The organism is Cupriavidus sp. 05T42, from assembly GCF_056396345.1.
The window spans coordinates 57,312-110,173 of sequence record NZ_JBFTLH010000018.1 but is presented as its reverse complement, the minus strand read 5'-3'; the positions used below and the strand labels follow the sequence as shown (position 1 = coordinate 110,173).

At 64.7% G+C, this 52,862-nt stretch carries 43 protein-coding genes and 1 pseudogene (1 of these 44 only partly in view); 23 read left to right on the top strand and 21 right to left on the bottom strand.

The annotated features are described in order from the left end of the window. Positions 1–247: 247 nt before the first annotated feature. A pseudogene (locus AC1EJR_RS21680) lies at positions 248–808 on the top strand (helix-turn-helix domain-containing protein); the annotation flags it as partial. A 623-nt stretch (positions 809–1,431) separates the two neighbouring features. On the opposite strand, the gene AC1EJR_RS21675 reads toward AC1EJR_RS21680, so the two are convergent. From AC1EJR_RS21675 to AC1EJR_RS21665, 3 genes are all read right to left on the bottom strand, one after another. Then, complete coding sequence (locus AC1EJR_RS21675; RefSeq protein ID WP_477147546.1) at positions 1,432–2,505, bottom strand: LacI family DNA-binding transcriptional regulator; 1,074 nt, start codon at positions 2,503–2,505, stop codon at positions 1,432–1,434. A gap of 90 nt (positions 2,506–2,595) precedes the next feature. Next, positions 2,596–3,372, bottom strand: coding sequence for an SDR family NAD(P)-dependent oxidoreductase (locus tag AC1EJR_RS21670; protein WP_441590921.1), 777 nt, complete (start codon positions 3,370–3,372; stop codon positions 2,596–2,598). Further along, positions 3,369–3,908: a VOC family protein gene (locus AC1EJR_RS21665; protein WP_477113690.1), complete on the bottom strand. Its 540-nt coding sequence runs from the start codon at positions 3,906–3,908 to the stop codon at positions 3,369–3,371. The genes AC1EJR_RS21670 and AC1EJR_RS21665 overlap by 4 nt, the downstream gene beginning before the upstream one ends. A 195-nt stretch (positions 3,909–4,103) precedes the next feature. On the opposite strand from AC1EJR_RS21665, the gene AC1EJR_RS21660 reads away from it, so the two are divergent. From AC1EJR_RS21660 to AC1EJR_RS21645, 4 genes are all read left to right on the top strand, one after another. Continuing rightward, positions 4,104–5,066, top strand: a complete 963-nt coding sequence (locus AC1EJR_RS21660; RefSeq protein WP_477147545.1) for a Bug family tripartite tricarboxylate transporter substrate binding protein — start codon at positions 4,104–4,106, stop codon at positions 5,064–5,066. A 68-nt stretch (positions 5,067–5,134) separates the two neighbouring features. After that, a complete protein-coding gene (locus AC1EJR_RS21655; RefSeq protein WP_092301295.1) occupies positions 5,135–5,569 on the top strand; it encodes an ester cyclase in 435 nt (144 codons plus the stop codon). 11 nt (positions 5,570–5,580) lie between these two features. Beyond that, positions 5,581–6,396 carry an SDR family NAD(P)-dependent oxidoreductase gene (locus AC1EJR_RS21650; RefSeq protein ID WP_477113688.1) on the top strand — a complete coding sequence of 272 codons (816 nt, stop codon included), beginning with the start codon at positions 5,581–5,583 and terminating at the stop codon, positions 6,394–6,396. A 92-nt stretch (positions 6,397–6,488) separates the two neighbouring features. Then, positions 6,489–6,995 carry a 2,4'-dihydroxyacetophenone dioxygenase family protein gene (locus tag AC1EJR_RS21645; RefSeq protein ID WP_092301290.1) on the top strand — a complete coding sequence of 169 codons (507 nt, stop codon included), beginning with the start codon at positions 6,489–6,491 and terminating at the stop codon, positions 6,993–6,995. Between the two features lie 239 nt (positions 6,996–7,234). Here the strand turns inward: AC1EJR_RS21645 and AC1EJR_RS21640 are convergent, their stop codons facing one another. The 3 genes from AC1EJR_RS21640 to AC1EJR_RS21630 all read right to left on the bottom strand — a co-directional run bounded on the left by AC1EJR_RS21640 (position 7,235) and on the right by AC1EJR_RS21630 (position 12,914). Continuing rightward, complete coding sequence (locus AC1EJR_RS21640) at positions 7,235–8,890, bottom strand: hypothetical protein (protein ID WP_092301287.1); 1,656 nt, start codon at positions 8,888–8,890, stop codon at positions 7,235–7,237. After that, positions 8,887–11,526, bottom strand: coding sequence for a hypothetical protein (locus tag AC1EJR_RS21635; RefSeq protein WP_477147544.1), 2,640 nt, complete (start codon positions 11,524–11,526; stop codon positions 8,887–8,889). Before AC1EJR_RS21635 ends, AC1EJR_RS21640 begins: the two co-directional genes overlap by 4 nt. A 587-nt stretch (positions 11,527–12,113) precedes the next feature. Further along, a complete protein-coding gene (locus AC1EJR_RS21630; RefSeq protein ID WP_477113685.1) occupies positions 12,114–12,914 on the bottom strand; it encodes an SDR family NAD(P)-dependent oxidoreductase in 801 nt (266 codons plus the stop codon). 44 nt (positions 12,915–12,958) lie between these two features. On the opposite strand from AC1EJR_RS21630, the gene AC1EJR_RS21625 reads away from it, so the two are divergent. Then, complete coding sequence (locus tag AC1EJR_RS21625; protein ID WP_255370984.1) at positions 12,959–13,582, top strand: MarR family winged helix-turn-helix transcriptional regulator; 624 nt, start codon at positions 12,959–12,961, stop codon at positions 13,580–13,582. 40 nt (positions 13,583–13,622) lie between these two features. Here AC1EJR_RS21625 and AC1EJR_RS21620 read toward each other — a convergent pair whose 3' ends face one another. Beyond that, a complete protein-coding gene (locus AC1EJR_RS21620) occupies positions 13,623–14,015 on the bottom strand; it encodes a carboxymuconolactone decarboxylase family protein (protein WP_477113684.1) in 393 nt (130 codons plus the stop codon). Between the two features lie 150 nt (positions 14,016–14,165). Here AC1EJR_RS21620 and AC1EJR_RS21615 point away from each other — a divergent pair, with 150 nt between their 5' ends. Both AC1EJR_RS21615 and AC1EJR_RS21610 read left to right on the top strand, forming a co-directional pair. Beyond that, positions 14,166–15,056 (top strand): LysR family transcriptional regulator, encoded by an 891-nt coding sequence (locus AC1EJR_RS21615; protein WP_477106090.1) that lies wholly within the window; start codon positions 14,166–14,168, stop codon positions 15,054–15,056. Between the two features lie 16 nt (positions 15,057–15,072). Continuing rightward, positions 15,073–15,414: a DHCW motif cupin fold protein gene (locus tag AC1EJR_RS21610; protein ID WP_441590937.1), complete on the top strand. Its 342-nt coding sequence runs from the start codon at positions 15,073–15,075 to the stop codon at positions 15,412–15,414. 68 nt (positions 15,415–15,482) lie between these two features. Here AC1EJR_RS21610 and AC1EJR_RS21605 read toward each other — a convergent pair whose 3' ends face one another. The 4 genes from AC1EJR_RS21605 to AC1EJR_RS21590 form a co-directional block, all read right to left on the bottom strand. Further along, a complete protein-coding gene (locus AC1EJR_RS21605; RefSeq protein ID WP_477113683.1) occupies positions 15,483–16,886 on the bottom strand; it encodes an amidase family protein in 1,404 nt (467 codons plus the stop codon). 12 nt (positions 16,887–16,898) lie between these two features. Beyond that, on the bottom strand, positions 16,899–17,762 hold the full coding sequence (locus AC1EJR_RS21600; RefSeq protein WP_477147543.1) for an alpha/beta fold hydrolase: 864 nt from the start codon (positions 17,760–17,762) through the stop codon (positions 16,899–16,901). 78 nt (positions 17,763–17,840) lie between these two features. Further along, positions 17,841–23,021, bottom strand: a complete 5,181-nt coding sequence (locus AC1EJR_RS21595) for a trifunctional serine/threonine-protein kinase/ATP-binding protein/sensor histidine kinase (protein WP_477147542.1) — start codon at positions 23,019–23,021, stop codon at positions 17,841–17,843. 127 nt (positions 23,022–23,148) lie between these two features. Beyond that, entirely contained in the window at positions 23,149–24,315 is a 1,167-nt protein-coding gene (locus tag AC1EJR_RS21590) for a mandelate racemase/muconate lactonizing enzyme family protein (RefSeq protein WP_454757072.1), read from the bottom strand. A gap of 111 nt (positions 24,316–24,426) precedes the next feature. Here AC1EJR_RS21590 and AC1EJR_RS21585 point away from each other — a divergent pair, with 111 nt between their 5' ends. Beyond that, positions 24,427–25,320: a LysR family transcriptional regulator gene (locus AC1EJR_RS21585; protein ID WP_477147541.1), complete on the top strand. Its 894-nt coding sequence runs from the start codon at positions 24,427–24,429 to the stop codon at positions 25,318–25,320. Here AC1EJR_RS21585 and AC1EJR_RS21580 read toward each other — a convergent pair. Beyond that, positions 25,286–25,765 (bottom strand): TetR/AcrR family transcriptional regulator, encoded by a 480-nt coding sequence (locus AC1EJR_RS21580; RefSeq protein WP_477113680.1) that lies wholly within the window; start codon positions 25,763–25,765, stop codon positions 25,286–25,288. The two genes, AC1EJR_RS21585 and AC1EJR_RS21580, sit on opposite strands and share 35 nt — an antisense overlap. Before the next feature lie 24 nt (positions 25,766–25,789). Between AC1EJR_RS21580 and AC1EJR_RS21575 the strand changes: the two genes are divergently transcribed. Continuing rightward, a complete protein-coding gene (locus AC1EJR_RS21575; RefSeq protein WP_477113679.1) occupies positions 25,790–26,422 on the top strand; it encodes an SDR family NAD(P)-dependent oxidoreductase in 633 nt (210 codons plus the stop codon). Positions 26,423–26,430: 8 nt separating this feature from the next. Here AC1EJR_RS21575 and AC1EJR_RS21570 read toward each other — a convergent pair whose 3' ends face one another. Continuing rightward, the gene (locus tag AC1EJR_RS21570) at positions 26,431–26,817 is read right to left on the bottom strand and encodes a hypothetical protein (protein WP_092301334.1); all 387 of its coding nucleotides are present in this window, start codon (positions 26,815–26,817) and stop codon (positions 26,431–26,433) included. 117 nt (positions 26,818–26,934) lie between these two features. After that, the gene (locus AC1EJR_RS21565) at positions 26,935–27,936 is read right to left on the bottom strand and encodes a hypothetical protein (RefSeq protein WP_477106590.1); all 1,002 of its coding nucleotides are present in this window, start codon (positions 27,934–27,936) and stop codon (positions 26,935–26,937) included. 469 nt (positions 27,937–28,405) lie between these two features. Here AC1EJR_RS21565 and AC1EJR_RS21560 point away from each other — a divergent pair, with 469 nt between their 5' ends. Continuing rightward, positions 28,406–29,344: a VirK/YbjX family protein gene (locus tag AC1EJR_RS21560; RefSeq protein ID WP_092301331.1), complete on the top strand. Its 939-nt coding sequence runs from the start codon at positions 28,406–28,408 to the stop codon at positions 29,342–29,344. Between the two features lie 40 nt (positions 29,345–29,384). Here the strand turns inward: AC1EJR_RS21560 and katG are convergent, their stop codons facing one another. After that, positions 29,385–31,637, bottom strand: a complete 2,253-nt coding sequence (gene katG, locus AC1EJR_RS21555) for a catalase/peroxidase HPI (protein ID WP_092301241.1) — start codon at positions 31,635–31,637, stop codon at positions 29,385–29,387. 288 nt (positions 31,638–31,925) lie between these two features. On the opposite strand from katG, the gene AC1EJR_RS21550 reads away from it, so the two are divergent. The 5 genes from AC1EJR_RS21550 (at position 31,926) to AC1EJR_RS21530 (ending at position 36,686) form a co-directional block, all read left to right on the top strand. Beyond that, entirely contained in the window at positions 31,926–32,399 is a 474-nt protein-coding gene (locus AC1EJR_RS21550) for an aminoacyl-tRNA deacylase (protein ID WP_092301238.1), read from the top strand. 147 nt (positions 32,400–32,546) lie between these two features. Then, on the top strand, positions 32,547–33,599 hold the full coding sequence (locus tag AC1EJR_RS21545; protein ID WP_477113678.1) for an alpha/beta fold hydrolase: 1,053 nt from the start codon (positions 32,547–32,549) through the stop codon (positions 33,597–33,599). A gap of 261 nt (positions 33,600–33,860) precedes the next feature. Then, positions 33,861–34,568 (top strand): SDR family NAD(P)-dependent oxidoreductase, encoded by a 708-nt coding sequence (locus AC1EJR_RS21540; protein ID WP_477147540.1) that lies wholly within the window; start codon positions 33,861–33,863, stop codon positions 34,566–34,568. Between the two features lie 91 nt (positions 34,569–34,659). Further along, positions 34,660–35,568: a LysR substrate-binding domain-containing protein gene (locus AC1EJR_RS21535; protein ID WP_092301229.1), complete on the top strand. Its 909-nt coding sequence runs from the start codon at positions 34,660–34,662 to the stop codon at positions 35,566–35,568. Positions 35,569–35,582: 14 nt separating this feature from the next. Continuing rightward, positions 35,583–36,686, top strand: a complete 1,104-nt coding sequence (locus AC1EJR_RS21530; protein WP_092301226.1) for an NAD(P)H-dependent flavin oxidoreductase — start codon at positions 35,583–35,585, stop codon at positions 36,684–36,686. Between the two features lie 14 nt (positions 36,687–36,700). Here the strand turns inward: AC1EJR_RS21530 and AC1EJR_RS21525 are convergent, their stop codons facing one another. Beyond that, the gene (locus AC1EJR_RS21525; protein ID WP_144195318.1) at positions 36,701–37,624 is read right to left on the bottom strand and encodes a LysR family transcriptional regulator; all 924 of its coding nucleotides are present in this window, start codon (positions 37,622–37,624) and stop codon (positions 36,701–36,703) included. 116 nt (positions 37,625–37,740) lie between these two features. On the opposite strand from AC1EJR_RS21525, the gene AC1EJR_RS21520 reads away from it, so the two are divergent. The 6 genes from AC1EJR_RS21520 (at position 37,741) to AC1EJR_RS21495 (ending at position 45,441) form a co-directional block, all read left to right on the top strand. Then, a complete protein-coding gene (locus AC1EJR_RS21520; protein WP_092301220.1) occupies positions 37,741–38,829 on the top strand; it encodes a tartrate dehydrogenase in 1,089 nt (362 codons plus the stop codon). A 144-nt stretch (positions 38,830–38,973) separates the two neighbouring features. Further along, a complete protein-coding gene (locus tag AC1EJR_RS21515; RefSeq protein WP_477147539.1) occupies positions 38,974–40,338 on the top strand; it encodes a dicarboxylate/amino acid:cation symporter in 1,365 nt (454 codons plus the stop codon). Between the two features lie 22 nt (positions 40,339–40,360). Continuing rightward, a complete protein-coding gene (locus AC1EJR_RS21510; RefSeq protein WP_477110705.1) occupies positions 40,361–41,635 on the top strand; it encodes a glycerate kinase type-2 family protein in 1,275 nt (424 codons plus the stop codon). Between the two features lie 13 nt (positions 41,636–41,648). Then, entirely contained in the window at positions 41,649–43,067 is a 1,419-nt protein-coding gene (gene pyk / locus AC1EJR_RS21505) for a pyruvate kinase (protein WP_092301214.1), read from the top strand. A gap of 25 nt (positions 43,068–43,092) precedes the next feature. After that, positions 43,093–44,424, top strand: coding sequence for a phosphopyruvate hydratase (gene eno, locus AC1EJR_RS21500; RefSeq protein WP_477147538.1), 1,332 nt, complete (start codon positions 43,093–43,095; stop codon positions 44,422–44,424). Between the two features lie 78 nt (positions 44,425–44,502). Continuing rightward, on the top strand, positions 44,503–45,441 hold the full coding sequence (locus AC1EJR_RS21495) for a tripartite tricarboxylate transporter substrate binding protein (RefSeq protein ID WP_255370985.1): 939 nt from the start codon (positions 44,503–44,505) through the stop codon (positions 45,439–45,441). Positions 45,442–45,462: 21 nt separating this feature from the next. Here AC1EJR_RS21495 and AC1EJR_RS21490 read toward each other — a convergent pair whose 3' ends face one another. Genes AC1EJR_RS21490 through AC1EJR_RS21470 form a run of 5 tightly spaced genes read right to left on the bottom strand, consistent with a single transcriptional unit; the run spans position 45,463 to position 51,804 of the window. Then, on the bottom strand, positions 45,463–45,675 hold the full coding sequence (locus AC1EJR_RS21490) for an acyl-CoA carboxylase biotin carboxyl carrier protein subunit (protein WP_092301205.1): 213 nt from the start codon (positions 45,673–45,675) through the stop codon (positions 45,463–45,465). Next, the gene (locus AC1EJR_RS21485; protein WP_477147537.1) at positions 45,675–47,096 is read right to left on the bottom strand and encodes an acetyl-CoA carboxylase biotin carboxylase subunit; all 1,422 of its coding nucleotides are present in this window, start codon (positions 47,094–47,096) and stop codon (positions 45,675–45,677) included. Before AC1EJR_RS21485 ends, AC1EJR_RS21490 begins: the two co-directional genes overlap by 1 nt. Continuing rightward, positions 47,093–49,210 (bottom strand): acetate--CoA ligase family protein, encoded by a 2,118-nt coding sequence (locus tag AC1EJR_RS21480; protein ID WP_454757062.1) that lies wholly within the window; start codon positions 49,208–49,210, stop codon positions 47,093–47,095. The genes AC1EJR_RS21485 and AC1EJR_RS21480 overlap by 4 nt, the downstream gene beginning before the upstream one ends. A gap of 3 nt (positions 49,211–49,213) precedes the next feature. After that, the gene (locus AC1EJR_RS21475; protein ID WP_092301197.1) at positions 49,214–50,200 is read right to left on the bottom strand and encodes a tripartite tricarboxylate transporter substrate binding protein; all 987 of its coding nucleotides are present in this window, start codon (positions 50,198–50,200) and stop codon (positions 49,214–49,216) included. Positions 50,201–50,256: 56 nt separating this feature from the next. Beyond that, the gene (locus AC1EJR_RS21470; protein WP_477147536.1) at positions 50,257–51,804 is read right to left on the bottom strand and encodes an acyl-CoA carboxylase subunit beta; all 1,548 of its coding nucleotides are present in this window, start codon (positions 51,802–51,804) and stop codon (positions 50,257–50,259) included. A gap of 165 nt (positions 51,805–51,969) precedes the next feature. On the opposite strand from AC1EJR_RS21470, the gene AC1EJR_RS21465 reads away from it, so the two are divergent. After that, positions 51,970–52,862: the 5' portion of a sigma-54 interaction domain-containing protein gene (locus AC1EJR_RS21465; protein ID WP_477147535.1), read on the top strand. 820 nt of this gene lie beyond the right edge of the window; the window shows 893 of its 1,713 coding nt (coding positions 1–893); it begins with the start codon at positions 51,970–51,972; the stop codon falls past the right edge of the window.

The following is a 52,862-nucleotide window of genomic DNA, read 5'->3' as shown; positions in this document are numbered from 1 at the left end:
CTGCTCCCGGCTCAGGCGCCATCGGCCAGCGCCACCGCCTTACGGGCACCCCACAAAAAACATCCCACCCCGCACAAAAAGCACGCCCGGACTGACATTTCTATTTAGCGGAAGACCCGACCTTTCAGAACCGCCTAGACAAGGGATGTCACGGCCAAGTTGTAATGTCGTATCTGGGCCAGATTCAAATGTCGTACCCCCAGGGCGTGTCAAGCTGCCAGCTTTCGTAGGCTGCCGGAGCAACACCATGGGACGACYGGATACGATCACCATGAGCATGCGGGAACTGGATCGCTGCAAAGTCATCAAGGCCGTCGTGCGAGACGGCCTGATGGTCTGGCGCGCCGCTGAGAAGCTTGGCATCAGCCGCCGCCAGGTCGAGCGGCTGGCGCAGCGCTACCGGCAAGACGGCCCGCAGGGCTTGGTGTCCCGCCGCTGGGGACAGTCCGGCCACAACCAACTATCGCCGGGGCTMGAATCCCGGGCCCGCGGCCTGATCCGCGACAGCTACGCCGACTTCGGACCCACGCTAGCTGCCGAGAAGCTGCGGGAGCGCCATGGGATCGACCTGGCCAAGGAGACGGTGCGGCGGATCATGATCGACGCCGGCTTCTGGGTGCCGAGGAAGCTGCGCCCGCCCAAGGTCCACCAGCCGCACAACCGCCGGGCCTGCCTGGGCGAGCTGGTGCAGATCGACGGCAGCGATCACGCGTGGTTCGAGGACCGGGCGCCGGCGTGCACGCTGCTGGTGTTTGTCGACGACGCCACCGTCCGGCTAATGGAGCTGCTGTTCACGACGGCAAGTACACCAACTCGCTCGCCTTCTTCAGCCGCTTGCAGTCCGTCCTCGAAAGCGTAGTGAAGCTGAGATTCGCGCTTGGTTGGCAAGCCGGACTGGCTGACAATCGGCCAGGAAATCACAACAAGTGCTCCGTGCGAGGATCTGTGAACCCAGTCAGGCAGCTCGCTTCTGTAGCGAATAATTCGGCGAACGCCTCCAGCCGAGTCCTTGGTAGCGGTGACCTCCCAAGCCCTGACTCGCGTGTGAAAACGAGGTGACTGCGACCATAGTGGCGAAAAACCATTTTGAGAAGCGCATCTGGATATGTAGGATTGATTTAGAAGGAACTGTTGCGGCGGCAAATCCAAGCGGCCTCCTGCAGGTCTTATTCTTTTTGGAGTGTCGCGGGATGGCTCGATTTGTTCCAGATTCGTTGAGAGGCGTTGTTGCGCGGCCTCAGCCCTGGTGGCGCCCGCTGCAGTCGGCGCGATCCAGCAGCAACCGGCAGCTTTACGCTCAGCCCCTACCTGCTGAGCCTGCCGCTGGTACTGGCGGCGGTCATTCTGGTCGCGTGGTTCCGGCCACGCGATCCGGGCCCGATGGTCGTGGGCTCCGTCGAGGCACGCTGAGTGCCCCCGGCGATAGTGCGCTCAGGCCTTGGCTGCGGGAGGCGGTGCGCAGGACTCGCGCATAACGACTTGCGTGGTCAGCCGTACTTCCTGCCCCCCCTGCTCCTTCGCCTGCGCGCGCTCCGCGGCGCCGCCAATCGCTCGCAGCAGAATTTCAGCGGCGGCCGTGCCCACGGCCTCGAGGTCCCAACTGATCGCGGTGATCGCCGGCGAATACAGTTGGGGCAGATCGCCGTCGCCGACGCAGATCAGGCTGACATCGTGCGGCACCCGATGGCCGGTTTGTCGCGTTGCCTGCAGTACACCCGACAKGATGCGCGTGCCCAGGCAAATGAATGCCGTCGGCCGGGACTTTGCGGAAAGCAGGGCCAGCGCGTCGCTGAACGACAAATCCATGGCCGAGCGGCTGGCTCGGACGAGCGTTTCATCCACCGTCAGGCCACGCTCGGCCATCGCCGCGCGATATCCATCGATACGCTCGCGTCCGGGTCGCAAGGCACCGTCGGAGGTCATCAGCGCGATGCGCGTATGACCCAGGTCAAGCAGATACCGGCAGGCTTCGTATGCGCCGCGGAAGTGGTCGACGTGAACGCCCGAGCCCCGCTCGCCGAAGTCCCGGTCCATGGCAACCACGGCCAGATCACGCGAGATCTGTTCAAGATAGTCGGCACGCTCTACTTCACAGGGCCCGAGAATCAGTCCATCGACGCGTCGTCGGCGGAACAGGTCCACCATCAGCTCTTCCTGCGCCTTGCTATTGTGAGTGTTTCCAACCACCATGGCGTAGCCTTCGCGCTGCAGGCGCATCTCCACCGCGGTAATGATGCGGGCATACAGGGGGTTGGCCAGATCGGAAACCAGCAGTCCCACCACGCCAGAAGTACCTGTGCGCATGCTCTGCGCGATCGGATCTGGTGCATACGCCAGCGCCTTCGCTGCGCGTTCGACGGCCTGGAGAGCCGCTTCGCTTACGGGACCGCTACGATTTAACGCCCGCGAGGCCGTGCCCAGCGACACGCCGGCCGCCCGCGCCACGTCACGAATCGTGACGCGGGCGGGCGTATCGGAACTAGGGGTGCGCGTTCGGCTGCTCATTTTTGATCCCGGGGCTTGCTAGCGGATGGCGGCAGTGCGGCCGGCTTCGCTCGCGATTATCGCCCAAATCCGCCCCGCCCCTTGCCACATCTAGTACATCGCACGGCCGCCACTGATGTCGAAAACCGCCCCGGTGCTGAAGCTGCAACGCGCGGAGCACAGCCAGGCCGCCATCTCGGCGACCTCCTCGACGCGGACGAAGCGTTTCATCGGCACGCGCTCCAGCAGTCGCGCCTGCAGTTGCGCACGCTGGCTATCGTCGTAGACGCCGAAGATATCGGTGTCAGCCGCGCTAGGCGTGATGCAGTTGACCAGCACACCGGTTTCGGCCAATTCCTTGCCCAGGCTTTTGGTCATCGATATCAGCGCTGCCTTCGATGCAGCGTAGGCGCCGGCGAAGGGGTTGCCCTCCTTCCCGGCAATCGACGCCACATTAACCACGCGGCCATAACCGTGACTCACCATGAGGGGAATCACAGCCTGCGCGCACAGCAACCCGCCAAAGACGTTCACGTCGAAGACGCGCTTCCATTCATCGAGAGAGGCCTCGATCGTCGGGCCGCTGCGCCCCAGAATCGCGGCATTGTTGACCAGCACCGTGGGCGCTCCCAGCGCTTCCGTGGACTGTGCCAGCGCGCGGTCGACCTGAGCGCGATCCGTAATGTCAACCGCGACAGACATCGCGTTTGCGCCACTTGCACGCAGCGATTGCACAGCCTCGTTGAGTTGCCCGGCATCGCGATCCCACAATGCTACGGAAAAACCCTCTGCGGCCAGACGGGCACCAATCGCCAATCCAATGCCACGCGCAGCGCCCGTCACCACCCCGACGCGTCGCCCTGCTTCCCTGCTTTCGTTGGCGGTCATTGCGGCGCTCCGATCCGGCGGATGGGATCAGCGCCGTCCCAGCCTTTGGCAGCGGCGGCAATCGACGCGAAATACTCGCCCTTGCCGCCCGCCATTTCCGAAATCTCCACGATGTTGCCCGGCAAGTCCGCGTGGACGTAATAGGCAAATCGGCCGCGCATGCCCATGCGGCCACCGTGCCCCTCTACGTAGCCGCGCCCACGTAAGGCTTCCGCGTACTCGTCGAACCGGTCGTCTGTCCAGTAGGCGATATGCTGCATGCCCTCTCCTGCCCGCTTCAGGGAATCCAGATACAGCGACGGCGCTTCGTTGCGTTGCTGGATCAGCTCGATCTGGACGCCCCCTGAATTGGCAAGGGCGATAGACAGGTCTGGCAGTGCCGATGTCTTGCCGTAGTAACGGAACTGGGTGGTACCAACGGCTTCCTTGTAGAACCAGGGGCCGACGCCCAACACGTCGCTCCAGTGCCGCATGGCCTTCTCAATGTCGCGCACGACATAGCCAATCTGGCAAACGCCACCAAACAGCAAACTCATTGCCTCCCTCCCCAAAATTGGAAACGTTTCCAGTTCCAACTCTAGTCTGCGTTGCGTTCAGATGCGACATAGAGTTTACCATGATTGCCGTGCCCCACATGGTCTACCAAACTTTCATGGAAACGTTTCCACATCGATTGGAACGCACTGAAGACGTCTGCATCGCAGAACGGACGGATACCCACGGAGACAGCCATGAACAGATTTCTCGCCAGCGCCCTGCTCGCCCTTGCCACCACCGCCGCCCAGGCCGGCGATGTCGCCACTTATCCCGATCGCCCTATCCGCATGCTGTTGCCCTTCTCCGCCGGCGGCGGCGGCGACGTTCTCGGCCGCCTGCTCGCCGAACGCTTCGCGGCGCAACTCAAGCAGCCGGTAGTGGTGGAGAACAAGCCGGGTGCGGCTGGCACGATCGGTACCCACGCCGTCGCCACCGCAGCACCGGACGGCTACACGATCATGATCGGCGGCATGTCGACCCACCAGCTTGCGCCGGCCACGTACACGAAGCTGCCCTACGACCCGGTGCGCGACTTCCAGAGTCTGGGGGCGATAGGGAATTCGTCAATCGTGATGATTGCTGCCAATCAGTATCCAGCGAACAACCTCAAGGAACTGATTGCGCTGTCGCGCAAGGACAAGACGCCGATTCAGTATGCAAGCTGGGGGGCGGGATCCACGGGCCACTTCTGTGGCGAGGTCCTGAGCCAGAAGTCCGGCATACCGATGCAGCACGTGCCATACAAGKGCACGTCGCAGATTGTGACCGACATCCTCGGCAACCACATCTCTGTGGGCTTCGTCGATATGGTGACTGCCACCCCTTTCGTCAAGGAAGGCAAGGTCAAGGCGCTCGCTGTATGCACGCGACGTTCGCCTAGCTTGCCAAACGTCGCCAGCTACCAGGAACAGGGGGTGGACTTCGACCGCGAACTGACCTGGGTCATGTACGTGCCAGCAAAGACGCCAAAACCCATCGTGGAGAAATTGTCTCGCGTCCTGGAAACCACGCTCAAGGAGCATGACGTCGTCAACAAGCTGCTCTCGCTGGGTATCACTGCAAAGTATGTGCCCGGACCGGAGCAACAGGCTGTCAATGCCCGCGATATTCCCATGTGGAAGGCAATCGCGACGCAAGCGAACATCAAGCTGGATTGAGCGACCGGCCTCACACACAGCACCCGATCACCATTCGAATTCTCATCATCTACCACAGGAGATTTTTAATGTCAGCTACGCTCGACGCCGCACGCATCAAGACCGTGCGGGACCACATGGCTCTGGAATGTGTCCATGACTGGGATGCCGTCATCGATACGTTTGCCCACCCCCGCTACGAAATGCATGGCAGCGGCGTTGTCTTTGACGGCGAAACCGAGGTGCGCGGCTACTTTGATTCGTCGCGGATTCCCTTCCCCGACCTCAAGAACGAAATTATCGCCATTGCTGCCGTCGACCAAACGGTGCTCGTAGAGTTCTGGTTGCAGGGCACGCATCTCGGTCCGCTCCAGGCCAACGGCAAGACCTTCGCACCGACGGGCCGCACCTTCCGGGTTCGAATGGCCGCCACGTTCGAGTTTGCGCCGGGCTCGGACAAGATCATCTGCGAGCGCCCATACTCGGCGCCCGACGCCAAGCTGCGCGCGCTCGGCCTACGCTAAGGGACGCCGGCATGGGAGATTCAGCACTTGCAATCGCCAGTGGGCATGGCCGGCTGGCCGGTAAGGTCGCCATCGTCGTGGGCGCTGGCTCCAGTGGCGCGGACGTCAGCAATGGCTCTGCCGCGGCCATTGTCTATGCGCGGGAAGGCGCGCGCGTCCTCTGCGTAGACCGCGACACCAAAGCCGCGCAACGCGTTGTTGAGCAAATCCGCGAAGCCGGCGGCGATGCACTGCCGTTCGAGGCMGACGTATGCCGGAAGGCCCAGCTTGCAGCCATGGCCAGCTATTGCGCATCCGAGTTCGGACGCATCGATGTACTACATAACAATGTCGGTATCGAGATCGTGGCGGAGCTCGAGGATATCCGCGAAGAAGATTGGGATCGCGTCTTCGACATCAATCTCAAAGGCGTCATGCTGGCCTGCCAGCAGGTAATCCCTCGCATGGTGAAACAGGGCGGTGGTTCGATCGTAAACATTTCGTCGATCGCCAGCCGAAAATGGAGCCCGATGCCGTTTCTGGCTTACAACACGTCAAAGGCGGCGCTCAACCATATGACGCGTGTGCTCGCGCGCCGCTACGCTTCTGATCGTGTTCGGGCTAACGTCGTGGTCCCCGGATTGATCGACACACCACACGCCGCGCACCTGACCAAGGGTGACGCTGCGGCGGGACAAGCCGCACGCGACGCGCGAAATCTGCGTTGCCCGATGGGCCACCAAGGCACTCCATGGGACATCGCCTATGCGTCGCTGTTCTTGGCAAGCGATGAATCTCGCTACATCACCGGCACCGAGATTGCAGTCGATGGCGGACTTTATCTCTGAGCCACCCGGACTTCCGGACACTTTCAACATACCGGCGACGAGACACAGCTATATCCGCGCGATTCGACTCGTCGCCTCAGGAGATTTGCATCATGGCATTGCCCAAGGTCTTTACCCATCAGGATCGACTGCTGTCCCTCAACATTCACGATGCAGTGGCGTTCCCAGGCTCGGAATCCGGCTCCACCATCGTCCCGCTCTTCCTCGATCGTGAGAGCGGTGTCTGGGTCCTGTACGGAAAATTCGAGCCAGGCACGACACTGCCGCCCCATTTCCACACCGGGACCGTCCACTTCTTCACGACGAAGGGCGAATGGAACTATGTCGAGTACCCAGAGGACCCGCAAACAGCCGGTAGTTACCTGTATGAACCGGGCGGCTCCATTCACACGTTCTCGGTACCGGCCGATGCCAAAGAGCCCGCTGAGGGCTTTATGGTCGTCTATGGCGCCAACGTAATCTTCAAGGACGGCGAATACCAGTCCGTGCGTGACGCCGGTGCGATCGAGGACGGCATTCTCAATGCCGCCAAGGCCATGGGGCTGCCAACCCCACGGTATATCCGGCCAACCGGCGGAGCCACGTTCTCGCGCGACTGAATTTTCACGCCCGTATGCTGTGTAGGAGTGTCTCAAGGGGCACGCCTCAAAAAAACTAACTTGATGGAGACAGAGCCCAGCAGCAATTCTGGTCCGATGCGCATTTCGTGGATGGCGAGAGCGGAAATCGATGCAGCGCAGCATGCGCCGAGCATAGGATGTCTTTCACTTGTTGCCATGCTACTCACGGCTTACCCCGTTCGGAGCACGCACACTCTGCTGCGATCGGCGCCGCCTCTCTACTTCGTCAACGCGTCGCGCCGTTTGCGCCAGTAACGGTCGAACAGGGTCGAGAGGTCCCCTTCCACCGCGCCGATCGAACACGCCTCACCCTGCGGCCGATGTGTGCCGAAGATGTCCCGCCCATTGATCGGAGCCGCCATGCATAGCGCATTGTCGCCACCGTTGCCGGCCGGACTCAGTGGACGCAGCGGTGCATAAAACGGCCCCAGTATCGGGAAAACACTGGGAATCGTGCTGCCGCAGGCATTGCCGGGAAACTGGAGGTTATGGCCAAGGTCGCGGAATGTGCGCTGCGCATCCGCGCCCCCGCAGGCGCCATTCCAGTTACCCAGCACGATGGTGTTGGCGAACTCGATGGCCGATGTATCACCACAAAGCTGGGCGTGCTGTACGGGACGGCTGCCATTACCGGCGATGGTGACGTTCAGGAATCGCACGTTGCCGCCATGGAACGCGCCAGCGCCCTGCTTTGCCGAGTTGTCGACAAGGATCGTGTTCGCAATCTGCCCCATGGCCGGCATGCACAGCGTCTGAATAGCGGCGCCGGTATTGGCGGTGTTCTGGCGAAACAGGCTGCCTCTGCTGTCGAGCCGCGCCTGCCGCGCGTAGATGGCGCCGCCCGCCGTACCGGCCGTGTTACCGACAAAGCCATCGACGCTGATCTCCACCAGCGCAGACTCTCCCGCATAGATTGCGCCGCCGGCACGGGTGGCGACGTTGCGCTCGAATCGGCTGTTTCGCACGCGCAGGCTGCCCTGCCGTTGCAAATCCCAGACGGCCGCGATGGCGCCCCCGCTGCCGGCCGCCTGGTTGGCGCGGAACGTCACCTTGCGCATGACCGCCGTGGCACCGTGTGTCTGGCGGATAGCGCCGCCATCGCCGCCGGCGCGATTGCGCTCGAACTGGCTGTCTTCCACGGTCAGCGCGCAGCGCGACAGGATGGCGCCGCCGTCCTGTGTATCGGCGTTATCGGCAAACCAGGCATTCCGGATGGTGACTTCGCAGTTTCCCGCCGCGCTGCCGCCAAAGCTGGCGTGGCCATTGCGCAGGAATTGGGTATCCGCAATGCGCACCGTGGTGCCCGGCCCCGTGGCCAGCACCTCGCCACCCTTGTTGTCGGTCAGACGACTGTTTTGCGAGATATCGAGTTCTCCTTCGGACACCACCAGCACGGGACCGGTATTCTCGGCAATCCAGGCATCGCGCAAGACGAGATTGCCCGCCAGCAGCCAGATCGGACGATCCGAGTTGCGGATGGTGGTCCCTGCCAGCAACGATACCGCTCCTTCCCCCGAAATCACGCTGCCTGGGTTGCCGCCCGATGTGCCACCCCCACGGATCGTGATACGTGTGAACGAGGCGTGTACACCGGCGCGGATCCCGAACATGCGGTGTCCGTTGCCATCGAGCGTGACCTTGCCCTCGCCGTCGATCACCACGTCCCGGCTGAGCGCATGCGTGGTGGTGAAGGCGATGGTCCCGGCGCAAGCAAACGTGATACGCCCGCCGGCCTGAAGCGCCTCGCTCAGGTCCGTGCGTGCATCACCAGGCCAGACGTCCTGGCCGCAGGCCGTGACGGTGGCATCGGCATGGGCCAGGCCCGCGACGAGCATTGGCACGATACCGTGCAACCACTTCGTAATCAGGTTCATGGCGGACCCAGCAGGATGAACATCGGGTTATCCAGCCGCGTGAAATCGAGCACGATCCTGCGCCGCGTCACCGGACTGGTGATCTCGACGCGGCCGTCGCCGCCCGATGTCATGGGCGCCACGCCCAGCGCGCCCGGGGCGGCGCCCGCGTGAGGCCAGTCATCGCGGTCCGGCTGTGCGGTGCCGTTGACGGACGTCACCTGTACGCAATCGAAACCGATACGCTGGCCGGTCGTGCCTCGCACCGACACGTATTCACCATTGCAGGCGGAGCCCGTGCCCATCAGCGGACCGGGCCCCGGATTCCGTTGCCGCGCGCGCGTGCTGAATGTCTCGAAGTCCATCTCCGCGCCGTCGACGATCTCGATCAGGCCGACGTTATCGAACGGGCCGAAACGCGAGTCGTTCCCTGCGCGCGGCTCGTTGTAGATGGCCATCCAGAACGTGGGACCGGCGTTGTAACCCGGGCACGCGGGATCGTCGGACCGGACCAGGAACCAGTTCGGGCGCTGGTCATCCGGCTTCATGCACGCTCTCAGGTCGTCTGGAATCATGAGATTGACGCCGCAAGCGAAGCCGTCCCAGACGCACAGGTTCTGGTCGTAGCTGGGGGCATGGCCCCCCACCTCCGCCCGCCTGCCATCGAAACGCAGGAAACGCTCCAACGAAGAACGGCGTGTATCCGATTCCCGAACGCGTTCCTTGCGGTCKAACAGCGGTGCGACGTGCGGGGGGCCGGCCAGCATCAGCGTCGTCGGCACCGCCGCGCCCAGGCCGTCTTGCGTGTCCTTGAGGATGGTGCCGTCAAGTCCATCGGTGGTCGTGTTCATCGGCATGCCCGTGGTCACGCCGCCGGCCGTGATCGTGAAACTGGCCCCGCTGGAAACGATCTCCCAGCCATCGTGGTGAATGCGCTGATGCACGAGCGGCGCATGGCCGCGTTCCATCGCCAACGAGAAGATGGCTTCGTCGGGCCGCCAGTATGACGTGGCCGCATAGATCGCCTGCGACGCGTACGCGCTGGTGGCCGCATAGGAATTGCCGCCGCCTGCCGGCAGGTTCAGCGATGGGCCGAAGTACAGCAGTCCCAGGGCGTGCAGGTAGTCGGCGCCCTCGCTGAGGTCGAACAATCCGTTGAACGGCCATTTTTTGGGATCGTGAGGCAGGCCATCGACGTGAAACAGGTACTCGCGCTTGCGGCGATATGGCACGATGCGCCGCCCTTCGTTGCTCGATATCGCATACTTCGCCACCGCATACTCAAGCGCAAGCTGCGCGCCAGTTCTGACATCGGGGTCCTTGGCAAAATCGGCAAGGTTCATGATCGCGGCCAGGCTGTATCGCTGATAGGGCCGGCTGTTGTATTCGAGGAAGTCGGCCTTCACCACGCGTTGGGTATGTTCCAGCAGCCATTCGCGTAGATTCTTCTGGTCGCTCGCATAGCCGGTGCCCCCATTCGACATGATGTACTGGTTGTTGAGGTACTTCGTGGTGTTGATCAGGAAGAGGTGATTCTCGGTTTCCGGAATCGTGAGCACCAGCGCGAGGGCAGCTGCCGTGGCGACCCCCGCGGCCACCACGCTTACCAGCACCAGCAGGAGCACGCCGCCAAGACCGGCAGTGAAGATGGTCACCGCCACCGCCGCAGCGATCAGGAAGATGATCAGCAGAATCCAGGCGAGGTCTTCCAGCGTGTTCGCCAGGTCTTCCATGAACCCGTCGAAGCCGTCGCGGTCGTCCGATCGCTCCTGCGGGCTGCCGACACTGCGCTCCTCGTTGCCGCATTCCCACAGGTGATAGCGCTCCTGCGCGGGGCCGCCATYGATATCGATCAATTGATCGTTGAGCCTGGTCCTCGCTTCCTGTGACAGGATGGGCCGCGCGCGGTCCAGCTCGGCTACGCGGATCAGGTCCTTCAACGTGGCGTCCCAGTCGCCGTGCGTCTTGCCCACGCGGCCCGCGCACAGCATCCCGTCCGTCCCCACCTGCTGGGTGCCCCGCGACATATTGAGCAGCGCCGTGTTGGCCTGCGCAATCAGACAGGCCGTGGCAATGCGGAAGGTCAGGTGTACGCGTCCGAAGTCTGTCGGAATGCTCGGGTCCGGTGGATCCTGCAGGACAGCCGATACGTTGTAGAAACCGGGCGTTGCGCATACGGGCGGCGCGAATCCCACCAGCTTCTGCTGCAGTGGCGCCACATCGGGCAGGCTGCCTTCTGGCGGGCTCACCAGCGCTTTCCAGATGGGATCGTCGAGGAACTTGTCTGCGGCAGCGATGCGGGTCGCTTCGTCAGTGGACCTGCACTCGTCCTCGAACAGCCGGCAGATCACGGTACGGTCGAACGTCACCGTTGCCGTACACCAGCCCGGTTCGAACTCCGCCAATGGCAAACGACGCCTGCCGAGCTGGCTCCACACGACCTTGCCGAGGACTTCGGCGGCCATGTCCTCGCTGCTGTCGTGCGCGCGGAAGCGATTGACGAAGTCGAGTTCCATCCCGCACGCCATCACCGAGATCACCCGGGTGCCGCGCACCGGCAACGTGTCGATGGCCTGCGTGACAAAGACCGGTGCCTCGGCCATCGGCACCTGATACTGCACCGTGTCGGGTGCCGCCTGCGTCAGGCCAGGTGCCACGGCCCACAACAAGCCGAGCGTCAGCCGTACAAGCCTTGAGCATCTTCTTTTTATCATTGGCGCCTCATCGTTCGGCACGCGGGGACGCGCGCGGCAAACGCCTGAGGGCCGCAGGCAATGAGAGCAGCTTAGAAGGTGGCGGCGAAAGCGCAAATTCGCGCGATTTCAGCCTGATCTGCGTGGAATTTTCGTCTAACGTCAGATTCTGATGTCATGCCCCGCGCGTTTCACGGGTCCCGGTTTGCAAGTTTCCCCTCTAGACGGACAAGGCCGATCCACCCCACAAATGACTGCTAAAGGCGAGGCCGATGCCCGCTATGGGTCGATCGCTGCCCGTGACTGCGAGCCTGGCTCCGCCGTGGCACCTCGTCATGCAACTGCCCCGCCCTGCTCCGGCTCAGGCGCCCCTGGCCAGCCCCACCACCCCATCCCCCTCGAAAGATCAACACCCCGCACAAAAAACACGCTCGGACTGCATTGGCCGCTTTTTTTAATGTCGCACCCCTCCCCCACATCCTCCCAAGCTGACGGCCCTGCCGCCAAGCCAGGAGCGAAACTGCCCATGTCCGCGCAGACTGGTCCCCCGGTCAAGTCTTCTGATAGCGCGGGGCAGGCGTGCCAACCTGCGTTGCCGCGAATAACGCGGAACGTGCCGCATCGTACTTCGCCCACAGGCTCTCGTCGGCGACAGAGGGCCAGGTGACGGCTTCCCCGTTATCGAGGCCGACCAGCGCGGCGTCGACCATATCTTCCGCGCTCATCACGCTTTCCGGGCGGAGCGCGGACAGCGGCACGCCGGAGACACCTTCCGTCCAGATTTCGGTCGCGGTCGACGCCGGCAGCACCACTTGCACCTTCACGCCAGTGTTCGCGAGTTCGTCCTGAAGACCGCGAGTGAAAGCCAGCACGTATGCCTTCGTGCCGCTATAGACCGAGCTCACCGGCAGCGAGTGGACCGCCAGCACCGACGCGATATTGATGATGACCCCATCGTTGCGCGACAGAAATCCGGGCAGCGCGGCCTGTGTGAGACGCGTCAGCGACGTGATGTTCAACGCGATCTGCGACGTTGAATCGTTCACCGACGATTGCGCGAGCGGACGCAGTCGAGCGAAGCCGGCATTGTTCACGAGGACGCGCACGCCCGCATCGTTCGCCAGCACCGCCTCGACCTTGACGACGTCGTCCTCGTTCTCGAGGTCGGCAACCAGAACCTGAACATTGACCCCGTGAGTCTCAGACAGCTTCTCCGACAGTGCGGCCAGTCGGTCGGCGCGCCGTGCGACCAGGACGAGGTCGTAGCCGCGAGCGGCCAGTCGATCGGCATAGATGGCACCGATGCCCGATGATGCGCCGGTTACGACGGCAGTTTTTCTGGAAGTGGACATGCATATCTCCGTTGAATTGAATGAGTGCTCAAGTATTTAATTGAGTGCTCAAGCTTATAGCGGCATCGCTGCTACTTGTCAACGGTGCTGTACTCAACCATTCTTACGGGATGGGAAAGAAACGTGATGAAGCCGCTACCGCGATTGCGGACGCAGGCGGTATGCCAGGTGAAGAAAAGAGCATTTTCGAGAAGCTGGTTTGCACCAACACCTCGCTCAGGCGCGCGGCACGCCGTCTGGGCAACCTCTATGACGATGCACTTGCGCCTCTTGGCCTGAAGGCAACGCAGGTGGGGCTATTGGCTGACATCGAGCGGCTGGCCTCCGCAGACGGGGGGCGGTCACCAACCTTGCAGGACCTCGCGGGCAAACTCGCGATTCAGATGTCCGCGGTGACGCATGCGCTCCGGCCTCTGATTCGGGATGGTCTTGTGGAATTGCATACGGACGAGCAAGACAAGCGGTCCAAGCGTGCATCCCTGACAGGCGTGGGTACCGCCCGCTTGCATGAAGCCATCGTCTATTGGGCGAAAGCGAACCAGCGTGTGGAGGAGGTATTGGGTAGTGATTCAGCTGCCACCCTGCGCGCACTCGCCGACCATGTCGCTTCCGATGCTTTCCTCGATGCGTATGTCGATGACCAGAATGCGACCGTCAAGCGTGCCTAGGCACGGTCGGTGTGCGGAACTCCGCGTCGGCGCCGCGACCTCAATCCAGTGGTAGCGGAATCCCAGTCTCCGCGAGGACCTCACGTACGACGGACAAACCGTTCAGTGCCGCCGGAAATCCCGCATATACCGCCATCTGCATCACAACCTCCACCACCTCTCGCGGTTTGCAGCCGACGTGCAATGCAGCCTGTACATGCACGCGAAGCTGCGGTAATGCACTGCCGAGTGCGCAAAGCGCTGCGACAGTTGCCAGTTCCCGCTCGCGCAAGCCGAGGCCGTTTCGGGCGTAGATGTCGCCGAACGGAAACTCAACCACGTAGCGCGCGAAGTCCGGAAACGATTGCGCCAGCGTTTCGACCACGTTCTGACCGGCAACCCCATCCACTGCAGCCAGCATCTGCAAGCCACGCTCGTAACGTTCTGGGTTCATAGGTCACCCCGTTGACAATTGCGCCGGGAAACAGCGGCCAGGGCAGCATGGTGAGTCAGGTTCATTGATCTTCTCCAGAAGAGTTGGTGCGGCAAATGTAGGGCACGCACCCGGGATGCGGAATGACCAAGTTTGTGATACCTTTTTGATATGTCTGATCGCCTCGATTCCCGATCCCTTTTGCTTTTCCTTGCCGTGGCGGACGCACTGAGCTTCCGGCAGGCGGCCGAGACGCTGCATCTTTCCCAGCCGCCACTGAGCCGGGCAATTCGAGAACTCGAAGAACGGTTGGGAACGCGGTTGTTTGACCGCAATACGCGGGGCGTGACGCTTACCGTCGCTGGGGAGAAGCTGCTCCCTTATGCGCGCAGCATTGCCAAATTGCTTCGCGAGGCTGAGGCAGCGCTCACGATTAAGGGTCTGCCGGCCAACCTCCGGCTTGGACTGACTAGCGCCGTGGAACCAGCCTGGTTCCACGGGCTGGCACAACGGGTGCAAGCCCGTCATCCCGGAACCGTTGTCTCGACCTTCTCCGATACATCGCCCCGGCTCGTACGCCAGCTTCGCGCTGGCAAACTGGACGCAGCGTTCATCGCGCTGCCTACGGAAACGCACGAACTGGAGGTCCGGGAACTCGACCAACTTCCGATGGTCGTCGCGATACCGTCACGCCATCTTTTAGCCAAGCGCAGAAGAATTGGTCTCGCGGACCTGGCACGTGAGAAAGTCTTCTGGTTCGAGCGTGCGCGACAGCCCGCGTTCTTCGATCACTGCCAGACAGTTTTCTCCCGCCATGGTTTCGCCCCATCCAAATTGAGGGAGCCATCGGACCATCACGTTCTACTTGCTGATGTGGCGAATGGAAAGGGCATAGCCCTGCTGCCGAAATCTTTCACCGCATTACGACGCGCTGGCGTCGTCTACAGGTCATTGGTCGAGGGCGAGGAACTATCGGTTTGCATCGGCCTCGCTTCGCCCGCTGATCGGCAAGGCGTACGTGAAACTCTGGTAGAGGCGGCAATTGTGAACCGACACTCCTAGTACAAGGAACAACAGCATGAAGATGGATGCATTTGCATTTGGGACGACCAACTGGGCAGAAGTCGAAAAGACAGAGCACCAGGGGGAAACCGGCATGGCCTATTGGCGCACGCGATGCTTCGGTGAAAAGCCGAATCAGATTCGGGTGCGGATGGTGGAATACACCCCTGGCTACCTCGCGGACCATTGGTGCCAAAAGGGGCATGTCCTCTTCTGCATGGAAGGTGAGTTGGAAACAACGCTCGAAGATGGACGGAAATTTGTTTTGACGGCGGGCATGAGCTATCAGGTGGGCGACAACGCGGAGCCACATCAGTCTTATACCAAGACAGGCGCCAAGCTCTTCATTGTGGATTGAGCCACAGCAGGTTGACGGCGTCATTCGCATTTTCCGCGAATGTGGCTACCACGCGGGGCTCTCCTCCATCACTTGGTAAAGGGATCGATCGGCGAAGGCGGCGTGCCGCGCGCCTCGATCGCCTTGCCTGCCAGCAGGCACAGGTCCTCCCGAAAATGGCTGGCCACGATCTGTACGCCGACGGGGACCGAGTCGACCAGATTCGTGGAGACGACGAGCCCTGGCAGCCCCATCGCCGGGAGTGCCCGCATGGTCAGCTGCGCTTCCCAGACGCGCTGAAAGCCCGCCGCGCCCTGCATGTCGAGCCCGTCCGGGAACGGCAACTCTCCCGATACAGGAAGCAGCAGCACCGGGTATTGGGCAAGGAAGGCGCGCCAATGACGCACCAGCGTGGTCCGGCGCACCAGCGAGCTGTTGACGACGTCACCGGGCATCGCACTGACCTTGGCACGCACGCCCTCGACCACGGCCCGCGCCCCGGGATCGCCATCGCGGGTAACAGCGTCGACGAGCGCCGGGAATCCATCGCCGAGCCACAGTCGCTCCTGAACTTCGGCCGCATCACGGATCAGCGGCGTGTCGTCGATCTCTTCGACCGTCCACCCCGCGTCCACCAGCCGCCGCGCCGCATCGCGCAGCGCAGCTTCCACTTCCGGGGCGATCTCCATGCCACCCGGGCGCAAACAGAGCGCCGCCCGCAACGCCGTCTCGGGACCCTGTAGCGGCACGGGCACCCACCACGGATCACGCACATCGGGCGCGGACATGGCCATCAGCGCAACTTCAAGATCCGCCACCGTACGCGCCATGGGCCCCGTCGCGGACATCAATTGGGCGCCGATCGGACGCTCGGGCGACGAGGCGTTGAACGCCGGCACCCTGCCGAACGACGGCCGCAATCCGTGGATGCCGCATGCGTACGCCGGGTAGCGGATAGAGCCKCCGATGTCGGTACCGAGCGCGATACAGCCGATCCCCGCGGTTACCGCCGCCGCCCCTCCCCCGCTCGATCCTCCAGGCGTAAGCGCAGGACTGCGCGGATTGCTTGTATGACCGTGGACCCGATTGTCGGTGAACCAGCGCAGCGCGAACGTGGGCGAGTTGCTGCGGCCAAGCAGGACGGCGCCCGCCCGCGCGAGGTTCTCGACGGCCGGACTGTTGTGCTGCGCAACCAGCCCCTCTTGCAGGCGTGTGCCGTTCGTCGTCGCAAATCCCGCGTGGTCGGTATTGATCTTCGTGGTGACGGGTACACCCGCCAACGGCCCCGGGTCCTCCCCGCGCGCCAACGCCGCGTCAACGGCATCCGCCTGCGCCAGGACCGACTCCGGGCGATGTGCGACCACCGCGTTGATCAACGGATTGACGGCATCCAGGCGTTCGAGCGCGGACGTTGCTGCCTCGCGGGCAGACACCTCACGGTGCCGAATACGCGAGGCCAGTTCAGTTGCCGATAGGCGCCAAAGTTCAGTCATGATCCCTCCGTATTAGCTCGCGAAATAATTCGCCATTGCGTCGATGAACGCCGTCGGTGTCTCGGAAAATGGAAAATGGCCCGCGTCATCGAACTCCACCAGCACCGTGCCTGGAATGCCCCGGGCGAGGGCACGGCTGGCGCGCGGCGGGCACACCCAGTCGAACTTGCCGACCAGTACGAAGGTTCGGGCGGAGATGCTGCCCAGGAGAGGCCGCAAGTCGTAGGACGGCGCAATCACCGTCATGAAATGCCGCATGATGTCGACCGAAGCGATGCTGAGCGCCGTGAGCGCAGGCGGCACGTCCATGTGGGACGGCGCCGCATAATAGGGACCGACCTCGCGGAAGAAGGCCTCGACGCTTTCGGCGGTAATGTCACCGGAAAACACCCGCGCCGCTACCGCCATCGTTTCGGGCCCGGCGCGCGAGGCCAGCGTCGGCGCCGGCTCTCCGTTATCGTCCATAATCGGCTGCACGGTTGGCGAGCTGCTGCACAGCACCAGCCCCCGTACCAGCGCAGGATGGCGCAACGCCAAATGCATGGCGACAAAGCCGCCGGCCGAATGGCCAAACACATGAACCTGCCCCACGCCGAGATACGCGCACAGCGCCGCGACATCATCGGCCATCTGCTCAAGCGTGCAGGTATCCAKCGGTGGGCGTCCCGAGCGCCCCTGCCCTCGCAAGTMGACGTAAAGCAGTTGCACCTGATCGCGCAGCGCGGACAGCCCGGGCTTCAGGTAGCCATGGTCGAATCCAAGTCCCCCGTGGATGACCACCAGCACCGGCTTTTCCACCAGTGTGCCCTGCTCCGGGCGAAATCCTTCGCCATCCACGTCAAAGAAGAGTTCGGTGCCGTTAAGCGTGGCCTGCATGCGTCCTCACAGTCGTTGCTGAATCAACGCACACAGCTTGACGGTTATCGACGCATCACCTTGTCGGGATAGACCGGATTATTTGAAATTGCACCAGATTGGGACGGAGAAGCGGAAGCTGGCGCCTGCTGCGCCGGCACTACAAACTTCAATCTTCCCGTCGTGAGCCTCCACAATCGACTTGCAAATGGAGAGGCCCATGCCCATCCCATATCCTTTTGTGGTGGCCAGAGAGTCGAAGATGTGCGCTGCGATCTCATCCGAGATGCCCCGGCCGGTATCGCTGACTGACACCCAGACCATATGGTGTTCATCAATATGGGTCTGGACTGCAATGCACTTCTCTCGCTCTTCCATGTCACTCATTGCCTCGAGTGCGTTGGTCAAGAGATTCATCACTACTTGCTGCAGCAATATGCGATCACCAGAGACAATCAAGGCATCCGTTGCGAAGGTGCTCGATAGCATTACCTTCTCAGCATCAATGCGCTCCCGCAAGACATTGAAGACCTCGAGTATTGCCTCGTGGATATCCATGCTCGATTTATTCGGACGAGACTCCTTGACCATCGCTCGAATGCTTCCGATGATATTCGTCGCACGCTCGCTGCTTGCGGAGATCATCTCGAGCGCCGCCACGGCCTCCGAAAGGTCCGGAATCTCTCGATTCAGCCATCGAATTGCGGCGCGGGCACACGTGCTCACCGTGGAGATGGGCTGACTGACTTCGTGCACGATGAATGCCGCGAGTTCACCCAATTCTGTCAACCGCGCAGCCCGTGCCAATTTTTCCTGTGTCTCTCGGGCGTAACGGTCGGCTTCCGCGCGCCGAATATGCTCGGCTTCAACGTTCTCATACAACTTCGCGTTTTCCAGGGAAAATGCCACCTGAGATGCGAGAACCTCAAGGGTCCTCACACGCGTCGCATTGAAGACGCCTGCGATCAACGCATTCTCCAGATACAGCAATCCTGTGAGTGAACCCTGCTTGAGGAGTGGGACACACATAATCGACCGCGATCTGTGTGCCCGAACATAGCTGTCGAGTCCGTATTGCGGGTCATCGCGCGCATCCTCAAGCACGACAGACTCCTTGCTGCGCAGCGTCAGGTAGGCGATGGGCGTCGCAATCAACTCCGGCGAGAGGACCGTCCGTACGAGATTCATTTCCAACTGTCCCTGTGCCAATTTTGCACGTGCCGCCACATACAACACGCCGTCTTCGAGCAAGCACAGCACCGCACGCTCCGCGCCGGCATATTGCAGGGCATTCTGGAGGATGATCTTCATGACCTGTTGTAACGAGAACTCCCCCGACAAGGCCCGGACCGACCTCAGTACAACTTCCGTTTCGAAACGATCCTCGCTCCATAACAGTGAGTTCCCGAGTTCGCGAAACTCCGTGCTCCTTCCTGCTCTAAGCGCGGGAAACTCCGCATCGAGGTGCCGAACCTTTGCATCCGCCCCCCAGCAAGCGTATGCACTCCTCGCCTGCTCCAGGTATCCCTGTTGCGCGGAGCGGAGCCCACAACGCGCTGCGAAACGAGATGCCAGCTCTCTGGCGACGCTCTGAATGTGCATATCGCGCGACTGATCCGCCAAGGCTATCGCCTCTTCATAGAGCGCGAGACTATTCGCCTTGTCCTCCATCAGCTCAGAAAGCTCCGCGGCGAGCAATTTCTCGCGCGAGAGAAAATTCTCGGGACAGGCCTCCGCCCAACACTGCATCTGCCGAACCCGATCTCGCACAAGACGCGTGTGAGCTTCGCGATCGGCAGGTGCGGCAGTCCTCGCCATGGCGATGCGCAATAGTCCGCTATAGAAAACAAAATCAGCATTCTCCAGAAAGGCGGGAGACGCCCATACGGATGCGCTGGCGCGCGCTTCAGCCTCCATTGCCTTGGGCAGGTCTCCCCACAGGACCGCGACCTGCAGGCGGTACGTCCAAAATGCAAAAGCGGCAATGTCCCGATGGAACTTTCCACTTATACAGTCGCTCAGCAAATCGAGATACTCGACATTTGGATCGTGCATCCCGATATCGACGGGAACCCCCCTGAGCTCGCGGATCAACCACGCCTGTGCCATGAACGCGTCAACGACTAGCGCAAACGCAGCATCCCGCGCGAGTTTCAAACCGTCCTCGGCGATTTGTTGAGCCTCCGACAACGCACCACCACTGAACAGTAAATTCGTGACAATGTGCCGTCGGGAATAGACGGCGAACGTCATGTCACCCTGGCGGTCGGTGAGTGCCGTCGCCTCCTCCAGATGCCGCMTCGCCTCCGTGGCGGAGCCCGTCCAAGGAAGGCTGAGCGCACCGAAGCACATCTGAACACGACCGGCGTATAGATTCAGCCCTCGCTCCGCCGGGAGCCGCATCGCGAGTTCGCCGAAAACAGCGGTCGTCGCATAGTCCTCAAATCTGGCTCCAGCAATGAAGCTTAGACAGACGTAGGCATAACATGACGCATCGCAGTGTCCATATTCAAGACTGAGGTTGATCATTCGAAGAATGATCAATTCGGCGAGGTCCTGACTGGAAAACATCACCGCCGGTATGAGATCCGTCATCACGTCCATCGCATTTCGAACGCGTTCGTCGACCATAAGCTTCAGGTTGACGAGATCTTGAACACTACGGCTTCCGTAATGCTCTAGAAGTCGCCGATAGTCGGCCTCGACGCCTTCCAATCGATTGTCCTTCGAGAAGACGATGCCGGCCTCCTCTTCGAGATACCGGAATCCAACTTCCAGACCTTTATCGGGCTGGTCCAACGTCACATACATTGCGAGGCGTAGTCGAATAAGCTCTGCCCGGTGCCTGGAATCCAGTAGATCTTTCGATATCGCCGCGATTCGCTCTGATGCTTCAATAGTTCGCATACACACGAACTCGCACTCTCCAAGCCTMAATTCGATAACCGCGAGCAAGTCACCGTCGAGGTCGGCCCGATCTTTCAACAAATCCCGGGCATTGGCGAGGTACGCAATCGCCGCCTCATAGGCCGTCGCTTCCCTGGCCTTATTGGCAGCGTCAAGAATGATCAACGCGAACTGACGCCGTCGATGATCGGAAACCGGCAGCCTCGCCCTGGTCAAATGGTTCGCGACAACAAAAACACTGACCTTCAATCCATTCTTGACAACGTTTTCCCAAAGGTTGCTGCCAACTTCCAGATGTTTCTCCTGCCGTTCGAGATCGCCGAATGTTTCGTATACAGCGTCGCGAACCCGATCGTGCGTGAAGGAGTAGAGACCGTCGCTCAACACAATGAACTGCTTTTCAAGGGCTTCTCGCAGCGAAAGCTCGACCAGATTTTGTGGGCGGCACATCGCCGTAGACAGGATTTCAAGCGATGACGGCTCTGCGAGAATCGCTAGGTATTGCGTTGCCATCAGCGCGTCCTGGGCCAGACTCCCAACCCTTGTTGACAACAACTCGACCACGCTTGAGAGGTCTGATCTTGCTTCAAGTGCCGGCAGGGATGCCACCCATTCGCCGTTGCCCTCGTCGTAGACCATGACCTCATCGTCGATGAGTGATCTGACCAGCTGTATCGTGTGAAGCGGATTACCGCCGCCGCCGCGGTAAATGGCGCCCTCGAGTACGGTGAGATTCCCGACATCATCTTCGTCCAGGACTGCACGCAGGAGCCCGCCCACTTCCCGTCCAGAGAGAGGTCCGAGTGTCATCCGCTCAACCATATCGGTCAGAACAAAGGGGCGCACGTGAGCCCCCTCGCTCTCGACTTTCCCGTCGCGCATTGCGCCGACCAACAAGACATGACCACAGAGCGGGTTCTGCAGCACATATTCAACAACCTCGAGCGTTGCTTCGTCGACCCACTGCAAGTCATCCAGAAACAATAAGAGCGGGCGCTCTTTCGAGGCGAACGCACGCAATAGCTTTGCGATGGCATCGAGGAAACGATGCCTTTCTGCGTGCGCCGACACAGCGGGATGGTGCGTGTGTTCTCCCAGGAGTCGGCTGAAATCCGGGAAAATGGTCGTGATGATCGATGATTCGTCGGCAAAGGCCTCGCGGAGCCTTCGCTGCAGTTGCGCATACTGCAGCGGAGGATATCCAAGCGCCGCTCTCAAGAGTGCGTGAAGGGCCCGGGACAAGCTGGCATAGGGTGTGACACCATCCCCAAGCTCGCATTTGCCTTGCGCAAACTCACAGGTTTTGCCGCCGACCTCCAACCTGAGACGATTGACTAAAGCGGTCTTGCCAATGCCCGCCGGGCCTTCCACTAACCATAATCTCCGCTTCTGGTCATCCGGCGTGCTTTGAATGGCATCGCGAAGACGCTCAAGCTCCGCCAGGCGACCCACCAGCCTTCCGGATCGGAACAGACTTGCACCCGATCGACGCCTTTGTCCCAAGGTTGCTGTTCGCGGATGATTCACTGTGGTCAGGGCAACCAGATCGTCAACAACATCGGAAGCCCGTTGATACCGCTCGCTTGGCTCCTTGGCCAGCAGTCGACATACAAGCTCAACGAGGCGCGCGTTGAAACTTCGTTTCAGATCAAGGAGCACATCTGCGTCAGGACGACGAGCGATATGCGCATGGATGAGCTCCGATGGCGAAACGCCAGGGAAAAGCACGCGGCCGGTCAGCATGTGGAAGAAAATGCAGCCCAGTGAATATAGATCTGAGCGTTCGTCGAAGACTCGATTGACCCGCCCAGTCGCTTCCGGGGCCATATAGTGCAGCGCCTCGCGGTCCATTTCCCGTTCCGTTCCGCCAGCGAATGCGGACAGCGTCGGCATCAAGGCTAGCGCACGAAAACCCGTCAACCTTGCACGTAGCTCGCCTGGATGCACCATGATGTTCGAAAGCGTCAATCCCCCGTGGACCAGGCCTGCGTCATGGACGGATGCCAGCGACGACGCCACGAGCAGTGCGTGGCGAATGAAAATCTCCGGCGGCGTGGCGCCTGAGATCAGGTCTTTCAGCATCTCGCCACCAGAATCGTGCAGCAGCAGAGCCGGGTTTTGATTATGTACGGTGAACCTTAAAGGGCGCAGTGCAATGCCGCCATCGAACTTGTCTCTGATGCTGTATTCGTAGCGCAGCTGCTCGAGGGAGGTTTCGGACACCGGGGCCACGGGTATCGCAGCGATTACCGACGAATCCACAAACTGTGCGCGGTAGAGTTCGATCGGACCATCGCGAAGCAACGTCAGCCTCGCGCCAGCCAGGCCTTCCGTCTCATTAATGAAATCTTTCAGAATCCTCTCCCGAGCCAATTGAACCCCTGAAGGGGCTGGGGCGCACCAACGCTTGTGGAGTGATGATACCCCCCAATCTCACCCGGTCACGGGCCGATTACTGATCCGCTCGGTTGCCTCCGTTTCGTTTATTTAACCGTGCGGCTTACGCCGACAGTTGCCGCATCACGCTGTACAGGTCCGACTTACCCTCGAAGCCGATACCCGGCAAGTCAGGCATCGTGAGGTAGCCTTTCTCTACCTTGACGCCGTCCGGAAAGCCGCCAAACGGTTGGAAGAGGTCCGGATAGCTTTCATTGCCGCCGAGGCCCAGGCCAGCGGCGATATTCAGCGACATCTGGTGTCCCCCGTGCGGAATGCAGCGGCTGGCCGACCAGCCGTGTTGCTTGAGCATGTCGAGCGTGCGCAGATACTCGACCAGGCCATAGCTCAGTGCACAGTCGAATTGCAACCAATCACGATCTGGACGCATGCCGCCATGGCGGATCAGATTGCGGGCGTCCTGCATCGAGAACAGGTCCTCACCGGTGGCCATGGGCTTGTCGTAGTAATTGCGCAGCGTGGCCTGGAGTTCGAAGTCCAGCGGATCGCCCGGCTCCTCGTACCAGAACAGGTCGTATTGCGACAGCGCCTTCGCATATTGAATAGCGGTGTCGAGGTCGAAGCGGCCATTCGCGTCCACCGCKAGTTTCTGGCCGTCCTGCAGCACGCTCAGGATCGAATCGATGCGGCGCAGATCTTCGTCCAATGACGCACCGCCGATTTTCTTCTTCACCACGGTATAGCCACGGTCGATATAGCTGCGCATCTCGTCCTTGAGCTTGCCGTGATCCTGGCCGGGATAGTAATAACCGCCGGCGGCATAGACGAACACCTTGCGGTCAGGCTGGCCGTTGCCATAGCGGTCCGCCAATAACTGGAACAGCGGTTTTCCTTCGATTTTCGCCACGGCATCCCAAATGGCCATGTCGATGGTGCCGATGGCCACGGAGCGCTCGCCATGCCCGCCGGGCTTTTCGTTCTTGAACATCGTGTCCCAGACCTTGTGCGGATCCAGGTTGTTGCCGGTGGCGTCCACCAGCGAATCGGGATCGGCTTCCATCAGGCGCGGGATAAACCGCTCGCGCATCAGCGTGCCCTGGCCGTAGCGGCCGTTCGAGTTGAAGCCGTAGCCCACCACCGGTTTGCCGTCACGGATCACGTCCGTAATGACCGCCACCAGGCTGAGGGTCATTTTGCTGAAATCGATATAGGCGTTGCGGATGGGCGAGCTGATGGGGAGCGTCTTCTCCCGGATTTCAACGATTCTCACGATGTGTCTCCTGATGCACAGATAGCACACGCATACGCGTGGGGAATCCGTAGCGTAGGCGGAGAACCATGCTCTAGAATTGAATCCAATTCAAAACATTATTAAATCCAAGTGAAAACTGACGTTGCCTCGGAGCTTGAGTTCTTTGTCCTGGTGGCCAAGCTGGGCAGCCTCTCGGGCGCGGCGCGGGAGCTGGATCTCACGCCTCCCGCGGCGACCAAGCGGCTTGCCATAATGGAGAGTCGCCTGGGCGTACGGCTGGTGAACCGCACGACCCGCAGCATCAGCTTGACGAACGAAGGCGAGACCTATCTCGCCTATGCCACACGCATCCTGGCGGACCTCAGGGAAATGGAGAACGTCGTATCGAGCAGCGGCGCCGAGCCACGCGGGCTATTGAAAGTGAATGCCTCACTGGGCTTCGGTCGAACCACCATCGCACCGCTGGTCTCGKAATTCGCACGGCGCTATGCGCACGTCGAAGTCCAGCTGGAAGTGACTGACCGCCCGGTGGATCTCGTCGAAAGCGGTTTCGACCTGGCGATCCGTTTTGGGACCCTGCCGGACACCCGCCTGGCCGCGCGGCGCATTATGTCGAACCGACGATTCCTTTGCGCGTCGCMGGGCTACCTGGAGCGGCATGGCACCCCAAAATCGCCGGCGGACCTTGCCCACCACCGCTGCATTGTCCATCGACAAAATGACGACGCCTACGGCGTATGGCGTCTGGAACATGACGGTCGTCAGGAGACCGTCAAGGTGGATGGCGCGCTATCKAGTAATGACGGAGATATTGTCCTGGGGTGGGCGCTGGACGGTCACGGCATCCTGATTCGCTCGGAATGGGATCTGGCCAAGTATCTCGAGAGCGGACGCCTCCGCGTCGTCCTGCCCGATGACAAGATCCCCTCCGCTGACCTGTTCGTGTATTACTCCCAGCGCCGGAATCAAACCGCCCGAGCCAGGGCCTTTATCGATTTCCTGGTCGAACAGTTTCAGGCGTAATCCCGGCCAGCAAGCAGAAAATCCCCTCCAGTTGGACGGCAAAGTCCTCCGGATCCGCTTCAGTCAGCCCCGCCATCTCAACCACCTGGCGCATGAGTTGAACGCCCGCAATCACGGCCAGCAGCATCGCGGCGCGTTGGCCAGCCTGGGGCCCGGGTAGCCGCGCGGCCAGCGGCTGTGCGAAAACCTGCTCGAACTTGCCGCGCAGAATCGCCGAAGCCTTCGGACTATTTGCCGAACGCAGCATGATCAGGAAACCGTCCATCGGCGTGACCTCGGGCATGGTCCGCGTCACCAAGCCGCGCGCCAGCGCCCTGCAAAACGCCTGCATGGCGGGCCGATCGTCCATGACCTCCGCCGTCACGATGCCGGGCGCGGCCAGCACCGTATCCACCACCTCCTCGAAMAGTTGGTCTTTCGATCCGAAGTAACGATTGACCAGCATCGCCGTCACGCCGGCAGAGGCGGGATGGCCGGGTTGGCCCTGGGCGACCTTTCCACCGATGCCGGCGCCGATGCCGTCGCCACGCAGGTCCGCAAAGGCGGCCCTGTCGACATCCTGGTCAACAACGCGGGCCGCTACCAGCATTTGAACTGGACGACTGCCGTGCCCGACCAATGGACCGAGACCTTCGAGGCTAATGTCCTGTCCGCCGTGCGGATGATCCAGCGGTTCGTCCCCGCGATGCGCGAGCGCGGCTGGGGGCGCGTGATCCAGATCGGCGGCGGCCTGGCGGGCCAACCGGGGGCCGGCCTGCCGGACTACAACGCGTCGCTCGCCGCGCGCCATAACCTCGCGGTATCGCTGGCTCGCGAACTGAAGCGTACCGGTGTGACGTCGAACATCGTCGCCCCCGGGGCCATCCTTGTGCCGGCGGTCAAAAGCCTGCTCGAATCGATCGCGCCGCACCACGGCTGGGGAGACAGCTGGGAAGAGATCGAGCGGGGCTGCGTCCGCGACATGGTGCCCAACGATGTCGGGCGCCTGGGCCGCCCCGAGGAGATCGCCGCCGCCGTCGCCTACCTGTGCAGCCGATACGCCGACTATGTCAGCGGCGCCACGATCCGCGTCGACGGCGGCACGATCCGTTCGGTATCGTGAGACCTCCCCTAACCGTTCTTCGGCAGCATCGATCCCTTCCGCCGCCGGGAGGGCTTCGGCTCTACGCCCACGCGTGCATCCCGTTCGAACACGCGTGCCACCAGCCATTCGGCAGCTTCCTCGAACGCCGGATCGGTCTGGGGCACATACAGCCATTTGCCTAGCACCGGGTGCGGCCGCAAGGCCGGCATGTCCGCGATCAGCGCGGCGTGGTGCTCGTGGGAGGTGCAAACCAGCAGCCCGTTCCACGGGTCGTCGCGATCCGCCGCGATCAGGCACAGGTTCCCGTCGATGTAGGCGGCATCGCTGCCAAACATCCGTTTGCAGACGTAGGTGGGATCCCGCTCGAATGCATCGAAGATCCAGACAAGCGCGTTGCGGATGGCGGTGGGCATGGCGTGGGCGGTCAGGCGGGCAGGTGTGCCCGGCATAGGCTACCTGAGAATCGCCGGGCGGTGATCAGGCTCCCCGTTGCGGGGAGCCCTACTACTTTGTGCTTCGTCAGCGAGCGATCAACGGAGGCTGGTCAGCGTCTGCGTGTACGTCGTCATATACGTCGGATTTGCGAAACCCGTTGCATAGGAATAGTTCGACTGCCACTTGACAATGCGGCCCAGGTCCGGCGCCCACCAGCCCAGGATCGTCTCCTTGTAGGTGGCGTTGCCCGCGGCGCCATTGGGCAGCTGGGTGTCGTTCGAGTTGGTGTACGTGATCGTGAAAGCGAGACGCAGCGCGTTGAACGTGCCAGCCGGCGTCGTGATGCTTTCATACGTTTCCACCTTGCCGACCACCGCGCCCTTTTCGGTGTAACCCATCTGGCAAGCGTAGTCCCACGCGCCGGTCCAGGTCTTGCCGACGTAGAGCGGCAGCTCATAGAGCGTGCGTTTGGGCGAATACGTGCACACATTGCCGTTGGTGTACGTGCGCGACAGGCGGTTGCGATCCAGGTCCTGCACGTAGCTGGTGTCGGGCGCGTTCGTGATGGCGTCGGCGCTGGTGATCATCGCCCGCCCGTTGCTCACGGAGGCGATGGTGTAGGCCAGGTTCTCGGTCGTCGTGGTGCCGTTGAAGCGGACTTGCGTCTCCGCAAACGTCGCCACCTCGCCCACCTTGTACGCCACGCCGTTGTAGCGCTGCGGCGCCACGGCGATCTTCAGCGTGAACACCTTGGACGGATCGCTGACCTGCGTCGCCGTCAGGGTGATGGCGTCGCCCGTGGGGCTGACCAGATTGCCGGACCACTGGGTCTCGGTCAGCACCTGGTTGGTGACCGTCGTCTTGTCGCTCGTGATCACTGCCTGCCAGCGCACCGGCTGGCTGGTTTGCAGACGAATAAAGTCGCTCGACTGCACGTTCAGCGTGGTGCTCCCCCCCGCACCGACGCTGGTGCCCTGCGTCTGGCTGCCTGTGGCGCTGACGTTCAGCGCGCTGCCGCCATCCCCATCACCGCCACCACAGGCGGCCAGAACCCCGGCCAGCATGACGCAGGCCACCAGATTTCCCATCCTCTTCATGGATTTCCCCAAAAATTGCTTTTGATTTTTCGATGTCTTGGACCCCCCGGCATCCCTATGCTGGCATGCGCGGCGGCGAGGATTTTAACGCTGTGTGTCCGATTTATGTCTTAAGCGACACATCCCCCCGAAGGAGGATTGCCGGAGGTATTCCCCAAAAGAAGGCATCCCCCGGGTATCCCCCTGTCAACCGGCAATATTTCAAAGCGTTACGAAATATTACGAGCCGGCCTGCACACCCCGCACGACAAGAAAAAAGTGACGGGCTAGCCATACCTGGCGCTCATTTTGGGCGTTGCGGACAGGGAAGCCATATGCGCAGCCAGTTCCCATCGAAGGAACGGCGCGTGAATCAGGGGAGCGTTAAGTCGTGCAAGCAACATTTTTGACCTTGCGGGKGCTTTCCCAAGCCGACGCAGCGGGACGTTTTGAGCATTTTCCGGCCCGGTATCTGAAATATTTGACTGCCGTGGCCTCGGTGTCGTCGATCTGTTACCCGTCGGGCAGCCGAAAGTGGCTGTCTCGACGCCTGCGGCTGCTGGCCGTGGCGGCCACGCGTGGCAATGCCGCCCGCCTGTGGTTGGGCGCAGCGGCGTCCTGCGTGCTGCTGCAACGGGTGGCCACGGCCCGGCCGTTGGTGCTGGAGAAGCCGTTCCGCCCGCTCGGCGCGCTGGGCCTGTGTTTCTACGAGCGCGCCCGGCTGATGATCGAGCACTACGCCGTCATGGCCGCGATGGTGCCGGCCTGCGTCTGCGACCGTATCTATATGTCAGGCGGCCTGACCTGGACCTCGGCGGACGGCGGCTACCAGCTGCGCCTGGCCGATCCCGGTCCCAATCCCAAGGAAGGCGAACTGGCGTTCTACTGGATCGACCAGGAAGCCGGCATCTGCCTCGCCCAACTGAGTTTCTACCTGCGCCAGGGCCCGGCCGGCCCCGAGGTGTTCATCGGCGGCCTGCAGGGCACGATGGGCGAGACCGCCCGGGAGCGCATCCGCATCGCCACGCGCGCCTGCGAGGGCCTGCGCCCCAAGGACGTGGTCATGGAAGCGCTGCTGGCCTTCGCCGGCCATATCGGCGCGCGCCGCGTGACGGCGGTGTCCCGGGCGAATCACGTCGGCCGCCAGCGCCATACGCCGCGCGAGATCCAGTGCGACTACGAGGGATTCTGGATGGAGTACCACGGCACGCCAGACGCCGCCGGCAATATCGAGATCCCCGTGCGGCAGCCCGAGCGCGACATCGCCGAAATCGCCTCGAAGAAGCGTTCCGCCTGGCGCCGCAAGCAGGCGCTGGCACAGACGGTACGGGGGGCGGTCAGCCAGTGGCTTGATGTCGATGGTGCCGAGGCGGCGAATACGCCGGCGGTGGCGGAATCGATGGGGCTTGCCGTGGGCGTGGCAGCCTGAGGCGGGGGCGCCGKACCCTTCGTCCGGCGCCCTTCCCCCCTTACTTCTTCAGGTCAAACCGGTCCAGGTTCATCACCTTGACCCACGCCGCCACGAAGTCCTTGGCGAACTTCTCCTTGCCGTCTTCACTGGCGTAGACCTCGGCCAGCGCCCGCAGCTGCGAGTGCGAGCCGAACACCAGATCCACGCGCGTGCCGGTCCAGCGGACCTTGCCGGACTTGTCGCTACCCTCGAACACATTCCGTGACACCGGCTTCCACTGCACGCCCATATCGAGCAGGTTGCGGAAGAAGTCGTTGGTCAGCGTTTCCGGGCGATCGGTGAACACGCCGTGGGCATCCTTGCCGCTCTGCACCTTCAACACGCGCAGGCCGCCGACCAGCGCCGTCATTTCCGGGGCGGTGAGGGTCAGCAGTTGCGCCTTGTCGATCAGCATGGCTTCGGCCGGTGCTTGCACCTTCGCGTCGAGGTAGTTGCGGAAGCCATCGGCCTTCGGCTCCAGGGCGCCCACCGACTGGACGTCGGTCTTGTCCTGCGACGCATCCATGCGGCCCGGCGTGAACGGCACGGTCAGTTTCTGTCCGCCCGCTTCCGCCGCCTTCTCGATGCCGGCGCCGCCCGCCAGCACGATCAGGTCCGCCATCGAGATCTTCTTGCCGCCCGACTGCGCACCGTTGAACGCGCTCTGGATGCCTTCCAGCGTCTTCAGCACCTTGCCGAGTTGATCCGGATTGTTGGCCGTCCAGTCCTTCTGCGGCGCCAGGCGGATGCGCGCCCCGTTGGCCCCGCCGCGCTTGTCCGAACCGCGGAAGGTCGACGCCGACGCCCAGGCCGTGGACACCAGTTCCGAGACCGACAGCCCMGAAGCCAGGATCTTCTGCTTGAGCCCCGCCACATCCTGGTCATTGACCAGCGGATGGTCCACCGGCGGGATCGGGTCCTGCCAGAGCAGTTCCTCGGCCGGAACTTCCGGGCCGAGATAGCGCGCGCGCGGGCCCATGTCGCGGTGGGTCAGCTTGAACCACGCACGGGCGAAGGCATCGGCAAACGCCTGCGGGTCGTCCTTGAAGCGCCGCGAGATCTTCTCGTAGATGGGGTCGAAGCGCAGCGACAGGTCCGTGGTCAGCATCGTCGGCTTGAGCTTCTTGGCCGGGTCATAGGCGTGCGGCACCGACTCCGGTGCGTCCTTGGCGATCCACTGATTGGCGCCGGCCGGGCTCTTGGTCAGCTCGTATTCGAAGTTGAAGAGGTTCTCGAAGAAGCTGTTCCCCCACTGCGTCGGCGTATTCGACCAGGTGACTTCCAGGCCGCTGGTGATGGTGTCCGGGCCGCAGCCAGTGCCGAACTTGTTGCGCCAGCCCAAACCCTGCAGTTCCAGTTCGGCGGACTCCGGTTCGTCGCCCACGTTCTCGGGGTGCGCGGCGCCGTGGGTCTTGCCGAAGCTGTGGCCGCCGGCGATCAGCGCCACGGTTTCCTCGTCATCCATGGCCATCCGGCCGAAGGTATCGCGGATGTCATACGCGGCGGCGATGGGGTCCGGATTGCCGTCGGGCCCTTCCGGATTGACATAGATCAGGCCCATCTGCACCGCGCCGAGCGGATTCTCGAGGTAGCGGCCGGGATCGGTCCGGCTGGATTCCTGGCCGTGCTTCTCGACGTCAGCCACCAGTACGCCACCATCGTCATCCTTGCCCGCCGCGCCCTTGCCATAGCGGACTTCGCCGCCCAGCCAGGTCTTTTCATTCCCCCAATACACGTCCTGGTCCGGTTCCCAGGTATCTTCGCGGCCCCCGGCGAAGCCGAAGGTCTTGAATCCCATGCTTTCCAGGGCGACGTTGCCGGACAGGATCATCAGGTCCGCCCAGGAAAGCTTCTGCCCGTACTTCTGCTTGATCGGCCAGAGCAGCCGGCGCGCCTTGTCCAGGCTCACGTTGTCCGGCCAGCTGTTGAGCGGGGCGAACCGTTGCTGGCCGCGCCCGCCACCCCCCCGGCCATCGCCGATGCGGTAGGTGCCGGCGCTGTGCCAGGCCATGCGGATGAACAACCCGCCGTAGTGACCGAAGTCCGCCGGCCACCAGTCCTGCGAGTCGGTCATCAGTGCCGTCAGGTCTTTCTTGACCGCGGCGAGGTCGAGGGTCTTGAACGCCTCGGCATAGTTGAAGCTCTTGTCCAGGGGATTGGACTTGTCCGAGTGCTGGCTGAGCAGATCCAGCCGCAACTGCTGTGGCCACCAGTCCTTGTTGGTGGTGCCGCCTCCGGCGGCATGGTTGAAGGGACACTTTTCGTAAGACATGCGATCTCCTTTGGGGGGTACCCAACGCTAGTTCTAGTCTTTCCGCGTCGACGCTTCCACGTGGGCCTGCCTCGGCAAGCCTGCCGCACACAAAATATAGTTGAGAGCCGCCGTCAACCAAATGTGACGATTGCAATCGTCGCGATAGCGGCTTGCTATGGGCCACCCGGGTCACCTCCCCGCCCCCCGCCATGCTCGGGTTAGCCCCAACCAAATGCCGTCAGGCGCTTGTCCTATAGTTCCCGTACTCCAGACAACTGTAGCGCCCCACGCTCGGAGGTTGCCCTCATGACCATGTCCACCGCCCTCGCAAGGTGCCTGAGCAAGACGCAGAGCGAGTTCGAGACCGTGCACCGGCACGGCAGCCCCGATGGCGCGGCGCCAGCCCGGCCGATATCGATTCCCGGCGACCGGCTGGCCCGCACGGTGCTGCTGGAGGACAACCGGGGCTACCTCGCCGCCGTGATCCCCGCCACCCATCACCTGAAACTCTCGGAAATCTGCGAACAGACCGGTCGCCAGTTGGCCCGGGCGCGTACGGAAGGCGTGCACGAGGTGTTCCGGGACTGCGACCCTGGCGCGCTGCCCCCGGTCGGCATGGCCTACGGCACGCAGACCTGGCTCGATGACAGCCTGATGACCCATCCCGATGTCTACTTCGAAGCCGGGGATCGCGACGAGGTAGTGCACATGAGCACCGAGCAGTTCGCCACCCTGATGGCCGGGGCCCGGCGCGGGCATTTCGCCCATCGACGGCTCTAGGGGAGCCCCGGTTTCTGCATCCGCGTGTCAGTCAGGCATCGCCATATACACAGCGATACAAAAACCGTGCATTCCGACACATGGCACTTGCCATGGCCTCATAGACTTCGTGTCAGTTCATCACTGACCCGAGGAGAGAGGAACAATATGTCGGAAAAAATCGATTTGCCCCGTCGTGGTTTCCTGGGCGCCGCCGCCGCAACGCTGGCCGCCGCGCAACTGACGCTGTCGCAGGCCGCACAGGCGCAGTCCGCCATCACCAAGGCCGCCGCGCTGCCGGCCTCCAAGCCGGGCAGCCACACCAGCTTCGCTCCGCTCAAGCAGATCCAGGCCGGCGTGCTCAACGTGGGCTACGCCGAAGCCGGCCCGGCCAATGGCCCCGTGGCCCTGCTGCTGCACGGCTGGCCGTACGACATCTACGCCTTTGTCGATGTGGCGCCGCTGCTGGCCTCGCGTGGCTACCGGGTGATCATGCCCTACCTGCGCGGCAACGGGACGACCACTTTCCTCTCGCCGGACACCATGCGCAACGGCCAGCCGTCGGCGATTGCCGCCGACATGATCGCACTGATGGACGCCCTCAAGATCCAGACCGCCGTCGTCGCCGGCTTCGACTGGGGCGCGCGTACCGCCGACATCATGGCCGCACTGTGGCCGGACCGCTGCCGGGGCCTGGTCTCGGTCAGCGGMTACCTGATCGGTAGCCAGGCCGCAGGCAAGCTGCCGCTGCCGCCGGAAGCCGAGCTGCAATGGTGGTACCAGTTCTACTTCGCCACGGACCGTGGCGCGGCCGGCTATCAGAAGTACACGCACGACTTCGCCAAGCTGATCTGGAAGCTGGCGTCGCCGAAGTGGGATTTCGACGATGCCACCTTCAACCGCAGCGCCACCGCCTTCGACAACCCCGACCACGTGGCCATCACCATCCACAACTACCGCTGGCGGCAGGACCTGGTCAAGGGCGAGCCGAAGTTCGACGATCTCGAGAAGCGCCTGGCCACCGCGCCGACCATCAGCATCCCGACCATCACCATGGAAGGCGACGCCAACGGCGCGCCCCACCCCAAGCCCAGCGCCTATGCCAGCAAGTTCACGGGCCGCTATGAGCACCGCGACCTGACCGGCGGCATCGGCCACAACCTGCCGCAGGAAGCGCCGGTGGCGTTCGCCCAGGCCGTGCTGGACGTGGACAAGCGCTAAGCGCTAAACGCCCAGCGCCAGACATCAAGTAGTTCGATCTCCTAAGCTCCCCCTAAGCTCCCCTAAGCTCCCCTAAGCTCCCCTAAGCGCGCGCGTCCGGCTCCCCGCCGGCGCGCGTTTTTTTTGCCTTCCCGCCCGTCCTCCCGACTTGTTCCCGCCACGCAAAACTGTTGATGTGGGCGATGCCTTCTTCGTTGGGGCCGGCTCCACTAGATTTGAGCCCAAGGCAAACACGCCGAACCCCTACCAGGAGAATCTGAAATGTCCTCGCAAAAAGTTGTCATCGTGACTGGCGCATCCCAAGGCATCGGCGCCGAATTGGTCAAGGCCTACCGTGCACGCGGCTACCGCGTGGTGGCCACGGCGCGCAATATCAAGCCGACCGACGATCCCGATATCGCCATCGTCCCCGGCGACATCGGCGACCCCGACACCGCCCGCCGCGTGGTGGCCACGGCGCTGGAAGCCTTCGGCCGCATCKACTCGCTGGTCAACAACGCCGGCATCTTCGTCGCCAAGCCGTTCACGCAGTACACCGCGCAGGACTACGCCGCCGTGACCAACGTGAACCTGTCCGGCTTCTTCCACATCACCCAGCTGGCCATCGCCGAGATGGAAAAGCAGCGCAGCGGCCACGTGGTCAGCATCACCACCAGCCTGGTCGATCACGCCATCGCCGGCGTGCCGTCGGTGCTGGCCTCGCTGACCAAGGGTGGCATCAACGCCGCCACCAAGTCCCTGGCCATCGAGTACGCCAAGACCGGCATCCGCGTGAACGCCGTGTCGCCCGGCATCATCAAGTCCCCGATGCATGCGCCGGAAACCCATGAGGCACTCGGCGCACTGCACCCGGTGGGCCATATGGGCGAAATGGGCGATATCGCCGAAGCCGTGCTGTTCCTGGAAAGCGCCTCGTTCGTGACGGGCGAGATCCTGCACGTCGATGGCGGCCAGAGCGCCGGCCACTAAGCGGCTGGTTACCCCAAGTCATTCCCTTGACTTGACGTTCTTCATTCACGATACTTCATCTACTTTCATTCTTGTTTGAAGAACGTAAATCGTGGAACTGGCAGAATTAGAGATCTTCCGGGCGGTGGCGCGTGAGCAAAGCATCACACGCGCCGCCAAGCGGCTCGACCGGGTGCAGTCGAACGTGACCACCCGCGTGAAGCAGCTCGAGGAGAGCCTCGGCGTCAGCCTGTTCCAGCGCGATAGCAAGAAGATGTTGCTCACCCCGGAAGGCCTCCGCCTGCTCGACTATGCCGACCGCCTGCTGGCGCTGGCCGACGAGGCGCGGCAGTCGATGCGCACGGATGCGCCAAGCGGCCCGCTGCGGCTTGGTTCGATGGAAAGCTCGGCAGCCACGCTGCTGCCCCGCCCGCTCGGCGCCTTCCACGCGCGCTGGCCGGACGTGGCGTTGAAGCTGACCACGGGCACCTCGCAGGCGCTGGTCGATGCCGTGCTCGGCCATCGGCTCGACTGCGCCGTGGTGGCACATCCGGGCACGGGCGCGCCAGCCGACATCGAACTGACCGAAATGGGCGACGGCCTCGACGGCACCTACCTGCAAACCGAGGAACTGGTGCTGGTGCTGCCCGCCACGCACCCGCCGGTGCGCCAGCCGCAGGACGTCACGCTGCACCAGCTCGCCGCCTTCGCGCGCGGCTGCACCTACCGCCAATGTGCCGAAGACTGGCTGGAGCAGGCGGGCGACGACATGCGCCGCCGGCTCTCGGTGATCGACCTGCCGTCCTACCACGCCATCCTGGCCTATGTGGCCGCCGGGTCGGCGGTGGGCATCGTGCCGCGCTCGCTGCTGGCGGTGCATCGCGAAATGGCCCACCTCCAGACCGTGCCGGTCCGCACCGTCCACACTTTCCTGGTGAAGCGCGCCGGCTTCGCCACCTCGGCCTACACGGCGTTCCTGCGGGAATTGCAGCAAGGCCCATCCCCTTCATCGCCCACCTAACCTGAAGCCCAGCCATGAACACCGCCGCCCGCAATCTGGTTTCCCTCCTCAACCTCGCCACGCCGATCATCCAGGCGCCGATGGCTGGCGTCAGCACGCCGGCCATGGCCGCCGCCGTGTCCGAAGCCGGCGGCCTGGGCTCGCTCGGCGTTGGGGCGATGGACGCCGAAGGCGCCCGCAAGGTCATCCGCGAGACCCGCGCGCTGACCGCCAAGCCCTTCCATATCAACCTGTTCTGCCACGCCCCGGCCCAGGCCGATGCGGCGCGGGAGGCCGCCTGGCTGCAATACCTGACGCCGCAGTTCGCCGAATTCGGCGCCACGCCGCCTGCCGGCCTGCGCGAGATCTACAAGAGCTTCGTGGCCGACGAGGCGATGTATCAGATGCTGCTGGAAGAAAAGCCGGCGGTCGTCAGCTTCCATTTCGGGCTGCCGGCGCAAGAGAAGATCGATGCGCTGCGGGCCGCCGGCATCCTCCTGCTGGCCAGCGCCACCTCGCTGCGGGAGGCGCGCCAGATCGAAGCGGCGGGCATCGACGGCATCATCGCGCAGGGCATCGAGGCCGGCGGGCACCGTGGCGTGTTCGATCCGGAGGGCGATGACGAAGGACTGGGCACGCTGGCGCTGGTGCGGGTGCTGGTGACGCGTACCAGCCTGCCGGTGATCGCCGCCGGCGGCATCATGGACGGCGCCGGCATTGCCGCCGCGCTGGCACTGGGCGCGCAGGCCGCGCAACTGGGCACCGCCTTCGTGGCGTGCGATGAATCATCGGCAGACGCCGCCTACCGCGCCGCCCTGACCGCCGCCGAGCCGCGCGCCACCACGCTGACGCGGGCGATTTCCGGCCGCGCCGCGCGTGGCTTCACCAGCCGCTTCACCGCCCTCGGCGTGGCGCCGGGCGCCCCCGCGATTCCCGACTATCCCGTCACCTACGACGCCGGCAAGGCGCTCCACGCCGCCGCCAAGGCCAAGGGCGTCAGCGAGTTCGCCGCACAATGGGCCGGCCAGGCCGTACCGCTCGCCCGCGCCCTGCCCGCCGGCGCGCTGGTCGCCGAACTGACCGCCGAATTGCGCCAGGCGCTGGACCGGTTGAGCAGCCTGCGGGCATCGATCGAGTAGTCAAGCAAGCCTGATCAGGTTCCAAACTCGCTGAACTTCGAGCCGAGGAACTCCACGAACAGGCGGATGCGCGACGACAACTGGTGCCGTTGCTGGTAGACGGCATAGATGTTCGCCTCGGGGGTGGCGTAGTGCGGCAACACCTGCACCAGCCGCCCGCTGCGCAGGTAGCGCTCGATATCCCATTCGGCGCGCATCACGATGCCATGGCCCTCCAGCGCCCACTGCACGGCGATTTCGCCGTCATTGGTCGTCAAATTGCCACGCACATGGATCGCCTCGGTGCGCTGCTTGGCGCCCTTGCCCGAGGTCAGCCGCCACACCCCGTAGGCATCGCTGCCCTGCCGGATGCCGATGCAGTTGTGCCGCGCCAGATCCCCCGGCGTGGCCGGGACGCCGTGCTCGCGCAGGTATTTGGGCGAGGCGCACAGCAGGCGCCGGTTCGGGGCCAGGAATTTGGCGATGATCCGCGCGTCGGGCGGCTCCCCGAACCGCACGCAGACATCGAAGGCATCCTCCGTCAGCGGCGGCGGATCCGCCGACAGCTGGAGCTGCACATCGACATCGGGGTAGGTCCGGCTGTACTCGGCGATGACCGGCGCCACATGCATGCGGCCAAAGCCCAGCGTGGCGTTCACGCGCAGCAGGCCGCTCGGCCGCCCCTTGGCGCTGGTCAGCAACTGGCTCAGGTCGTCGATCTCGCCCAGGATGCGCCGCGCGTGCTCCAGGAACACCTCCCCCTCGGGCGTCAGCCCCATCCGGCGCGTGGTCCGCGTCAGCAGCGGCATGCCGATGCGCGCCTCCATCTGGGCCAGCCGCTTGCTGACCGCCGCCGTCGAGATCCCAAGATCCCGCGCCGCCGCGCTCAGGCTGCCCGCCGTGGCCACCGCCGCGAAAAAGCCCAGTTCGGACGGTTGAATGCCGCTCGTCGCGCTCATGGCATTGTTAATGTCAGGTTAAAGATGGTTTAACTTTAGCGTCGATCCAACACCGCGTCCACGGTCAAGAATCCGTCCCACGCACTACAGCGATGATTCTGACCAGGAGACACAAGATGAAGACGTACAAGATCGCCACGATCCCCGGTGACGGCATTGGCAAGGAAGTGGTTCCCGCCGGCCGTGAAGTGATGGAAGCGCTGGCCGCTGGTGGCGCCGGCTTCCAGTTCGAATTCGAAAACTTCGACTGGGGCGGCGACTACTACCGCCAGCACGGCGTGATGATGCCCGCCGATGGCCTGGACGCGCTGCGCGGCAAGGACGCCATCCTGTTCGGCTCGGCCGGCGACAACCAGATTCCCGACCACATCACGCTGTGGGGCCTGCGCCTGAAGATCTGCCAGGGCTTCGACCAGTACGCCAACGTGCGCCCGACGCGCATCCTGCCCGGCATCGACGGCCCGCTCAAGCGCTGCGCCCCGGAGGACCTGAACTGGGTGATCGTGCGTGAAAACTCGGAAGGCGAGTACTCGGGCGTAGGCGGCCGCGTGCACCAGGGCCACCCGATCGAGGCGGCCACCGATGTGTCGATGATGACCCGCGTGGGCGTGGAGCGCATCCTGCGCTACGCCTTCAAGCTGGCGCAATCGCGTCCGCGCAAGCTGCTGACCGTGATCACCAAGTCCAACGCCCAGCGCCACGCCATGGTGATGTGGGACGAGGTGGCCGTGGAAGTGGCCAAGGACTTCCCGGACGTGACCTGGGACAAGGAACTGGTCGATGCCGCCACCGCGCGCATGGTCAACCGCCCGAAGACGCTGGACACCATCGTCGCCACCAACCTCCACGCGGACATCCTGAGCGACCTCGCCGCCGCGCTGGCCGGCAGCCTCGGCATCGCGCCCACCGGCAATATCGACCCGGAACGCCGCTACCCGTCGATGTTCGAGCCGATCCACGGTTCCGCCTTCGACATCATGGGCAAGGGCCTCGCCAATCCGGTGGGCACCTTCTGGTCCGTGGTGATGCTGCTCGAACACCTGGGCGAAGACGCCGCCGCCAAGCGCGTGATGGCCGCCATCGAGGCCGTGACCGCCAACCCGGCCCTCCACACCGGCGACCTCGGCGGCAAGGCCACCACGGTCCAGGTGACCAAGGCGGTCTGCGACTACCTGGCCGCCAACAAGCAGGCCAAGGCGGCTTAACCCTCCCGCCCCCTCGCCGTCCCGGCATTTGGCCGGGCGGCCCTTGCGAGCCGGATCGCGGCTCGCGCTGCCCTGCGGACGCTAAAAAACGGCCATCAGAGCCGGTCCGCAGGCGCGCCAGATTCGAATGTGCAGGAGACAGCCATGATTCGAAAGCTACTGGGAAAGCTCTACGTCCAGGTGTTGATCGGCGTTGCCGCCGGTGTGGCACTGGGTGTCTGGGCACCCCAACTCGGCAGCGACCTCAAGCCGCTCGGCGACGTATTTATCAAGCTCATCAAGATGGTCTTCGCGCCGATCATCTTCGCCACCGTGGTGCTGGGCATCGCCCGCATGGAGAACATGAAGGAGCTGGGGCGGGTGGGCGTGCGCGCGCTGCTGTACTTCGAACTGCTGTCGACTTTCGCGCTGGTGCTCGGGCTGATCGTGGTGAATCTGGTGCAGCCGGGGCGCGGCATGAATATCGACCCGGCGCACCTCGACACCAAGGCCATCGCCACCTACACCCATGCGGCTGAAAAGTCACATTCGTTTATCGATTTCCTGATGAACCTGGTGCCGACCAGCATCATCGACGCGCTGGCCCGCAACGACATCCTGCAGATCCTGGTCTTCGCCACGCTGTTCGGCATCGCCCTGTCCCATATCGGCCCCCGCGCCAAGCCGGTGGTCGATTTCCTCGATTCCTTCGTGCACGGCATCTTCAGCGTGGTCGGCATGGTCATGCGGCTGGCCCCGCTGGCCGCCTTCGGCGCCATGGCCTTCACGGTCGGCAAGTACGGGCTGGGCTCGGTGGTCTCGCTCGGCAAGCTGATGGGGACGATGTACATCACGTGCTTCCTGTTCGTGGCCATCGTGCTGAACGGCGTGGCACGGCTCTCCGGCTTCAGCCTGTGGAAGTTCCTGCGCTATATCCGCGACGAGCTGTTCACGGTGCTGGGCACCAGTTCGTCCGAATCCGTGGTGCCGCAGCTGATGGGCAAGCTGGAGAAGGCCGGGGTGTCCAAGCCGGTAGTCGGGCTGGTGGTGCCCGCCGGGCTGACCTTCAACCCGGACGGCCAGTGCATCTACTACACCATGGCCGCCATCTTCATCGCCCAGGCCACCAACACGCCGCTCTCGCTGACCGACCAGTTCGTGGTGCTGGGGGTGCTGCTGCTGACCTCGAAGGGCTCCGCCGGCGTCACCGGCTCCGGCTTTATCACGCTGGCGGCGACGCTGGCCTCGCTGGGCACGATCCCGGTGGCCGGCATGGTGCTGCTGCTCGGCGTGGACCGCTTCATGTCCGAGGCGCGCGCCATTACCAACACCATCGGCAATGCCGTGGGCACGGTCGCCATCGCCCGCTGGGTGGGCGCGGTGGATCAGCAGCAGTTGCAGKACGCGCTGGACGGCAAGCTGTCCGATGACCCCGACGCGCTGATCCCTGACCAGCCCGAGCCGGCTACCTCCACGGTCGGCGCCCGGCTGGCCCGCATCGGCGATGCCCATGMCTCGCTCCTCCATTGATCCGATGACCCCGAGCCCCGCCATGGACACCCCCCAGGCCCGCCAACTGCTTCGCGAGATGTTCGAGGCGGCCATCCACGCCGCCCAGCCCGCGCGCACGCTGGCCGCCCACCTGCCCCCGCCGCCACCGTCTCCTGGCCGGACCATCGTGATCGGGGCCGGCAAGGCGTCGGCGGCCATGGCCCGCGCGCTGGAAGATGCCTGGCCCCATCCGCTGGAAGGGCTGGTKGTCACGCGCTACGGCTACGCGGTGGAGTGCGCGCGCATCGAGATCGTCGAGGCCGCCCATCCGGTGCCGGACGCCGCCGGCTTCCACGCCGCGCAGCGCATGCTGGAACGGGTGTCCGGGCTGACCGAGGACGACCTCGTCATCTGCCTGATCTCGGGCGGCGGCTCCGCGCTGCTGCCGCTGCCGCTGGCCGGCATGTCGCTCGCGGACAAGCAGGCGGTCAACCAGTCGCTGCTGAAGTCCGGCGCGACCATCACCGAGATGAACACCGTGCGCCGGCACCTGTCGGCGATCAAGGGCGGGCGCCTCGCCGCGGCCTGCCATCCGGCGCGGGTCTGCAACCTGCTGTTGTCCGATGTGCCCGGCGATGACCCCATCGACATCGCCTCCGGCCCCACCGTGCCGGACCCGACCACCCGGGCCGACGCGCTGGCCATCGTCCGGCGCTACGGCATCGACGTGCCGCCGCATGTGCTGGCCGTGCTCGATTCGGACGCGTCCGAGTCCATCAAACCCGGCGATGCCCGCCTGCCGCCCATCGACACCACGCTGATCGCCACGCCCCGGCTGGCGCTGGAAGCTGCCGCCGCCGTGGCACGCCGCGCCGGCCTGCGCGCCTACCTCCTGGGCGATGCCATCGAGGGCGAGGCGCGCGATGTCGGCAAGGTCATGGGCGGTCTGGCACTGGAAGTGGCGCGGCACGGCCAGCCGTTCACGGCGCCCTGCGTGCTGCTCTCGGGCGGCGAGACGACCGTCACCGTGCGCGGCAACGGGCGCGGCGGGCGGAATGTGGAATACCTGCTCTCGCTGGCGCTGACGCTGCGTGGCGAACCGGGCGTGCATGCCATTGCGGGCGATACCGATGGCGTGGACGGCCAGGAGGAAATCGCCGGCGCGCTGGCCGGCCCGGACACGCTGGCGCGCGCCTGGCAACTCGGCATCCGCCCGCAGGACGCGCTGGCGGCCAACGATGGCCACGGTTTCTTCGAGGCGCTCGGCGATGCGGTTGTCACCGGGCCGACCTTGACCAATGTCAATGACTTCCGCGCCATCCTGATCGCGCGGTGAATGGAGTAACAAGATGAGACGCACCCGCAATGCCAAGATCGTGGCCACACTGGGCCCCGCGAGCACGTCGCCGGAAGTCATCGACGCGCTGTTCGAAGCCGGCGCCGACGTATTCCGGCTCAACTTCAGCCACGGCAGCCACGCCGACCACAAGCAGCGGCTGGACACCATCCGCGCCGTGGAACGGGACCGTGGCCGCCCCATCGGCGTGCTGCTGGACCTGCAAGGCCCCAAGCTGCGCATCGGCACGTTTGCCGATGGCCCGATCCAGCTGGCCGCCGACGCCAGCTTCCGGCTCGACCTCGACGCCACCGTGGCCGGCACCGCCAGCCGGGTCAGCCTGCCCCACCCGGAAATCTTCGCAGCGCTGCAGGAAGGGACCGAGTTGCTGCTCGATGACGGCAAGATCCGCCTGCGCGTGGAGCGCTGCGGCAAGGACTTCGCCGAGACCACCGTGGTCAATGGCGGGACGCTGTCCGACCGCAAGGGCGTCAACGTGCCCGGCGTGGTGCTGCCCCTGTCGGCCATGACCGAGAAGGACCGGCGCGACCTGGAGTTCGGCCTGACGCTCGGCGTGGACTGGATCGCCCTGTCCTTCGTGCAGCGGCCCGAGGACATCCTGGAGATCAAGGACATCGTCAAGGACCGCGCCGGCATCGTCGCCAAGCTGGAGAAGCCGGCGGCCATCCAGAGCCTGGAGGCCATCGTCGCCGAATCGGATGCCGTGATGGTGGCGCGCGGCGACCTTGGCGTGGAGATGCCGGCCGAGCTGGTGCCCTCGCTGCAGAAGCAGATCCTGCGGGCCTGCCGCAAGGCCGGCAAGCCGGTGATCGTGGCCACGCAGATGCTGGAATCGATGATCGCCTCGCCGGTGCCGACCCGCGCGGAAGCCTCGGACGTCGCCACGGCCGTGTACGACGGCGCCGATGCGGTGATGCTGTCCGCCGAATCGGCCTCGGGCAGGTATCCGGTGGAGGCCGTGCGGATGATGAACAGCATCATCTCGCGCACCGAGTCGGACCCGCTCTATCACGATGCCATCCAGGCCTCCCACACCCCGCCGCGCGCGGAGGCCGCCGACGCCATCGGGCTGGCGGTGCGCCATGTGGCCGGGCTGCTGAAGTCCCCGGCGACGGTGGCCTACACCAGTTCCGGCTACTCGGCGCTGCGCATGGCGCGCGAGCGCCCCGAGGTGCCCATCCTCGGCATGACCCCCCGCATGGCCACCGCGCGCCGGCTGGCGCTGGCCTGGGGCGTACACGCGGTGCTGTGCCACGAGGTGGTCGATGTGGTCGAGATGACCGAATTGGCCAGCCAGACCGTGCGCAAGGAGGGCTTCGGCGCGGCCGGCGACTCGATCGTGATTTCCGCCGGGCTGCCCTTCGCGGTAGCCGGCACCACCAATCTGCTGCGAATCGCGCAGGTCCAGTAAGTTGCTATTTCGTTAGGACCCCCCCATGCCCATCATCCAGGACATTCGCGGCTACGAGATCCTCGACTCGCGCGGCAACCCCACCGTGGCGGCGCAGGTGCGGCTGTCGGACGGCTCGCAAGGCTTTGCGGCGGCGCCGTCGGGCGCCTCCACCGGCGCCCGCGAGGCGCTGGAGMTGCGCGACGGCGACCCCCGGCGCTACTTCGGCAAGGGCGTGCGCAAGGCCGTGGCCCATATCGACRTCGATATCGCCCGCACGCTGGCCGGCATGCCGGCGGCAGACCAGGCGGCGGTGGACGACTGCCTGATCCGGCTCGACGGCACGCCAGAGAAGTCCCGGCTCGGCGCCAACGCGCTGCTGGCGGTGTCGCTGGCCACCGCGAAGGCGGCGGCGGCTTCGGCCGGCGTGCCGCTTTATCGGACCATCGGAGGCCAGCGCCGCGACGCCCGCCTGCCGCTGCCGATGATGAACATCATCAATGGCGGGGCCCATGCCGACAACAGCGTGGACATGCAGGAGTTCATGATCCTGCCGGTGGGCGCCCCGTCGTTCTCCGAGTCCCTGCGTTGGGGCGCGGAGATCTTCCACACGCTCAAGGCGGTGCTCAAGGCGCAGGGGCTTTCCACCGCCGTGGGCGACGAAGGTGGCTTCGCGCCGGACCTCGCATCGAACGAGCACGCGCTGGAGATCATCCTGCGCGCCATCGAACAGGCCGGGTTCCAGGCCGGGCGGGACATCGCGCTGGGGCTGGACGTCGCCAGTTCGGAGTTCCATCGCGACGGGCGGTACGAGTTGCAGTCCGAAGGCCGGTCCTATTCGGCGGACGGTTTTGTCGACCTGCTGGCCAAGTGGGTCGATCAGTACCCCATCGTCACCATCGAGGACGGCATGGCCGAGGGCGACTGGGCCGGCTGGCAGTTGCTGACCGAGCGGCTGGGCCAGCGCGTGCAGCTGGTGGGCGACGACCTCTTCGTCACCAACACGGCGATCCTGCGGCAGGGCATCGACTGCGGGGCCGCCAACGCGATCCTGATCAAGCCCAACCAGATCGGCACGCTGACCGAGACGCTGAACGCCATCGACATGGCGGAGGCGGCCGGCTACGCCTCGGTCATCTCGCATCGCTCCGGCGAGACCGAGGACACGACCATTGCCGACCTCAGCGTCTGCACGGCAGCCACGCAGATCAAGACCGGCTCGCTGTGCCGCTCCGACCGCGTCGCCAAGTACAACCGCCTGCTCTATATCGAGGCGGAACTGGGCTGCGCGGCCACCTTCGCGGGACGCGCCGCGCTGCGCGTACCGGGTTTGCAGGTGTTGCCGTCAGCGAGTGATCTCGCTATTAGTGAGCAATAAATCACAAATCATAAATACAGGAGACAGACCATGCCGACTTCCCAAACGCTTCCCCGCTTCCTCCGTGCCGCGCTGCTGATGCTGGGCGCCGGGGCCTCCGCCCTGTGCGTGGCGCAGGAATGGCCGACCAAGCCGATCAGCCTGATCGTGCCGTTCCCCTCCGGTGGCACCACCGACGTACTCGCGCGCGCCATCGGCGACCAGCTTTCCAAGAAGCTGGGCCAGCCCGTGATCGTGGAGAACCGGCCCGGCGCCGGCGCCACGGTGGGCGCGGACTACGTGGCCAAGGCCCGCCCGGACGGCTACACACTGTTGATGGGCGCCGTCCACCACACCATCGCCACCAGCGTCTACAAGAAGCTGCCGTACAACTTCCAGAAAGACCTGGCGCCGATCTCCACCGTGGCGATGGTGCCCAATGTGCTGGTGATCAATCCCGCCAAGACCCCGGCCAAGACCGTGGCCGAGCTGGTGGCGCTGGCCAAGAAGTCGCCCACCGAGTTCGCCTACGGCTCCAACGGCAACGGCACCGCCCAACACCTGATCGGCACGCAGTTCCAGACCGCCACGGGCGCCCCGCTGCTGCACGTGCCCTATAAAGGCAGCGGCCCGCTGACCACCGACCTGCTGGGCGGACAGGTGACGATGTCCTTCGACACGCTGACCCCGGTGCTGCCGCACATCAAGGCCGGCAAGCTGCGCGCGCTGGCCGTGACCACGGCCAAGCGTTCCAGCGTGCTGCCGGACGTGCCGACCATGGAAGAAGCCGGCCTGAAGGGCTTCGATATCGGCACGTGGTTCGGCATCCTGGCGCCGGCGGCCACGCCCAAGCCCATCGTCGCCCAGCTCAGCGCGAAGATCGTGGAAATCGTCAATTCGCCGGACTTCCAGCAGCGCATGCTGGCCGCCGGCGCCGAGCCGATGCCCAGCGATTCGGCAGCGTTCGCCAAGCGCATCGACGACGAGACCGCCAAGTTCGCCAAGCTGGTCAAGGATGGCAAGGTGACGATCGAGTAAGGCCCCCGGAGCCTTGGCGCGTTACTCGACCTCCACCACCGGCTGGCCCTCGGTCACGGCGTCGCCGGGCTGGACCAGGATGGCCTTGACCACGCCATCCGCCTCGGCTTCGAGCGGGATTTCCATCTTCATCGACTCGATGATCATCAGGACATCCCCGGCGGAGATGGTGGCGCCGGCTTCGATGGCGATGGAGGACACATGGCCGCTGACTGCGGCGTCGATCTGGGGCATCAGGCTGCTCTTTCGGTAAGGGTTTCGGGTTGCTTCGGCGTAGGCGTCTGGAGCGGCGTGGCCAGCACGCGCTGGGTCAGGGCCGTGTCGATGCGGGCATCGGCGAAATCGGGGTGGGCCAGCACGCGCAGCAGGAACGGCAGGTTGGTCTTGACCCCGGCAATCTGGAACGCCTCCAGCGCGGCACGCAGGCGCCGGATGGCGTCGGCGCGGTCGCTGCCGGTGGCGATGACCTTTGCGATCATCGGGTCGTAGTACGGCGTCACGCGCTGGCCCTGCGCGTAGCCGGTCTCCACGCGGATGCCGGGCGCCTGCGGCGGCACGAAGGTGTCCAGCGGCCCCGGCGACGGGAAGAAGCGCACCGGGTCTTCGGCGTAGACGCGGGCCTCGATGGCGTGGCCCTGCTGGCGCGTGGGGGCCGGCAGCACGGCGTCGATCCGCTCGCCGCAGGCCAGCCGCACCTGCGCGGCCACGATGTCGATGCCGGTCACCTGCTCGGTCACCGCATGCTMCACCTGGAGCCGCGTGTTCATCTCCAGGAAGACAAAGCCGGTCTCGGGTGTGTGCAGCATCTCCACGGTGCCGATCACGTCGTAGCCGACGTGGCCCAGCAGCGTGGCCAGCCGCTCGCGCATGGCGGCCACCGCCTCGCCCGACAAGCCCGGCGCGGGGGCTTCTTCCAACACTTTCTGATGACGGCGCTGCACCGAGCAGTCACGCTCGCCCACAATGCGCACGCCGCCGTAGCGGTCCGCCAAGACCTGGAATTCGATGTGGCGCGGCTGCTCCATCAGCTTTTCCAGATACAGCTCCGCCTGCCCGAAGCTGCGCTGCGCCACCGAGCGGGCCTGCTGCCACGCGGCGGCCAGCCCTTGCGCATCGCGCACCGGCAGCATGCCGATGCCCCCGCCACCGCCAGCCGGCTTGATCAGCACCGGGTAGCCGATCTGCTCGGCGGCGGCAGCCACGACGGCCATGTCGTCCGGCAGCACGCCGGAACTCGGCGCCATCGGCATGCCGTGGCCGGCCATGAAGTCGCGCGCCTGCGTCTTGTGGCCCAGACGGCGGATCCAGGCGGGCGACGGGCCGATAAAGCAGAGCCCCGCCGCCTCCACCCGTTCGGCGAAGTCGGCGTTTTCCGACAGGAAGCCATAGCCGGGGTGCACGCCGTCCGCGCCGGTCTCCCGGGCGACATCGAGCAGCTTTTGCTGATGCAGATAGCTGTCCAGCGGCGCCGCCTCGCCGATGCGCACGGCCATATCGGCCTCGCGCAGGTAGGGCAGGCCCGCGTCGGCGTCCGAGTAGACCGCCACCGAGGCGATGCCGAGCTGGCGCAGCGCGCGGATCCCGCGTGCTGCCACGGCGCCCCGGTTGGCCACCAGCACGCGGCGCAGCGTGCGGACCTTGATGGTGTCGTTCATGCCGTCTCTCCTGCGCGGATCACCACCGCATCGACCAGCACCGGCGCCACCGCCCCACGGGCGACGATCACCGGGTTGGCATCGACCGAATGCACCGTGCCGCGCGCCGCGACCATCCAGTCGCCCAGACGGACCAGCATGTCGGCCAGTTGGTCGAGGTCCACCGCTTCCATGCCGCGCAGCGCGGCGAACGCCGGGGCGATGCGCAGCCGGCCGATGGCGGCCCGCGCCTGACTGGCCGTGAACGGCGCGACGAGGAATTGCACGTCCTGCAGCGCTTCCACCAGCACGCCACCCTGCCCGACCATCACCACCGGGCCGTAGGCCGGATCGATATGGGCGCCCACGGCCAGTTCGAACGCGCCGCGTTGCTGGCGCGCCAGCAGCACGCCGCCGTGGCGGACTTCCATCCTGTGCAGGATCTGGTCGATCTCGTCGAAGGCAGCCACGGCGGCGGCCTCGCCGGACAGGTTCAGCTTCACCAGCCCGTGCTCGGATTTGTGCGTGATGTCCGGGGACACACCCTTGGCCACCACCGGCGCGCCCAGTTCGGACACGGCACGGCGCACGTCGTCGGCGCTGTGGCAGAGCCGGTGCGCCACCACGGGCAGGCCCGCCGCCGCGAGTTCGGCCAGGCTGCGGACTTCATCGAGGGCATGGGCGGGGGACGCGTGCGTCAGTACTCCTGCCGGCACGCCAGCCGGCAAGGGCGCGGCCAGCGCCGCCTCGCGGCGTTCGCCATATTCGGCCAGCAGCGCCAGCGCCTGCATGGCGGAGCGCTCGCTGTCGAACACCGGCACGCCCTGCGCGCGGAACGCCTGCGCCACCCACTCCTGATTGGCGCTGACCGCCACCGGCACGCCGCTGGCCGAAGCAAAGCGCCCGGTCTGTGCGGAGAAATCGTCGAAGTCGTAGCCTTCGCCGCCAATCGGAAAGCCGACGAAGATCAGGTCGGCCTGCCGCTGGGCCGCCACGGCGTCGAGCGTCTGGCCATAGATCTGCGGCTGGCCGAGCAACGCGGTGGTCATGTCGATGGGATTGCGCGCCGAGACATAGCCGGGCAGCACGGTGCGCAGCGCGGCGGTGCCGGGTCCGTCGAACTGGCACAGGTCCAGCCCGTGGGACTCCGCCGCGTCCGCCGCCAGCACGCAGGTGGCGCCCGAGTTGCTGATCGCCACCACCTTGCGGCCACGCGGCCGCTGGCCGCCCGCGAAGATCTGCGCGTACTCGGACAACTCCCGGAAATCGTTCACGCGCAGGATGCCGTGCTGACGCAGGAAGGCATCGGCCAGCGCGTCCTCGCCGGCCATCGCCCCGGTGTGGGAGCTGGCGGTCAGTTGCCCGGCGCGGGTCCGGCCGGCCTTGACGGCGAGGATCGGCACATCGCGCGCATGGGCGATCCGTGCGGCCTGCGCCAGCACGTCGGGGTCGCGCAGGGATTCGACGTACAGCAGCATCACGCGCACGGCGTCGTCCTCGGCAATCGCGCGCAGCGTTTCGGCGGCGGTCACGTCGGCCTCGTTGCCCGTGGCCACCATGTAGCGCACGCCGATGCCCTTGCGGCGCAGCCCGCCATAGACGATGGACGAGCCCGCGCCGCTCTGGCTGACGATGGCCACCGGGCCGTCCTGCGGCGCTTCCTCGTTGATCATGGTCGAGAAATGCAGCACGGCGCCGGTGGCGAAGTTGGCCACGCCCTGCGTGTTCGGCCCGAACAGCCGCAGGCCGCCGGCGCGGGCCCGCGCCACGAGCCGCTGCTGCTGCGCCGCGCCGGCCTCGCCCAGTTCGGCAAAGCCCGACGAATAGATCACCGCGCCCTTGGCCCCCACCGCGATGCATTGCTCGATGGCCTGCTCGGCCTCGGTGCCGGCCACGCTGATGACGACCACATCGGGCGAGTCCGGCAGCGCGGCCAGGTCGGGGTAAGCCGCCAGGCCCTGGATCTCGGCCCGCTTGGGGTTGACCGGGTAGATGCGCCCGGCATAGCCGTGGCGCCGCATATAGTCGATGGGCCGGCCGCCGGCCTTGATCGGGTTGTCGGACGCGCCCAGCACCGCCACCGAGCGCGGCGCCAGCAATGACAACAACGAAGCTTGCTCCTTGGTATCCGCCATCGCTCAGTCCACCTTGACCTTGGCCTCGATGGCCACGCGCTTCCATTTGTCGAGTTCGGCCTGCACGAAGCTGCCGAACTGCTCGGCGTTGAGCGCGCCGGGGCTGGTGCCGTTCTGGGTCAGGTAGGTCTTGGCCTCGGCGCTGTTCATGCTCTTGACCGCTGCGTGGTTCAGCTTCTCCACCAGCGCGCGCGGCAGGTTGGCCGGGCCGTAGAAGCCGATCCACGTGGTGGCTTCGTAGCCGGGCACGCCCTGCTCGGCAATGGTCGGCACGTTGGGCAGCGCCTCGCTGCGCCTGGCCGAGGTCACGCCGATGGCCTTGACCTTGCCGTCCTTCACGTACGGCGCCATGGTCATCACGTCATGGAACAGCGCGGGGATCTGGCCGCCCAGCAGGTCGGCCAGCGCCGGGGACGCGCCCTTGTACGGAATGTGCGTCATCGGCACCTTCGTCATCAGCCGCAGCAGCTCCCCGGACATATGCGTGGCGCCGCCAATGCTCGACGAGCCGTAGGACAGCCCCTCGGTCTGCTTCTTCGCATAGGCCAGGAACTCGGGGAGATTGTTGGCCGGCACCTTGTTGTTGACCACCAGCACGTTGGGCGTGGTGGCCAGCAGCGCGATGTTCGTGAAATCCTTCGACGCGTTGTACGGCAGCTTGGGCCGGATGGCCGGGTTGATCACGTGGTGCGTGGCCGAGACCAGCAGCGTGTAGCCGTCCGGGTTGGCGCGCGCCACGATCTCGGTGCCGATCTGCCCGCTGGCGCCGGCGCGGTTGTCCACCACGAAGGGCTGCTTCAGCTCGGCCTGCATGTCACGGGCGATGCGGCGCGCCAGCAGGTCGGTCATGCCGCCCGCCGGGAACGGCACGACGATGGTGACGGGCTTGGCGGGCCAGTTCTCCTGCGCGAAGGCCGGCGCGGCCAGCGTGGTGGCCAACGTGGTGGCCATCAGGCCGAGACACAGCGAAGGTAGGGATCTGCGTTGCATGCGGTTTGTCTCCTGATTCTTTTTTTAGGATTTTGGCTAGGGGTTGCCGAACGCTTTCAAGGCCGGATGCCKAACTTGCGCACCCCCGCCTCGCGCAGCGGCGCGGCGAGGTTGGCGAACTCGCACAGCAGCGCCCGCGTGTCGCGCGGGTCGATGATGTCCTCGATCACGAAGGCTTCCGCGCTGCGGAACGGCGAGGTCAGGCTGCGCACCCGCTGCTCGATCTCGGCCCGCTTCTGCACCGGGTCGTCGGCGCCCTCGATCTCGGCCTTGTAGGCCACCTCCAGCCCGCCCTCGATCGGCAGCGAGCCCCAGTTGGCGGACGGCCACGCATAGCGGAAGTTGAAGCGACCCATGTGCTGGTGCCCCGCCGCCGCCACACCGTAGGCGCGGCGCACGATCACCGAGCACCACGGCACGGTGGCCTGATAAACCGCCGCCAGCGCGCGCACGCCGTAACGCATGATCCCGGCCTTCTCGGCCTCCAGCCCGATCTGGAACCCGGCGATATCGACGAGGTTGACCACCGGCAGGTGGAAGGCCTCGGCCATGTCCAGGAAGCGGGTGAATTTCTCGGCCGTGGGGCCGTCCCAGCCGCCGCCGTAGTAGTACGGGTCGCTGGCGACCACGGCCACGGGCCAGCCATCCAGCCGCGCCAGCCCGGTGACGATGGCGCGGCCCCAGTGCTTGCCGATCTCGAAGAACGAGTCCTGATCGACCAGCGCCTGCACGATCGGCCGGATCTTGTAGACCTGGCGGCTTTCGCGCGGGATGGCGGAGAGCAGCCATTCGTCGCGGCGGCGCGTGTCGTCGGCGGGCGCGGCGCGCGGCGGCAGCTCATACACGGACGGCGGCAGGTAGGACAGGAAGCGGCGGGCCCGGTCGAAGGCCTCTTCCTCGCTCGCCACCTCGTCATCGACCACGCCGTTGCGGGTGTGGATCTGACTGCCGCCCAGCTCGTTCTTTTCCAGGATCTGGCCGATGCGCGCCACCACGGGCGGGCCGGCGTTGAACAGTTGCGTCGTGCCCTTGACCATCACCGAGTAGTGGCTGGCCGCCACGCGCGCCGCGCCCATGCCGGCCACCGAGCCCAGCGCCAGCGACACCACCGGCACCACCGACATGTTCTCCACCACGTGCTGCCACACCTTCATGGTGGGGATATTGGTGTAGCCACGGTTCTCGATATTGCGCACCGAGCCGCCGCCGCCCGTGCCATCGACCAGCCGCACCATCGGCAGGCGCAGGTCGTGGGCCATCTTCTCGGCGTGGATCAGCTTGTCGCCCACCGCGCCGTCGTTGGCGCCGCCGCGCACCGTGAAGTCATCCCCGACCAGCACGGCGGGACGGCCACCCAGATGTGCGCGACCCATCACCAGATTGGCCGGGGTCAGGCCCACCAGCCGGCCATTGCTGTCGTACTGACCGCTACCGGTAAGCGCGCCCACCTCGCGGAAGCTGCCGGGGTCCGCGATGGCCTCGATGCGCTCGCGCACGGTGAGCTTGCCGGCGTCCTTGTGGCGCTTGACCTTGTCGGGTCCGCCAAGCTCGGCGGCCAGTCGCTTGCGATAGGCCAGTTCGTCGATTTCCGGCTGCCAGGACATGTGTCTCCTCTGTGTCTTCGGGCTTATGGGTATGGGTGTTATCCGAGAGCTAACGCACTACCCGTGCCAGCCATGAAGCACATTGATTTCATTGCGATTTTTTCGACTGGCCGGTAGAGTGTCCGGCACGAGGACACTCAGATGTCCCGCATGGAGACACAATCAATGTCGTCAGTGAAGACACAAAGCCTGGGCGCGCTGGTGCTCGGGGCCGGCGGGGAGACCCTCGCCGCCTCGGGCACAGCACGCAATCCGGCCATCGCCCGGGCCGCGCAGGCCGGCGTGGCCGCGCTGCCCCCCGCCGAGAACCACCATGCCGGCCGCGTTTTCGATATCGAGGTCGATGGCGAGCGCCATATCGGGCTGGCCTTGCTCGATGCCAGCCAACAGACCATCCTGCTGCGCCGCGCGGCGGCCGGGGCGGCGCTGTTCGACTTCCTCGGCGCAGTGCCGTTTGCGGACGCCATCCTCGAACACTTCCTGACCAATCCCTATCAGGCGATCACGGTGGTGGACCACACGGGGTGTATCCGCTTCATCAGTCCCGTCCATGAGGCGTTCTTCGGCCTGCGCACTGGGGAAGGCACGGGGCGCCCCGCCGAGCAGGTCATCCCGAATTCCCGGCTGGGCCACGTGGCGGCGACCGGCAAGGCCGAGATCGGCCAGCTTCAGCGGATGAATGGCGTGACGCGCGTGGTGAACCGGGTGCCCATCGTTGTCGATGGCAAGACGGTCGGCGCGATCGGACAGGTCCTATTCAAGGAGCCGGAGGCCATCGGCCGGATGCACAAGGAGGTGGAGGAACTGCGGTCGCAGCTGGCGCACTACCGGCGCGAACTGCACGGGCTGCGCCAGCGCGACTCGGGAGTGGGCCTGCTGATTKGCGAGAGCGCGCCGATGCAGCGGCTGCGCCGGGAGATCGAGACCGTGGCGCGGCTCGACGTGCCCGTGCTGGTGCTGGGCGAGTCCGGCACGGGCAAGGAACTCGTCGCGCGGGCCATCCACAGCGCCGGCCGGGGGTCACATGGCGTGCAGGGCGATGACGAGGGGACGCAGGC

Excerpts from the sequence above, each read along its gene's own strand:
- AC1EJR_RS21670 (WP_441590921.1), bottom strand. The coding sequence starts at position 3,372 with ATGACCGCCAACGAAAGCAGGGAAGCAGGGCGACGCGTCGGGGTGGTG.
- AC1EJR_RS21665 (WP_477113690.1), bottom strand. The coding sequence starts at position 3,908 with ATGAGTTTGCTGTTTGGTGGCGTTTGCCAGATTGGCTATGTCGTGCGC.
- AC1EJR_RS21655 (WP_092301295.1), top strand. The coding sequence starts at position 5,135 with ATGTCAGCTACGCTCGACGCCGCACGCATCAAGACCGTGCGGGACCAC.
- AC1EJR_RS21645 (WP_092301290.1), top strand. The coding sequence starts at position 6,489 with ATGGCATTGCCCAAGGTCTTTACCCATCAGGATCGACTGCTGTCCCTC.
- AC1EJR_RS21640 (WP_092301287.1), bottom strand. The coding sequence starts at position 8,890 with ATGAACCTGATTACGAAGTGGTTGCACGGTATCGTGCCAATGCTCGTC.
- AC1EJR_RS21630 (WP_477113685.1), bottom strand. The coding sequence starts at position 12,914 with ATGTCCACTTCCAGAAAAACTGCCGTCGTAACCGGCGCATCATCGGGC.
- AC1EJR_RS21620 (WP_477113684.1), bottom strand. The coding sequence starts at position 14,015 with ATGAACCCAGAACGTTACGAGCGTGGCTTGCAGATGCTGGCTGCAGTG.
- AC1EJR_RS21615 (WP_477106090.1), top strand. The coding sequence starts at position 14,166 with ATGTCTGATCGCCTCGATTCCCGATCCCTTTTGCTTTTCCTTGCCGTG.
- AC1EJR_RS21610 (WP_441590937.1), top strand. The coding sequence starts at position 15,073 with ATGAAGATGGATGCATTTGCATTTGGGACGACCAACTGGGCAGAAGTC.
- AC1EJR_RS21575 (WP_477113679.1), top strand. The coding sequence starts at position 25,790 with ATGGCCGGGTTGGCCCTGGGCGACCTTTCCACCGATGCCGGCGCCGAT.
- AC1EJR_RS21570 (WP_092301334.1), bottom strand. The coding sequence starts at position 26,817 with ATGCCCACCGCCATCCGCAACGCGCTTGTCTGGATCTTCGATGCATTC.
- AC1EJR_RS21565 (WP_477106590.1), bottom strand. The coding sequence starts at position 27,936 with ATGAAGAGGATGGGAAATCTGGTGGCCTGCGTCATGCTGGCCGGGGTT.
- AC1EJR_RS21550 (WP_092301238.1), top strand. The coding sequence starts at position 31,926 with ATGACCATGTCCACCGCCCTCGCAAGGTGCCTGAGCAAGACGCAGAGC.
- AC1EJR_RS21530 (WP_092301226.1), top strand. The coding sequence starts at position 35,583 with ATGAACACCGCCGCCCGCAATCTGGTTTCCCTCCTCAACCTCGCCACG.
- AC1EJR_RS21525 (WP_144195318.1), bottom strand. The coding sequence starts at position 37,624 with ATGAGCGCGACGAGCGGCATTCAACCGTCCGAACTGGGCTTTTTCGCG.
- AC1EJR_RS21520 (WP_092301220.1), top strand. The coding sequence starts at position 37,741 with ATGAAGACGTACAAGATCGCCACGATCCCCGGTGACGGCATTGGCAAG.
- pyk (WP_092301214.1), top strand. The coding sequence starts at position 41,649 with ATGAGACGCACCCGCAATGCCAAGATCGTGGCCACACTGGGCCCCGCG.
- AC1EJR_RS21495 (WP_255370985.1), top strand. The coding sequence starts at position 44,503 with ATGCTGGGCGCCGGGGCCTCCGCCCTGTGCGTGGCGCAGGAATGGCCG.
- AC1EJR_RS21490 (WP_092301205.1), bottom strand. The coding sequence starts at position 45,675 with ATGCCCCAGATCGACGCCGCAGTCAGCGGCCATGTGTCCTCCATCGCC.
- AC1EJR_RS21480 (WP_454757062.1), bottom strand. The coding sequence starts at position 49,210 with ATGGCGGATACCAAGGAGCAAGCTTCGTTGTTGTCATTGCTGGCGCCG.
- AC1EJR_RS21475 (WP_092301197.1), bottom strand. The coding sequence starts at position 50,200 with ATGCAACGCAGATCCCTACCTTCGCTGTGTCTCGGCCTGATGGCCACC.